Source organism: Psychrobium sp. MM17-31, from assembly GCF_022347785.1.
Taxonomy (GTDB): domain Bacteria; phylum Pseudomonadota; class Gammaproteobacteria; order Enterobacterales; family Psychrobiaceae; genus Psychrobium.
Map to the genome: position 1 here is coordinate 345,162 of NZ_JAKRGA010000004.1, position 57,671 is coordinate 402,832.

Consider the following 57,671-nt stretch of genomic DNA (forward strand, 5'->3'; position numbering starts at 1 on the left):
AAGCTTTACCCTGCGGCGTTGAATGAAAGAGCATTAGCAAGAAGTTTGTGCTGTGAAATGCATGCTGGTTTTATGGCGTTGCGCGCTAACTGTCCTTTTACATTAGAGAATGTAGAGCCAATAACTGATTTAACTGATGCTATGCGCAGTGATCTTGCACGTGTCGAGTCAATTTTCGAAGGGGCAAAGTTGCCCTTTATGTTTGATTCGCCGAATGCTGTTGACGCGTTTTACGCCATTCTTGCCTATCGATTGAGTGCTTACGGCATAGTGTTAAAAGGTCAAGCGGGAGACTATCAAAAGAGCCTATTAAATTGGTCATTATTAAAAGATGCCATTGGTTTCGCTAAGTCGTGTAAGGCGTAATAAGTCGATGGTTTAATCTTGAATTAGCGAAAGCATTTTATTTGTTGTAACAACGCTGTATAGTCGGTGCCTTCTTTTGGGTACTAATAATTATTCGTATTACGATGAGCAAGCAATTCTGGTTTAAAATTCACAGTTGGGTAGGTATTAAGCTGGCGTTGCTGACTTGTTTTATTTTGATCACCGGAACATTTGCGGTGGTGTCCAATGAAATCGATTGGCTTACAAATTCGGCGATGCGTGCCGATGTCAGTAGTAATACGATGCAATGGCAAGCTATTTACGATAACGCCAGTCGCATGAGGCCTGAAGACTCTATTGCTTGGGTATCACGCCCTAAAGATCCTTGGTTTGCCACAGAAGTCATTATGCGCGGAGTTGATGGTGAGCGTTATCGCTTGTTCTTTCATCCGGAGACAGCCCAGTATCAAGGTGACGGCCGTTGGTATAATTGGCAGCGCTTTTTTCGGATGACTCATCGTCATTTGATGATGCCCAGTCAGATCGGTATCACCATTGTGTGCTTAGTTGGCTTGTTTCTTTTTATGTCGGGCATTTCCGGCATTTTGATTTATAAGCGCTGGTGGCGGGATTTCTTCCGTAAACCTCGAACACATAACCCAAAGTTGTTTTGGCATGATATTCATCGAGTTATGGGGTTGTGGAGTTTGTGGCTGCTACTTATCATTTGCGTTACTGGCGTATGGTATCTCTTGGAAATTTGGGGACTGCGCGCTCAATTCCCCAAAGATGCTAAGCCAGTCTCTGAGCAAGCGCAAACCATTGCTGTGCAGCCGCAAGCAGACATTATTGGGCGAGTCATCGCGAAAGCAAAAGAGACACGGCCTGAGCTGGACATAACCAGTATTCGTCTGCCAACTCGTGCCAATCAAGGTATTGTGATTCAAGGGTACGATGATACGGTATTGGTACGTGAACGGGCTAATAATTTGGTCTTTGATCCTATTTCGGGTGACTTGCTTTCAGTGCGTTATGCCAGTGAGCAGGGGGCGCATGTAAGAATTTCAGAAGCTGCCGATCCGTTGCATTTTGGAACCTTCGGCGGATTAACGACAAAGCTGATTTACTTTGTGTTTGGCATTATTCTTAGTGGCTTGGCTGTCGCTGGAACCTATTTGTATGGCATGCGTCAACTGCGTGCACCGCGTGGTGAAACTGTAGCGGCAAAAAACTATTGGCGTGTTTCGTGGCTGGGGCAAGGAAAGTGGCGCTGGTTATCGGTGTTATTATTGACGATATGCACGATTCTAACAGTGGTTTTGTTTGCAGGAATTGCGCAGGCATAACTGTGAATAGTTGACGTGATATGGGCAGAAATACGCTATCGCAAACCGATAGCGTATCATTATTGCGGTTTAATCATCGATAAAATCAATAGTAAGTAGCAGTCTCTTTTCACCAGCAGCAACTGCTGGCGAACGATGGACTAGCCCAAATCCTTCTTCCTCACTCCAATATTCACCTTTTAGCAGCGCAACATCGCCAGTCGTGAGCTGATTAATGGTTGTATCGGCGCTGATTAATCCTGAATCCTCATCTGGCAAGCCTTGGCTTTTGGCCCCGAGTTTGTCGCGATTAACATCGTCGTGGTTAAGCCATTGAGTGGCAATGCCGTTATAGGTAGTAACTAATCGGCACGGAATGCGATCGACGTGAAAACGCGGGCACATAGCGCGATCGAGTACAGTTAATCTAACCCCCGCACGTTTTTGTTCGAATAGGCAGCAAAACATATCGACTAGCTGGGCAATGTCTTGGTGTAATTCTGCCCCCATATTTTTAGTCTCGAAATCCTTACTAAGCACCTCAATGGCGTTGTCTGGTGTCATGGCCAAAGAAGCGGAAGCCTTGGGATGATTAGTAATGAAATCATGTATTTCATGATTTAGTTCTTCGGATAAGTCCCTTTGCCAAACAGATATATTGACAGACGCTTGATAGATATCTGCTAATACACTCGGTTCGTCACTAATGCTTGGAATTCGCGTTGGTATTGATTCGGCTAGATTATTCACGGTGCTATTGTCTCTGTGTTATTTTTATTTGTGAAATGTTATATCGTAACAGTTGATTTTTCCAGTGAGATAATAGGGCTTGTTGTATATCTTGCTGACGAACTAACTTTTGTTGCGGTAATATTGGCCTTAGTAGAGGTTAATTGTGAAGTAGCGAGAATAATCTGATGGCTAATCAGCAAACTTATCATTGTAAAATTATCAAAGAAGGTAACTTAACGGCGATTCCCGTACCTTTTGATCCCAAAGCAGTATTTGGTAAAGTCCGTGCGCCTGTCGTGGTTCAACTTAAGGGTTATGAATATCGCAGTACGATTTCGTCGATGAAAGGTAAGGTGTTTATTCCGTTTCGCAAGAGTCATGTTGAAGCGTCCGGCGTTGATCTTGATGCCGAGATAGAAATTACCTTGACCTTTGATGATGCGCCGCGCGAGGTTGAAATTCCGAAAGTGCTGGCAGAGCGTTTAGCGCAGACGGCTAGCGGATTAAGCAAGTGGGATGCACTGAGCTATACCGCTAAAAAGGAATTTGCGATAGCGATTAACGACGCTAAGAAAGAAGAAACAAAATTGCGCCGGTTAGAAAAAATTGTCGGGCAGTTGAGTTAACCCTTACAGCCTAAATTTAGCTTTAAAAGCCAGTGTCGTCATCGACACTGGCTTTGTTATGTTTATGAGATTTAAAACTCATTTTCAGCGATGGTTTCGGCAATTTTGTTTACCAATAAACCAGCGTTGCCAACATTACTAAAGGCGACAACCATGCCGTCGACTTCTGGCACTAATACGATGATGGTACTAAAGCCGTCGATACCGCCAGAGTGAGTGTAGGTCTTCATGCCTTTAGTTTCTGTCACTATCCAGCCAAAACCGTAACCTTGCTGTGGGTAAACTTCTGCAATGTCACTATCTGATAGCAGCGTATGTGACATAACTGCTTCGCCCCATGCTTCGTAATCGCTGAGATTACTCGATAGCGCACCTGCAGCATAAGGCACCGACATGTTAATGCTATCGGCGCGAGACGATTGCGATGATGTTTTGTAACCCAGTGCGTAGTTGTTACCGCTAATTACACTACTACCCATTTCAGTATTTTCCATGCCGAGCGGCATTAGAATATGCGCATTGAGAAAGTCGAAATAGCTGGTGTTTGAGATACGCTCGATTAACTGCCCCAATAAAAAGTAATTTGAATTGGAGTATTGGAATTGACTGCCTGGGGTAAATTCTAGTGATTTATTTTTAAATAAATTGATAAGTTCCGATTGTTGATAGTGTTTGTTTTTGTTTACCAAACTTAGATAGTCGGGAATGCCACTTCTGTGCGTTAACAGCTGACGAATGGTGATTTGCTTGTTGGGATAGTCGGTTAAGTAAGTTGCCACTGGATCGTCGAAACTATCGATTAAATCTTGCTGTTTTAGCTGCACAACGGCCAAAGCGGTAAATGCCTTAGTAAGTGATGCAATGCGATATTTGGTATCAACGTCATTGGTGCGTTTAGCGGCTTTATCGGCGTAGCCATAGCCTTTCTTTAAAATGGTTGTGTCGCCTTTTTTGACTAGCACGCTGCCAATAAAACCATTGTCTAAAACATATTGCTGCGCTGAAACGTATGCATTGGTTTTGATGGGTTGTTGTTTGTTGCTGCCGCTGCCACCACAGGCGCAGAGCAATAGTGCGAGTGAAATACAAAGTGTGTTTCTCATGATGCTTCCTTGTCTATTGATTAAAGTGACGACATTGTAGGCAGCATCGATGTGTGATTCAGTTTGAACTCTGTAAGTGATTTGTCAGAATTTGTAAGACGCAGTAAAAATTTATGTCAATCGGCGGCTGGGGTCATAGCTTCTTTAATTTCGTCGCTGGTAAATCCCTTGCGCGATAGATAGGCATAGGCTTTCGATTTTTCTTTAAAGTCTGATAAATCGTAGCGTTTTTTGGCGAGTTGTTGTTGGCAGCTGTGATAAAAGTCGATGTCGTCAGCCATTTCTAATTGATAGACAATATCTTCAAAATCAGAGACATCGATAAGCCGTTGTTTGAGCTCGTTTAAAATCAATGTCCGGCCTTTGCCTTTGCGATAGAGCTTGATAATTTCTTGGCTTAAATCAGCTTTATCTGCTTTGATGGCCAGTTTAGTGCGCAAGCTGTCTTTAGCTGGGTGAGCGGCAATCGCGCGTTCTGTTTGAGCATGGCTAAAGCCGCGACTGGCCATTTGTGAATAGAGTTTTTCTTTACTGATGCCGTCAAAATTGTCATAGCGCATTTGCAGTCGTTCGATGGCCATTTGCTGGAAATCGACGCTGTCTTGTTCAATAACCCGTTCGATGGCGGTTTCTATATCTGTGGTGCTAATTCCCCGTTTAGTGAGCTTTTGACCAATGGCGCCTTTGCCAATACCGTTGCTAAAGGCTGATTCACAAAACCTGACGGCAAACTCTAGATTTGTTTTGAGATATTTATTGTCGATTAGGTGATTCATCACCTCGTCGATCCACGCTTGATTGGTGGTTTTTCTGTTGAGCTTTTTGCGGATTTCCTCGATGGTGAAATCTTGCTGATTGAGATGCCAATATGCGCTATTAAACACTTGGTCGATGGTTTTAGCTTGTTTGAGAGGCTGTTGCATGGCGGGTAACTGCTGATCGTGATAAGCAATTAGTGTAGCAGAGGTTATGCCTCAAAATAACTAAGCTCGTCGTAATAACGAGCTGTTATAACCTGAACTCGGGATAACAAACGCCTTTCTGAAAGCCCTTTTCACCGCTATCTGTGTTAAATCTGCTTGCAATAGGCTAGCTATTGACGCGCAGATTTGCCTTGCTATCGAAGAAAATGACTAATCAGAAAGAATATATAAATAACTTATTGATGTTGTCGTATCTGATATCGTCTCTTAACCCAAGCTCAGGTTATCAAATTTTTAATCGACGTTAATTTTCTCGATGCCATCCATGAGATTTATCGGCTTCTCGGTACTGTCATCTAACATAAAGTTGAGCTGGACATAAACGTCTTCTGCGCCAGTAACGCTTGGCTTGTATTTCCATTGTTTTAGGGCGCGGCGACTTTCTTTGTTAAATATGCCTGCTGGAACGGCTTTGACCACCGACACATTCATCACGTTGCCCGCAGGCATAATGTCGTATTTTAAAACCACTGAGCCGACAATGCCTTCTTCAGCCGCTTTAATAGGATAACGAGGCTCAATACGAATTTCAGGCGCGATAATTTTGCTGTCATTGGCTGGTAGTGGCGGCTTAGCCACGGTAATACCAGCGGTAAATGTGGCAGCGAGTAGCGCGACCGTGAGTTGCGCTTTTTTACTCACGCTGTTGTGATTTTTCAACATATCAATTCGTTTAAACATAATATTCCTTTGGGTGTAGTGAGAATCTATACAAAGTTTGTGATGGGCACTTTGCGCGCAGTTAACCAGTGCCTTGGAGTATTCCAAGCGATCGTTAGTCGATTTACGCTGCAAAACGCTGGCGTCACAGGCGATTTCTTGGCTCTTGCGAAACGCGCGATAACCTAGCCATGCCAGCGGGTTAAACCAAAACATGCTCAAGCCAGTCACTGCAACCGCATTGACTAAATTGTCTTTGCGGTGAAAGTGACAAAGTTCGTGCTGTAAAATTAGCTGTTGTTGCTGCGCGCTGTATAGCTGATGGAAGTTGTGGGGCAATACTAATTTAGGCGCAAATATACCTACTAGCATTGGGCCTGAAACTTCGCTGCTGCCATAGACACTAAGAGACTTGGGCAATGTTACTGAAAGTGTATTGCGATCAAATTCGACTAAACCGCGTTGAAAGCGATTTGTTACTGTCGAATAAATACTGATAGCTGCCACAACCAGAGCACCACTTAGCCACACCACCTGCCAAGATACTAACTCGCCAACATGGGCGCCTTGATTGTTTAAGGTGACAATATAACGGCTAATCTCACTGCTGTTGCCTACGGAAATATGTTGGGAAATGCTGTTGATAAACAAGACTGTTGGGATCATTAACCACAGCGTGTAGCTCATTCTGCCACCGAGATATTTACTGGTGTGTCGCTCGTTGAGCAATAACAAAATAACTATCAGACTAAATAGCCACTGCTGCGATAAGATCCAACTAGCCATTGTCTTTCTCCCATTGATTAATGAGGGCTTTGAGTTCATCGATGTCGTCTTTCGACAACTCATCGCTTTTCACAAAGTGAGAAACTAACGGACTCAAACGGCCGCTAAACATGCGCTCTAGCAGGCTTTTACTTTCTTTGTAGGTGTATTCTTCGCGGGCAAATAGCGGTGAATAAAAATAACTGCGCTGGACTTTTTCAAAGCTGATAGCTTCTTTCTTGACCATGCGATTGAGTAGCGTTTTAACGGTTTTTTCATGCCAAGGTTTTTGCTCATTTAAACGCTCAATGATCTGTTGGGCGCTTGCGGGGTGCTCTTGCCATATGGCTTCGAGTACCTCGAATTCTGTTTTACTGATTTCTGTCATCCGGATGTTTCTCTACAGTTAATGTCAGTGGTTAAGAGGATTGATTACAATTGTAGTTTATAAGTATTACGCTTGTAATTTTGTTTTGCAACCGTTTTTTAGGTAGGGTGTCATTTCACAATTAAATCAAAGGATTAAAATGATAGACTTTAACAACAAGGGATTTTTCAAATTAAAAAGCAACCCAGAATATGCTGAAAAGGTTAGCGAACTATTGCTAGACGGTGAGCAAATTGTCGATGCGTATAAATCGATGCGCGATGGCGTGGTGTTCACTAATAAACGTATCATAGCGGTGAACGTTCAAGGGCTCACGGGCAGTAAGAAAGACTTTACGTCATTACCCTACAAGAACATTGTTGCTTATTCGGTAGAAACTGCTGGTACTTTTGATCTCGACAGTGAATTAGAGGTGTATTTTTCTGAAGTAGGCGCGGTTAAATTTGAGTTTTCTGGCCAAACTAAGATCTTGGAGATTTCAAAGATTATCGCTGAGTTTTTGTTGTAACTGCTGTTGCGAAATATGCGCAGACCTAATGCCACTAAAATTTCAAACACATGTTGATGTTAAACAGGCTAATAAGGTAAATTAGCTCTCTTATAAAGTGCTATGGATATCCTTTTATTTCATAGTGATAGTCAATATTTTGAGGGGGCTGTTTTAATATGGAAGTTCGCTTTATTAAGCTTACGTCTGTTCTTATCGCTATTGCATTGCTTGGCGCTTGTAGCTCAACCCGCGATAGAAGTAATGCAAACCAGCCAACTGAATCAAATCAATCGCAGTCTGTTAATGCGCCAACGCAAGTCGCGCAACGCGATCCTTTCGCTTTTGAAAAGCAAGAGCTTAATCAAACGCAATTACTTGAAAATAAATCCGTTAAGCTGGCAGTCAGCAAAAATAAAGTTAAATCCAGCCACGTTAATCAGGCGATGTCTCTCACTAAAGATAAAGTGAAAATGACGCGATACACCTTTGGGCTCAACAATCCTATTTATGTTGCCGATTTTAAGAACGCGCTGCTCTTTGATCACAATAAATCTGTGATTAACCGCCAAGATGTTGGAGCCTTGCGCAGTTTTGCTCGCGTTTATGATTCGCAGGCGTTTGGTAAATATTTGTATGTCGTGGGACACACAGATTCAGATGGCAGTGAAAATTACAATTATAGTTTGAGCACAAGACGCGCTCAGGCGGTTGTAGATACCTTGATTGCCGGTGGTATTTCTTCGAAGAAACTCAAAGTGATTCCCGCTGGCGAGCACATGCCAAAGGCATCGAATAAGACTCGTCGTGGCAAGCAAATTAATCGCCGTGTGGAAGTGATTTCGTCGGATAGTCGCGCGTTAATTGAATCGTATTTGAGGCAAATTAAGTGTCCGAGTAACGAGCAATGTCGTCGTAAGTTGTTAAATATTTACGATGTGCGAGTGGTGAACCGTGAAGCGGAATTAGATCTTAATAAGGTGTCTCATATTGCGACCTTTTCGCCGGAAATCAATAAACTATCTGAGCTACACCAAGCCTTATTATCAGGCTCAATAGCGCAAGAAAAGAAACTGCTGAATATTAACGACCAACGAAAGTTAATGGAGATGGGACACTCTAAACGTAGTTTCAGCATTAAACGCCAAATTCGCCCTGTGCTGCGTCTTATTCAAGATAAGCGCAAGGGATTTACCATTCCCAGTGGATACATCATTAAATAAAAATTAAAAAGGACCCTTATGGAAGACTTAAAGCGTTCAATAGAAAAACTCATTAATGAGTCGCCTGTTGACGAAGCAACTAAGCATCACGATAAGACTCATATCGCTCAGTTGGTTCAAGAAGATGTTGAAGAAGCTAAAACGTCGGGCGTTTTACACACGGACAAAAATTATCGCACCCACCGTATTGAAGAAGCCGCTATCGGCAGCATCAAGGAGCGTATCGGACGTTGGGCTAACAAGCGTAATGATGTTGTTTTACAGGCTAAGGGAATGATTGCCAAGCAATCGAACTCCGAGCTAGACATTAAAAAGCGTCAACTTATTGAAGAAATGGAAGACGCTAAGGCGAAGGCTACAGACACCTATATTCGCGACAATAACTATTCAGATTTAAAAGCGAATTTCGAAGGAACTAAACGTCGTTATGAAGACATGCGCGCCGAACTCGGTGGTAAGCCGCCTGTGGCTAGTCGCATGTGGTTGTACATTATCGCAATTTTATTTATTGGCTGTATTGAGTGGTTTGTTAACTACTCAACCTTTAGTTTTAAATATCCACCGGGTATTGCATTTGGCGCGACAATTATTGTGGCACTGTCGATTGCTACAGCATCACATTTTCACGGTGGGTTACTCAAGCAGCGCCTGGCATTATTTGCGAATCACCGCACGAAAGCCGAAAAGCGCCAAGTTATTATTAAGCAATGTGTGTTTTCATTATTGCTGGTGTTTGCGCTCGTGCTTGTGACTTACACGCGTTACGATATTTTACTGGCCAACACCCTTGATGCTGGTGGTGTTACGCTACCGGGGCAAGAAGAAGAAACTGAGTCTATTGCCGGTGTTTTAACACAGTTTGTATTACTGAATTTATTAGTGTGGATTGTCGGTATGGCAATTTCGTACTTTATTCACGATCCGCGCCCTGACTATCAAGAAGCGCTTAAAGACTACGAAAAAGCCAAAGGAAAATTCCACAAGGCTGATACTGGTTTACAAGAAGAAGTAGAGCGTATTGGCAATGAGTTTGAAGATAAGCTTAAGCGATTAACTAATTCGTTAAACTCGCATCAGCAAGACATTAAAGAGCTTAATACTGAGTTAGAGCGTTTAGCGTCCAAAGAAACGAGTTTGATTTCTCAAGCTACCCATTCCATCAATAATATGTTGGAAAAACACCATGCAATGCTAGTTACCGAATTTAATAGCAACGGATTACAGCAAACTACTGTTGGTCCAGATGCGTTATCGGTTGACGATTACAAAAAACTCAACATTTCAGTAGACGCTGAATTTATTCGCAGAACACTTGCTTTAGAGGTTATTTAAAATGTTTAAGAAAATGATCATTGCTGCTGCGTTATTTCCGGCGTTAGCATCAGCCAATACCTTGTTAAAAACGACAAATCTCGATAAGTATTGTCAAACAAATCCAGGCGATCGCCAAACTGTTATCTATTTGGATCAAAACATTATCGCCTCTAAAGATCCTAACTGGTACAAAGACATTGTTAACAAAGTTGAATATCGCCCCGGTGAAAAAATTCAGTTTGTTAATATTAACAATGGTGGCTCGACCGTAGAGCTAATTTGGGAAACCTGTCATCCGTCGTATACCGCAGAGCAATACAAAAAAGCACGCGCTAACGAAGGCATGGGCTCTATTTTTATGGGTGGCATTGACGATACGCTAAAAGAAGATAAGAAGTTCTTTAAAAAGCAATTTATGCGTGCGTTGGCTCATCCACTACAAAAAACACGTCACGAAATGGCACCCTCATATAGCAAGGCTGATTTTCCACGTAAGAAGTTAGTTGAAGCTATTTATTATGATGCCAAGCGTCTTGATGTCGATGATGTGTTTAGTCGCGTTATTGTGTTTTCAGACATGATCGAAAATAGCGAGTTGTTTAATCTGACTAATTTCGACCCAATGAAAGCGGCTCAGAGCGTTGCCAAGCGTTACCCTATGTTTTTAAATTACGCTAACTTCCAGATCTACGGCATTAATTACACTAACTCAGAGACTAAGATTAACGAGAATATTCGCGACTTTTGGAAGCAATATCTGTTGTTATCTGGTGCCTACGTTGAGCAATATGGTGCGCAGCTGGCAGTAGAGGAAGACTCAAAGGCGTGGCAATTTGCTAAATACAAAGGTCATGTCACTGTGGGGAATGTGAAAGGTGCATCAGAATTTAGATTTGTAATTGGTGATGATAACAAGCTGCGTCATGGCTGGTTAGAAATTGCAGATCTTTATTTACCTGTGACAGGTGAGATCAGCTGTTCAGGTCAAAATTGTAGTATTGATGCTGAGATCTTAGCCTCGTCAAACAAAGATGCCTTTAGAAAGAAAGATGTGTTGCGTGTTAAAGGCACTAACTCAAAATATAAGGGTTACGTTGGCGGTAAAGATGAGTCGGTTATTGATGCGCAGGGAAATACCTATCAGCATCCAATTTCACTGACTCGATTCTAATCGATCGCTCATTTAATGCATTAAAGAATGGCCATATCGTTTTGATATGGCCTATTTTTTGACTAGTATTAATAAGGATTTATCGGATCACCAAGGAAGATATTATGAAAAAAGAGAATGTGGCAGCAAAGCAAAAACAACCTTCGGCATTCGAACAAATCGTAGAGTCTGATACAGAGTTCGCCTTTTTAAAATCCCTCACCCAATCAAAAGAGCTAGCAATTTTACCTTAATCGGCACCGTATTATTCGGCGGCTTTTTCGCTTTTTTATACGTGATGGCTAGCTAGAGATTACCGCAATGAAAGGTTGGTTATTGCAGCTTTTCAAAATACTTACTTGGGGGATTCTATTTGGATTAAGCGCCATATATTGTGATGCTCAATTTGTACTTGCCAATGAACCTCAGCGGCCTGCGATTCAACTAGCAAGTCGCTATCATCAAGATATCGAACTTAGCGACTATTTGGTTAGTGAAAAGCTCGATGGCGTGAGAGCGCGTTGGGATGGTAATAAACTGATAAGCCGCGGCGGGCATGTGATTAATGCGCCGCAGTGGTTTACCAGCGACTTTCCCAATGTGACCCTTGACGGTGAATTGTGGATTACGCGCAATGCTTTCGATGAAGTCTCCGCCATTGCCCGTCGTAAAGCGCCTATTGATAAACAGTGGCGAAAAGTATCCTTTCAAGTATTTGATTTGCCATTATCTACCAAACCTTTTGGTCAGCGTTATCGGGAGTTATCTACATTACTCCTTTCCTCTAATAATTCTTCGTCTCCCCATATTAAGTTAATTCCTCATAAAAAAATGGTCAGCCGCGATGCATTGATGTTATGGCTCGACAAGGTGGTGGCATTAGGTGGCGAAGGATTGATGCTGCATCATCAAGATGCTTTATATCAGCATAAGCGCAGCAAACAGTTGTTGAAGCTTAAAAAACGCTATGACGCCGAAGCGAAAGTCATTGGTTATGTTGCTGGCAAAGGAAAGTATCGCGGTAAAGTCGGGGCGCTATTGATGCGCACCGCAGATGGTATTGAGTTTAAGCTAGGCTCTGGCTTAAGTGACGCGTTGCGAGAAAATCCACCGCCTATTGGCAGTTTAGTGACGTATCAATATTTAGGGAAAACAAAAACTGGCAAACCACGTTTCGCTAGTTATTTACGAGTAAGACAATAGATCTTACTCCCTTAGGTGTTTTCTCACTTTTCTGGCATACCAAACCGACGGAATAATCACTAAAGCGCTAATGCTAGCGAGCAACCATGGCAGGCTAATATTGAGCGAGTTGAGGTTAATGATTTGACTTGCTAACTCGTTATTAACTTGTTCGCCATAAGCGATGTGGCCAATGGCTGCGTCATTAGCAATGGAAAAACCATTGCTAAAGGCACTTTCCCAACCCATCGCAGATAACGACGCGTAGGCTTTGTAACCAATGGCGCTAGCGCCAAATGCGATCACACCAATAGCAGCAGCGCTTAAACTCACCAGTCCGATACCAACGCCGCCAATAGTGACAATGCCATAGGAAATAATACCAACGCTAATAGGCGCTACGGCCACGCCTCCCCACGCGAATAGTAAACCATGAGCGTAGTTGCCGCCTGCAATCCAGCCAAATGCTGGTTTGTCATTGGCTTCTAGCGCGCCCAGTTGAAAATGAATAAGTGGCACACCCAATAAAGTTAGTCGCGATTTGTACTCACGCTGGTTCGCGTCTTTATCTGATGCATGTTTAAAGGCTTCGGGATGAAAGATACGCTCTTGCATCCGCAGAGTCCGCACGGCGTTAAACATACGCGGGACTAATATTAGATAGCTTGCAATAAAGCCGATGACAATGAGCTGCGATAGCGCGGTGTAAATGTCGGCATTAGCGGGACTAGCCAGGGTAATATATTTTAGCGCTAGCACGCCGCCCACAAAGATGATGGCAAAACCAATGAATAAGGCGGCACTTTTGATGGCGAGTTTACGTTCTCGTTCAGTACGCGATTGATCGAGGCTTGCACGTAAGCCAAAGAACGAACTGATAAGTCCTGAGAATGACGCTAAAAATGCCAGTGCTGTTGTTAAGTTCAATAGTAGGCCACCTTTGGCTGCGCCTGCGGCCAGAAGTTTGCTCGGCGGAGAAATCTGGCTGACAGCGCTCATAACGCCTAGGGTAAAGGCTGGATTTGGTTTGCTGTCTCTGAGGCCTTTTTCTACCAACTCCGTTACCGCTTGAGTGAGTAGTTTTCGGCCGCGTGACAGGCGTTGTTTTGCGGTTTCTGGTGATAATTCTAGTTGTTCAGCAACTTGTTTGACACTTTGTTGTTCGCGGTAAAACAAAATCAATGGTTCACGGTAGGTTGCATCAATAGCATCGAGAGTTTGCCATAAGATTGCTTGTTGTTGCTCGTCGATGGCGTCTTGTTCCAGCTCTGGACCTATGGTGTCATTAGTTGCTTCTTCATCAAGTTCCGCCGCTTTGTTGGTCGCTTGATGTTTTTCGCTGCGAAAATAGCGGCTAACTTTAAATCGCAAAATGCCACACAACCAAGCTTTAAGCTTTTCTGGATCGTGAAGAGTATCGAGTTTTTTCCATGCTTCAACAAAGGCTTCTTGGGCAATGTCTTCGCTGTGTTTTAAATCCCCTACAGAAGAATAAGCTAGTGAGCAGAGCAGGGTTTGATAGCGAGTGACTATTTCGCAAAAGGCATCGCGATTACCGCCCAAGGAATGGGTGACTAAACTGGCATCGGGAGTATCGGCGGCAAATTGTAAGCGTTTAAATAGACTCATAAGTAATAATTTTTTGGACTCTTTATAGTATGTGCCTATCTACGTTGAAAAGGTGACAACTTTTTTTAATTTTTTTGTGAGAGCAGAAACCTAAAAAAATTTTGTCACCTTTTTTCATCGCAGTGGCACTTGTAAGCCAGAAAGCAACATTCTTTATATTCATTTACAAGGAGCACTAAGATGACTCAATTAAAAACACTATTCGCCCTATTGTCGATGTCGCTATCGGTAGCAGTTATTGCTAAACCTATGCCGCAGGAACAATCTTTACTCATTGATAATTTCGATAATCAACAACAAACAAGTGTTGGTAGTGATCGTCTATTTATTAGTGATGCGGCTGCTGGTGGCGGTACTAAATCTAACTATGAAATAAAAGATGGTGTAATTCATCTTGCGGGTGATATTGCACCACCACGTGGCCAACCGGGTTGGTCGAGCATGGTGTTACCCTTGGCTGAAATGGGCAAAGGTTATGATGCTAGTAATTTCAGCGGTGTGCGTTTAACGGTGAAAGTTAACAAAGGTAATTTCTCTTTATCTGCCAATAGCACCGAGGTGACCAATTTTGATTATCACGCAGCGCCAATTGTGGTTAAGGCTGATGGCAATTTTCATACCATTGAAATTCCGTTTGATAGCATGAAACGCGCGTGGTCTGCGCAAACGACGCTCAACAAAAAGACCATCAATAGCTTGAGTATTGTCGCATTTGGCTTACAAAAATCAGCGTTTGATTTCGATATCGATGAAGTAAGTTTTTACTAAAGCGGAGTTTGAGTGATGACTAATCTAAATACGCAAGCAGGCAATCGCTTACATTATCTCGATGCCGTTCGAGCTGGCGCGCTGTTGTTAGGCATTGTATTCCACGCCTGCCTGTCTTTTATGCCCATTTTTATTGGTTGGGCGGTAATGGACATTAATACGAGTAACAGCGTTGGCGTGTTTGCGTTGATTAGTCATTCGTTTCGCATGGAACTGTTCTTTTTCATTGCTGGCTTCTTCGCTTGTTTAAGTGTCAATAAACATGGCATTGGCGGATTTATTCGGTCGCGTGTTTTACGCATTGGTGTGCCTTTCACTATTGGTTGGATAGCATTGAGGCCGTTGATTATTGCCGGCTGGACTATTGGCGGGCAAAGCATGCAAGGTGATGTCGATGTGCTTGCTGGCTTAGCAAACGGCTTAACAGCCTTTAATGGCCAAGACATCTTAGTAGGCACGCATTTGTGGTTTTTGTATTACTTGCTACTCATTACTTTTACTGTATTGGCGGCTAAGTGGATTTTAAATCGAGCCAGTGGTTTGAGCGAATGGATAGACAATGCAACAAGTAATGTAGCCAATATTGGGGCGCGGTTTTCGATAATTGGCTTGCTCTGTGTATTCCCTATCATGTTGTGTTTGTGGTTTATGAACGGTTGGGACGTTGATACGCCTGACAAATCGCTATGGCCAATATGGTCTGTATTTGCACTTTATGGCTGCTTTTTTGTTGCTGGCTGGCTTGTGGCTAAGCATCAAGTATTGCTAGATATGCTGAGTAAATTCAGCTGGTGGCGAGTTGCCTTATGTTGCGCTGCAATTATGGCGGTGCTCTCGTTGTCGGGTTATGAAAGTCAGCGTGCCCACGATGACTATATGTGGCTTAAACTCACCTATTTACTGAGTTATGCACTGATGATGTGTTTACTTGTGACCTTGAGTTTAGCCATTTGCCGTAAGCTCTTTGCTCGCGGCAATAAAGTGGTGAGCTATATTGCTGACGCGTCTTACTGGATGTATCTCATTCATTTACCGCTGGTGGTTTGGCTGCAGGTGGCGGTCGCTGAGTTGCCATGGCATTGGGGTGTCAAGTTGCTAGTAATTTGCAGTGCAACAGTAATGATCTCGTTGGCGATTTACGATGCATGTATTCGCTCAACTTTTGTTGGCTCGCTACTCAATGGCAAGCGAGCCTCACGATTTATAGCTTCCAAGAGAAACTAATGGTGCCAAACTCGGTGAGGTCGGCTAACGCTTGCTCGTCTGTATCGTCTTCTAAAATGTTGAAGTCGTTGATGGCAAAAGTAATAGAAAGATCTCGCCATGTATAAGCAAAGCCTGTGGTAAGACTAACGTAATCGTTTTGGTAGTTAATAGAGCGTGAGTCTCGGAAGGTATTACCGTCAACCGCGATGTTGTTATACATGTAGCCAAAACTTGCGCCTAAAAATACATACCAGCCGTCAACTGCAATTGGGTTTGTGATGCGTGAAGCAGATAGCAAGGTGGTGGCATGAGATTGCTCAAGGTTGCGACCGTATCTGATAAAGCCACCAACGCTGGCCGATGTTTCAATTGTTCCCAGTGTCGCACGGCCATTAACCAGCGCATCAAAGTGATTATCCTGACTGCTCCAAGCGCGGTAAGATCGAGCGCGCGCAAATTCGAATACCACTTCATTTTTAATTTGTGTGTCCCATCCTTTAGGTTCATTTGCGCCAATAATTTTGTGAACAAATGTCTGAACTTCTTCACCAAGCGCCATCGGGCCAACGAGTCCTATGGTGGTTGTGGCCAAATCGGCATATTCTGGCGTGATGGTTATGTAGCTGTTAGACATTGCTAGTAGCGCAGAATAGGGTAGTTCATTGAGACTTGGATTCTCAATTTTTATGTCGCTAGGCGTATTAAGCTGCTGGCCAAAAGAGTATGCGTTGGCGGTCATCGTAAATTTATCTTTCGGCATACTCCACATTAGCGGCGTTACCCAAAGATCGTTGTCTGGTTGATTGGTTGGCGTTTTGTTTACTTCAAACGTCGATACAAATAAGCCATTGGAATAACCGCTGTCATTACCAACAAAGGCGTCATTGTCGATAGTAATTGAAATCCAATTTTCTTTATCGTCTGTTGCATTCTCCGTTGCAAAAGCAATTACTTGAATATTGAGTAACACGAGCAATAAGAGGATGCGCATATCAAGAACCTTATCTAACTAGTTGAATCTTACTTGTAAGTGGTACATTGTAATCCATTGGTTGTATTTAATTAAACCTAAATTGGTTGTTCTGTGAACAATATTGGGTAACTTCAGCATAAGTTAAGTGGAACTTTCGTATGGTTCTTGGCTCTATTTCTATGCGCTACTAATAATAAGGAGGCAAAATGATTAAGCCTTTAATGATGGGACTTGTATTGTCCTCGACTTTTTTAGTTGGCTCGCTGCACGCTGCGACCAACACTGATCCTGTTATGATCGATTGGATCAAGCCTGAAAAATTCCGCGATGTTGATACGGCTAACGGCAACAAGAAACGCTATCAGGCTCGTGTTATGAAAGAGCTTGAAAAATATATCCAACAAGAATTACCTAAATTTTTAAATAATGGTCAAAGGATCAAGCTGAAAGTTTATGATCTCGATTTAGCTGGTGATGTACGCCCGATGATGGCAGCTGGTAATGACATTCGGGTGATTAAGAGTATTTATCCACCGATGATCGATATCGAATATTCTGTGCTCGATAACAACGGTAAAGTTATTAAAGCGCAGCGCAAACGCTTTAGAGACATGGCATTTAATATGGGATCACCGCTGGTTGCATCTAAACAATTGGGCTATGAAAAAGCGATGCTTAAGAAATGGATGCGTAACGAGCTAACGCGATAACAGCTCTTTGACACTAAAAACGGCAACAACGACAATTTTTGCCGTTTTTTAATGCCAGTGATTAACGATCAGTAGCTAAGTTATTGATCTTTTTCGATCGAAGAATATTTTTGTAAGTTGGCATCGCAATTGCTTTAAATAAAATATCTATAACTTGTCAGTGTGAAGTTCAAATTTCTGACACATGAACCAAGGATATTATTATGTTTAAAAGTGAAATCGCAGTACACGCTCGTGCCAGTGCAGAAACAGATCAAATGGTATTAAACAGCTTAGGCTTAGAGCACGAAGGTCACGTGCAATACATGGTGATTAAGAGTGAATTTTCGGGTGAAGAAATTTACTGTGCATTAGCTGGTGGCGAAATCGTAGGTAACGACATTAACCTAACGCCGGTAGGTACAGGTGCTTATGAAGCGCTTGATTCAATTCCGGGTGAAGAGATTGCTCTATACGCATTAAGTGAAGATGATGACATCATGGCACAGCAAATCCCTGGCATCATGGAACAGCATAAAACAGGCGACCGCATCTGTTTTATCAGCGATACGTTAGTTGAGCGTCAAGCGCAAATCATGCAAGCATTTGCAATGGATGACGCTAGTCGCCAAGCAGCTTAAGCGTCATAGGACTGCTGAAATTACTTTTCAGCAGGCTTAGCTTTTAAGTTACTTTTAAACACTTGTAGCAGCTGCAATTGGATTTCAATTTTAGAAACCAGCGGCTGCACATTTGTTGCTACATCATCTGGGTTGCCTTGTTGTAAAGCGACGAGATCATTTCCCAATTCTTCAGCATAAGGCGTAAAGCGGTTAGCTTTGGTCTTAAATCCTTGTTGCTCGTTAAAAATAGCGGCAAATTTTGCCATGTCTTGTTGGCGTAATTCGTCCAACTTTTTATCGGCGTCGATAGATTGACGATAAATAACGCGAATATTTTCTTTTAACGCTTCAAATAATGATGTGTGTGGCATAACAATCTCGGTGGAAATTTTAATTGGCTGGATTATAACTCAGGGTGCAAGCCTAAATCGATAGGTGTTTTGTGCGCTTCACCGCCAATTTCACGCACCAATTTAGGCACTAAAAAACCCGGAAGCTGACGATAGAGCTGATGCATCAGATTAATTGCCTCTTGCTGTGGCACATCAAAGTGCACTGCACCATTGACCTTGTCTAGTAAATGTAGGTAGTAGGGCATAATGCCCGCATCAAATAACTTCTCGTTGAGCTCAACTTGCGCCGCAGCGCTATCGTTGATGTCTTTGAGCAAAACTGCTTGGTTTAGCAAGGTGACATTATGAGCTTTGAGGGATTTGGCCATGTTGACAACATGCTCATCGATTTCATTACCGTGATTAACATGCAGCACCATCACCACATTAAACGGCGCTTGGTTTAATGCTGTTAACAACTCGGGTGTAATACGCGAGGGAATAACTACTGGTAAACGGGTGTGAATGCGCAGTCGGGTGATATGCTTGAGCTTGGATAACAACTCAATTAGCTGAATAACATGCTTATCACTAGCCATCAGCGGATCGCCACCAGAAAGGATCACTTCGTTAATCTGAGGTTTGTCTGCGATGTAATCGGCAATTTGTTGTAATTTTTGTTGATTAACGCTGTTCTCTTGATAAGGGAAGTGACGGCGAAAACAGTAGCGGCAATTAACGGCGCAGGCGGTTTTTAGCATTAACAATACGCGGTTGTCGTATTTGTGCAGTAAACCGGGAATGGCGGCATCTTGTTCGAGTAGCGGATCGTTACTAAAACCTTCTTCGGTAAGGAACTCATCGCTAGAGGTCATTACTTGTTTGAGCAATGGATCATTGATATTGCCTTGTTCCATACGATCAGCAAAAGGAACCGGTACTCGTAGCGGAAAAAGCTTGCGCGCTTTGAATGATTCGCGAAATTGCGCTTCGTCAATAGCCAAGTATTGCAGCAGTTTTTGAGGATCGGTAAATACCTGTCCTAGCTCTTTTTGCCAAGAACTTTGATGTGGAATTAAATTTTGGACGACTATCTGCGGCATTTGTTTTTAGATTGGCAATTAATCAGGTAGAATCCCCTGACTAAAAATTTTAATGATGAGTGGACTATAGCAATTATTCAAATTCGCTGTAAGGTTGTCTCCACTTTATTACGCTAAATATTACAGAAAATGAGCACTAGGCTCAGAATATAACGAGGAAGTCATGGCTACAGTTAGCACGAATGAATTTAAAAATGGTTTAAAGTTAATTTTTGAAGGTGAGCCAAGCACCATCATCGAAAACGAAATCGTTAAACCAGGTAAAGGCCAAGCCTTTAACCGCGTTAAAATTCGCAAACTGATTACAGGCAAAGTTCTAGAGAAAACCATCAAGTCTGGTGAGTCATTTGAAGTGGCTGACGTGATGGAATGTGATCTTTCTTACCTATACAACGATGGTGAGTTCTGGCACTTCATGAACAATGAAACATTCGAGCAAATCGCTGCAGACGCTAAGGCGATTGGCGATGCAACTAAATGGTTAGTAGAGCAAGACGAATGTATCATTACTTTATACAACGGTAACCCAATCATCGTTACACCACCTAACTTCGTAGAGTTAGAAGTAACTGAAACAGATCCAGGTCTTAAAGGCGATACTGCGGGTACTGGTGGTAAGCCGGCAACATTAAGCACAGGTGCTGTTGTTCGCGTTCCACTATTCATCCAAATCGGTGAAGTAATCAAAGTAGATACTCGTACTGGCGAATACGTTTCTCGCGTAAGCAAGTAATAGTAAATATTTTAAAAAGCCCGATTAAACGATAAGTTTAATCGGGCTTTTTTATGCTCCTGCAAAGTCTAAGTACCTACATCCATGTAGGCACGGACTTTATGCTCCTGCAAAGTCATAGTACTTACATCCATGTAAGCAATGCCGTGAAGCGGCGATGTGTTTTTTTAGAGGAAAACTTGATGAGCAACGAACCGACAAATTGGCAACCTAGCGCTGATATCGCGACACTTCGCGCTCGTTCGAAAATTATCGCCACTATTCGCCGCTTTTTTGACGATAAAGGCGTGATGGAAGTAGAGACACCAACGCTGTCGCAGGCGACGGTAACAGATGTTCACTTACACACTTTCGATACCACCTTCGTAGGGCCGGGCTTTGCCGATGGGCAACAGCTGTTTATGCAAACGTCACCAGAGTTTCATATGAAGCGCTTGCTGTGTGCGGGAAGTGGAGCTATTTATCAACTCGCTAAAGCCTTTCGTAATGAAGAGTCAGGACGTCATCACAACCCTGAATTTACCATGCTGGAATGGTATCAGCCTGATTATGACCACATGACGCTGATCAATGAAGTGGATGAGTTATTACAGCTGGTATTAGGAAGTTTGCCTTGCGACATCAAATCTTATCAGCAAGTGTTTATCGAACATCTAAATCTAGATCCATTAACTAGTGATATCGAAGCTGTTCGAAAGGTTGCGCTGAGCTATGACTTTGGTGATTTTGTTGCGGTCGAGACCAATATCGACACGCTATTACAATGTCTATTTTGCTTTGTGATCGAGCCTAAAATTGGCCTCGACAGGCCGATGGCTATCTACAACTTTCCCGCATCACAAGCGGCACTGGCGCAGCTAGATAGTGATGATAAACGCGTGGCGCGTCGCTTTGAGTTTTACTATCGCGGTATTGAATTGGCTAATGGTTTTCACGAGCTGCAAGATGCCAAAGAGCAGTTAGCGCGATTCGAACAAGATAACGCTGAGCGAGTAGCAAGTGGTTTAGCACCGCAGCCGATAGATCATCACCTAATTGATGCATTGGCACAGGGATTGCCTGATTGTGCAGGCGTTGCCTTGGGGATTGATCGTTTGATCATGTTAGCGCTTGGCAAGACGCACATTCGCGATGTCATCAGTTTCGATGTCGCGCGTTCATAAGTGGAGAATGGAAACTTTGCTGGTAAGCGCTCTCAATGCTTGCCAAGCGGGTAATAAAACAGTACTAATGAAGTTAAGACAAGATTCAAGGCGACTAAAGCACAAGATCGTCAGTGAACACCAATGTTGATACTTTTGTTATAATGTTGCACCCAGCTCCAAGTTATAATAGCTAATCAGTGTTTTTTGGGAGAGCGTATTAATGAGTCACAGTGACATAGCGTCCATCGTTGAAGCGGCAAGAGCTAATGCAGTTTCTGAGCTTGCGCTTGTTGATACACTGCCCGAAGAACGTTTTGATCGCATTGTTCGCCTAGCAATGGCATTGATGGAAATGCCATATTCCTTTGTTAACTTAGTTGATAAAGAGCGTATTTGGGCAAAAGCGACCTTCAATCAAAAAGATTACGAAAGTACTCGCGACCAATCTATTTGTAATTTCGCTATTCGCAATCCTTTGCCTACAGTTATCGAAGACACCTTACTCGATGACAATGTTCATCATTTAAATTACGTTGTTAGCACGCCTAAGTTCCGTTGTTATGTAGGGATCCCACTTATTTATGCGGGAGAAATTGTTGGTGCCTTATGTACTTTAGATACTAAGCCGCGCAAAATTCCAGCGCAAAAAGTTCAGCTGCTTAGCGATTTAGCAAAAGTGGTCGAAAGTGAATTTCAAAATGTTCAACTAGAGCAAGAATCTCATGGCTTGCGAGCGCAGAAAAAAGCATGGCGCGATCTATCCACCAAACTGCACGGTAATGATCAGCTTAGCGGGTTGCGCAGTCACGCGTTAGAGCTGGTGGCGCAAGGGACACCGCTTAAATCGACTTTTCATGAAATGATCGCCGGCGTTGAGCGTGAGTTTCCCGAGATGATTTGTAGTATTTTGATTCTCGATGATGACTCGGAGCACGTCGTTCGTTGTTATGGACCATCATTACCAGATGCCTATAACAAAGCGTTAATAGGTTTAAAAATTGGCCATGGTGTGGGCTCTTGTGGCACTGCTGCCGCGACAGCCGAGCGGGTGGTTGTTAGCGATATTTTCAATCATGAATATTGGAGTGATTATTTGGCGCTAGCCGAAATGGCTGGCGTTGGTGCTTGTTGGTCTGAGCCTATTTTGAGTAGCGATGGCAAAGTACTCGGAACCTTTGCTATCTATCATCGAGAGATTCGTGAACCGCAAGAAATTGAATTTCGCCTAATCGAACAAACTGCACATCTAGCCTCGATTGCAATCGAACGCGATCGCGCCAATAAGCTCATTTGGCAACAAGCCAATTATGATGCGCTAACTGGGTTACCAAATCGCGAATTAAGTGCCGTGCACATTAATGTTGCTATCAATAATGCGACTCGCAACAAACAAAAGTTTGCGCTGATGTTTTTGGATTTAGACCGCTTTAAAGAAGTTAATGATACGCTTGGCCATGACGCTGGGGATTTATTATTGATCGAGGCATCTAGAAGAATTCAAAATTGTGTTCGAGCGAGTGATTCGGTAGCGCGCTTGGGTGGTGATGAATTCGTAGTGTTGCTCAATGATGTCCGTGGTGAAAAAGGGGTTGAGAAAGTCGCTAGTAATATTTTGCAGGCGTTAACAGACCCTTTTCAACTCAATGAAGATATCGCGCATGTGTCGGCTAGTATTGGGATTACTTTCTTCCCTGATGACGGCAAAGGACTCGATGAGCTGATGAAAAATGCTGACCAGGCAATGTATCAAGCTAAAGAGTCTGGTCGCGATCGCTTTAGCTATTTTACTAATGAGCTGCGTGAAGAAGCCAATGAACGTCGTCAATTATCTGAAGATTTACGTCGCGCCATTAAAGAAGATGAACTAGTACTGCACTACCAGCCAGTGGTTGACCTTAAATCAGGAAAAATAATCGGCGCTGAAGCATTATTGCGTTGGCAACATCCCACTCGTGGCATGTTATATCCAGATGATTTTATTGAGCTAAGTGATGAAACTGGACAAACATTCCCGTTGACTCACTGGGTTGTTAAGAAAGCGATATCTCAATCGATGATTTGGCGAGAGGTGGCTGGGGAAGCCTTTAAAATTTGCGTCAATACATCGCTGCGTCAATACACAGATAATAGCCGTCACAGTGAGCACTGGCTAACAGAATTAGAAGCGCATAAAGATAAAGCAAACAATATTATCTTTGAAGTTAGCGAACAGCTATTGGTGAACCCAACCGACGATATTATTGCTAATATTGAACGTATAAAGGCTTGTGGCATTGAGTTAGCTATTGATGATTTTGGCGCAGGATATTCTTCGCTGGCCTTTATTAAAGAGCTTGGTATTGATTATTTGAAAATTGATAAGCAGTTTATCGCTAATGTCGCGGCAACTAAAGATGGCCAAGTACTTTGTGAAGCGATTCTTGCGATGGCAACTAAGCTGGGTACAAAAGTGGTGGCAGAAGGGATTGAGCAGCCACAGCAACTACAAGTACTGCAGCATATTGGTTGTGAGTTTGGCCAAGGCTATTACCTAGCTTATCCACTTACAGCGCAAGTATTTTCAGAGCGCCTCGCGCAGCAAAGCTAAAAAGTAACCCTAGCTCTGAATACTAAAAAACCAAGTGAATTCACTTGGTTTTTTTATTAGGTCTATTAATGATCCCACTCTTCTTCAATAAGACGGCGCAATTCTCGCTGTTCATTTATTTCATCAATTCTTGCTCTAATAGCACGTCGTTTAGCGACGCTAGAACGCTTTCGTGGTGATTCAGTTACTTCAAATGCTGAGTCATAAATAATGTCTTGGGTTTGGTCATCGTTGATATCACGCATAACTACCTCACTATCTACAAGTTGTTTTAATAACTTCTTAAGTATAGACACAGAATATGACTAAAAAGTTACACCATTTAATTTGCGAGGTAAATTTTAAATAGACAAAAAAACCGAGTCGATTATTTAAAATGGACTCGGTACAAGGAAATGTAACTTAAGGAGATAACTAACTACATTTTGTTAGTCAGTGGTCAGTTGAAAAAGTTCATCAACTTAATGAATATTTTTTAGGGGATGTAATTTGGCGGAAACAGGGCAAAAAAAACCGAGTCGATTATTTAAAATGGACTCGGTACAAGGAAATGTAACTTAAGGAGATAACTAACTACATTTTGTTAGTCAGTGGCCAGTCGATAAAGTTCATCAGTTTTATAAATAATTTTCTAAGAAGAATTTAAGGCAAAAAAAACGAGTCGATTTTTTTCAAAACGACTCGTCACAAGGAAATATAACTTAAGGAGATAACTAACTACATTTCATTAGTCAGCCCCCAGTCAAATTAGTTCACTTAAGATGTAAATTATTTTAAGCGATCAAGTTTTCAGTTAGTGCGCCTGCTGCCAGTTGTCACCAGAGCCAGCTTCCGCAACCAATGGTACGTCTAAATCTGCGGCTTGCGACATCAGTTGTGCAACGTCTTTGTTAAACTGCTCAACTTTGTCTGCTTGCACCTCAAACACTAATTCATCGTGTACCTGCATGATCATGGTTGCTAGTTCACTTGGCTGCGCTTTGAGCCAATCGCTCACTAATAGCATGGCTTTCTTTATGATATCAGCCGCGGTACCTTGCATCGGCGCGTTGATTGCGGCGCGTTCCGCTGCCTTACGGCGAGCACCGTTACTTGCTTTGATGTCAGGCAAATACAGACGGCGACCGTCAAGCGTCTCAACATAGCCTTTGTCGGCAGCATTGGTGCGGGTGTCTTCCATGTATTGCATTACGCCCGGGTATTTGTCGAAGTAGCTATCGATGTATTGCTGCGCGAGGCCACGTGGAATATCGAGTTGTTTCGATAAACCAAAGGCTGACATGCCGTAAATTAAACCGAAGTTTACGGCTTTAGCGCTGCGACGTTGATCGTCAGACACTTCATCAAATGGCGTGTTAAATACTTCAGAAGCCGTTGCGCGGTGAATGTCGAGATCGTTAGCAAAGGCTTTTAACAAGCCTTCGTCTTGTGACAAGTGCGCCATGATGCGAAGTTCGATTTGGCTGTAATCGATAGCGACAACTTTGTATCCGTCGCGGGCAACAAAGGCTTGGCGAATACGCTTGCCTTCGTTTGAGCGAATTGGAATGTTCTGTAAGTTAGGATCTGTCGACGATAAACGACCCGTTGCCGTTACTGCTTGATGGTAGCTAGTGTGAACACGGCCAGTGTCAGCGTTAATCATTAGCGGCAGTTTGTCGGTGTAGGTTGATTTGAGCTTAGTTAAGCTGCGGTATTCCAAGATAACTTTTGGTAGCTCGTAGTCGTGCGCTAACTCCTGTAGCACTTCCTCATTGGTTGAAGGCGCGCCTTTTGGCGTTTTCTTGATAATTGGCAATGCCATTTTATCTTCGTCGAACAAGATTTCTTGCAGCTGCTTAGTTGAACCTAGTTTGAATTCTTGACCCGCTAATTGCCATGCCTGTTGCTCTAACTCGTCGATGCGTGTTGCTAATTCGCCACTTTGGGCAAACAGCTGAGTGTCATCGATTAATACGCCATTGCGTTCCATGTCTGCTAATACAGGCAATAATGGCATTTCAATAGTGTCATAGAGTTTGCGCAGGCTTGGCTCGCCATCTAAGCGCTCAATCAGGTTGTGGTGCAGACGTAGGGTAATGTCGGCATCTTCTGCAGCATAAGGTGCTGCTTCGCTGATCTTAATTTGATTAAAGGTTAACTGTTTTGCGCCTTTACCAGCGATATCTTCAAACTTAATGGTTTTATGGCCAAGGTATTTCAGCGATAGCGCATCCATGTTGTGCTTAACGGCGGTTGAGTTAAACACATAAGAAGCTAGCATGGTGTCGTGACTAATGCCGTTTAAGGTAATATCGTAGTTTTTAAGCACATTGCGATCGTATTTTAGGTTTTGACCGATCTTCTTCAGGGATTCATCTTCTAACAGCGGCTTGAACTTCTCTAGTGCCATCTCTAGCGAGATTTGCTTCGGTGCATCTTCGTAATCATGAGCCAATGGTAGGTAGGCGGCTTCGAACTCATCGCCATTCTCTCCATCACGTTTTATCGCAAACGACATACCGACGATTTTGGCCTGCATGTAATCGAGGCTAGTGGTTTCTAAATCAAAGGCAAATTCTTTTGCTTCTGTTAGTTTGCGAATCCATTGCATTAATTGACCTAGTGTATAAAGCACTGGGTAGTTATTGGTTTTAATGCTTGATGTCGGCGCATCATCTGAGCCTGATGCGGTGGCTGCGCGCGGTGCACCGTCGCCACCAACACCTAATGGGTTGCGACCATCTAAGGCCTCGGCCAGCCAACGCTTAAATTCTAATTGGCCTAAGATCTCGATGATCTTGTCGAGATCAGGTTTAGCCATTACAAAATCTTTGTGCTCTTGCTCTAATTCAACATCGAGTTTAATTGTCGCTAGCTCGTAAGATAGGCGCGCCATTTCTTCGTGCTCTAGCATGCGCTTACCTATGGTTTTTGCGCCGCGGAAGCTTAATGTCGCTAGCTTGTCGATGTTGTTGTAAATATCATTAATGCTACCAATACCTTGTAGCATGCCTAGCGCGGTTTTCTCACCAACTTTTGGTACACCCGGAATGTTATCAGAGCTATCACCCATTAGGCCTAAGAAGTCGATAATTAGCTCTGGTGGCACACCAAATTTCTCAACGACGCCTTCGCGATCCAGTATCGTATTAGTCATGGTATTGATTAGCGTAGTGTTTTCGTCGACCAGCTGCGCCATGTCTTTGTCACCAGTACTAATCAGCGTGTGGATGCCTTGCTTACTGGCTTGTGTTGCTAGAGTACCGATAACATCGTCGGCCTCGACGCCTGGGATCGAAATTAATGGAATCCCCATTGCTTTGATCAAGTTGTGCAGTGGTTCGATTTGAATGCGTAGATCGTCTGGCATTGGCGGACGATTTGCTTTGTACTCACTGTAAAGATCGTTTCTAAAGGTTGGCCCTTTAGCATCAAAAACAACCACCATATTGGTAGGCTGATATTGGTTGATCAACGATCGTAACATGTTGATCACGCCATAGACGGCACCAGTCGCTTCGCCTTTTGAATTGGTTAAATGAGGCGGCGCAAAAAACGCGCGAAATAAATAGGATGATCCATCAACTAAGACGAAAGGATTTTCTTTTACGTTGGCCATAATAGTGATCGTTCTTGTGATTATTATTGGTAAATTGGCAGCTATCTTAGCACGCCAATCTAGCGGGTGTTAGCGTGATAATTCTGATTGGTGAATTGGCGCTAAATTTAACTCACAATCAGCGCTGGTTTCTGTGGATAACTCTGTGGGATAAAATATTTCGAAAAAGATGAAAACAGAAAAGTAATAAAAAGATAGTCTTTAAAGGGTTGATTTATATAGATAAGTTATATAAGAATCAAATCACACAATTTTTAGTCGTAATGTGGATAATACATACAACTTGGCATAAGGATTGCCGTGTTGAAAAGTGTAAATATTTTGAGAATTAAGGCTGTGAACAACTTGAAAATGAATCATCAATTGATGAATTATTGACCGCGTTTTTTGAGCCGGAGCGTTAATTTAACAGATTGGATTTTTATTACCAGTATTAATTTAAAAAAAGATCATTTTATTTTTAATTGACGATCCTTGGCTTTGATCTTTTGCGTTAAATTGGTTTAATAACGGCAGCAATTTTACCGACAAATTAAGGGATCTTTATGAAAAAAGTAGCGGTGATCTTATCTGGATCTGGCGTTTATGATGGCGCTGAATTACAAGAGAGTATTTTAACTTTATTAAGCCTTGATCGCGCAGGTGTGTCGATTGAATGTTTTGCACCAAATAAAGCACAGCATCACGTTATTAATCACTTAACGGGCGAAGAAGACACGTCTGCGACACGCAATGTTTTAGAAGAAGCTGCGCGTATTAATCGTGGTGATGTGAAAGATTTGACGACTTGTGTAGCTAAAGACTTTGACGGTCTTGTGGTTGTTGGCGGTTTTGGTGTTGCAAAAAATCTATCGAACTTCGCATTTGAAGGTACCGCTTGCCAAGTGGATGAAACTGCTCTGGCAGTATTTAAAGATTTTGCGACTTTATCGCGTCCTTCGCTATATATGTGTATTGCTCCTGCGTTATTACCGGCGGTTTACGGTGAAGGTGTTGAGCTAACTATCGGCAATGATCCTGACACCATTCAAGCTATTGAGGCGATGGGCGGTAAACATATCGAGCGCACTGTTGAAGAGATTGCGGTTGACGAATCACGCAATGTGATTTCTACACCAGCCTACATGTTGGCGCAATCAATTTCACAAGCTGCTTCTGGTATCGAAAACGGCGTTGCGCAGCTAGTGAAGATGATGAAGTAATTCTATCTATTAAGTGCTTACCGAAACCGCGAGCCATGCTTCGCGGTTTTTTATGAACTGTTTCTTTTTTGGTGTATCTACTCGTCAACGAAAAGGAGTGGTGCTCATTTCAATACATATTCCGTAAACTCGCCGTAAAAACGTCCCTGTTGGCTCAATTTTTCATCCGTGAAAAATAATGTTTACTCCATATATATCGAAGTAATTTGAGAGCAATGCTTTGAGTGAGCCGGATAGAGAGAGCATAAAGCAATGTCACATCGCGCAGAGTGTGACGATTTTAACGTTGGATAAAAAAGCGGCCGCGTATACCGAAGTATAGCGGCCTAAATAGCAATGTGAGCAATAGTCGTGTGCATCAATACCGTAAACATTGATACACAACAATGAAAGCTGATAACAGACTGCGTTACTAGATTCATCGTCAGGAGATGTGTTTCGTAAAACACGTGTTAATAATAATCATTCTCATTTGTGTGTCAACCTTTTATTTTGAATAAATTTCATATTATTTATTAAATTCATTTAAGAAATTGAATTTTAAGGCTTTATATTGTCTGTCAAAAAGGAATATTATTTCGGACATCAAGCAGCGATGAGTGGAAAACTGCTGAGGATGATAACTAGAGCAATTTATATAATGGAAAAAATGGATATGACTAGCGATAGCGCTGGCGAGTTGCACTGCAAATGAAGAGTTGGATCTGGGGTAAAAAAGAGGCCGCATATACCGAAGTATAGTGGCCCCCTAATTATTAGAAAGTATAGCAATGTCACATTGCACCGAGTGTGAAGTTTTTGAAAGAAACAAAAAAAGAAGCCGCATATACCGAAGTATAGTGGTCCCCTAATTATTTAGAGAGCATAGCAATGTCACATTGCACCAAGTGTGAAGTTTTCGAAAGAAATAAAAAAGAGGCCACGACATTGTGAACGATGAAGTGGTCCCCTAATTATTAGAGAGCATAGCAATGTCACATTGCACCGAGTGTGAAGTTTTCGAAAGAAACAAGAAAAGAGGCTACGACATTGTTAAAGATGAAGTGGCCCCCTAATTATTAGAGAGCATAGCAATGTCACATTGCACAGAGTGTGAAGTTTTTGAAAGAAGCAAAAAAAGAGGCCGCATATACCGAAGTATAGTGGCTCCTGAACAGTAGCAAAGAGTATAGCAATGGAACATTGCCCAGCGCATTTAATTGGTGAAGATACATAAAAAAGAGGCCGCATCACGATGTTTTGTGAGCGGCCCGAATAATAGCAATGTGAGCAATAGTCGTGTGTATCGACACCGTAAATATCAATACACAACAATGAAAACTGATAACAAACATCATTATTAGATTCATCGTCAGGAGATGTGTTTCGTAAAACACGTGTTAATAATAATTATTCTCATTAGTGTTTGTCAACACTAAATGTTAATTATTTTTTTAAATTTCTAGTTAAAAGAAAATAAAGGAATTTATATCTATTAAAAACAATGGCTTGGTTGGTTTGCGATTGCTAAATTTTTTTATATTTACAAGTAAGCGCAGCGGATATTGCTATTTAGTGTTTGTGCCTCGTTGCTTCTCGATTTAAGGTTAGAATTATTTTTTGATCAATCAAGGAATTTGCGCGATGGATAATCAGCAAAAACAACGCATTATTGAAGAAAGTTGGCAGCATCATAATGAAATTGAGGCAGCTTATTTAGCGTTAGATATTAGTGCCAAAGACGAGGAGTGGCCTGAGAAACAACGACTTTTGCTTGCTGATATGGCGTTGCACTTATTACAAACTGCGTTAAATCCTGAGCAATTGGATGACGAAAAATTGAGAAACAATCTTTACGCCATCCTGACCATTAGCGAGCTCTACCTTCCTGATGCCGATCTGGCACACGCCAAAGAGAAAGTGCTTTCTTTGATGCCAAGCGACGATTAAAACGTTGGTGAGGCTCCTGTTTCATGCGCTAATTGGCTTAGATATTGTCGCATGAACTGCCATCTAGCCTGAGCTTCAGACAATCCAGAAGGGGTTTTCATCGTATCTACGAGCCCTTGCAGCTTGACAAAGAAGTGATCGATACAGAAATTTTTGTCATCTAATTCGCGATCTTTGGCGAAAGGGTCTTTGGGATCATACAGCTCGCTGCCCCAAGTCGCGCCTAACATAACACAACGTGATAATCCTATTGCGCCTAATGCATCAAGTCGATCGGCATCTTGAACAACTTCAGCTTCTTTGGTCTGCGTTGCAATATTGGCACTGTAACTATGGGCGGCAATGGCGTGATGGATAGCATCGAAATATTGGCTTGGATAATCAACCTCTTTTAAAAACTCAATTGCACGATCGGCACTAAATACTGAGCCTTTACTACGATCTGGTGAGTCTTTAGGCACATTAACGCAATCGTGTAACCAACATGCTGGTAGCACAATGGCTAATTCTGCGCCCTCAGATTGAGCGAGTGAAATACCACTCGCTACAACGCGTTTGATATGAGCGAGATCGTGGGCGGGATCAAACGCCATTTGTTGTTCAACAAATTGTTGAAAGATAGGTTGCCATTCTAGAGTTTTCATTGCTATTTCTTGTCTTTTTCTTACTTTTTAGGATTTTTAATCGTTTTTTGTTGGGAGGCTAAGATCTTGTTCAAGCTGTTCATCGGCGTGTTCCGTTAGTTGTGAATTAATTGGCTTTTTCACCTCAACGCCAAGTTGCTCGAATCCTTGCACCTGACCAATGATATTGCCTTTGCCTGTAGTGAGCTTTTTGATGGCGGATTCTACACTGTGATTCGCTTTATTGATATGTGCCGACACGCTTAGTAGATCATCGCCAAATAAGCGGATTTTATCGTAGAGTTTACTGGCTTTGTGCGCGATAAGCTGTGCATTCTTGTTTTGTTGGTCGATACGCCACAAGTTGTGAATAGTGCGCAATGCCACCAATAGATTGGTTGGGCTGACTAACATAATATTGTTATCAAGCGCGTAACTTATAAGGTTTGGCTCATGCTCAATTGCCAATAAAAATGCGGGCTCAATGGGGATAAACAACAACACATAATCAAGGCTACGCAGTCCTTTAAGCTGATGGTAATCCTTTTGTCCAAGCTCCTTTATATGGGAACGCAATGATTGAATATGCTCTTTCAGGGCGACTTGCTGGGCCAATTCGTCATCTGTATTAAAATAGCGTTCGTAGCCTGTTAGCGAGACTTTAGAATCGATGATGATGTCTTTGTTATCAGGCAAATGCACTATGACATCGGGTCGATAAGCTTTGCCATCTTCATTGCGGTGCTGCCCTTGTGTTTGATATTCATGACCATCGCGTAGTCCCGACTCTTGCAGAATGCGCTCTAAGATGACTTCCCCCCAATTACCTTGTTGTTTGTTATCGCCTTTTAGCGCTTTGGTAAGGTTAATAGCATCTTGTGCCATTTGTTGATTGAGTTGTTTTAGGCTGTGTATTTCGTGCTTTAATTCGTGGCGCTGTTTCGTTTCGGCGTCGTGACTGTGCTGAACTTGCTGCTTAAAATCGCCTAACTGCGCCTTTAATGGAGCTAAAATCGCATCTATGTTACGTTGGTTAGCTTTGGCAAAATCTTCGCTTTTCTTTTCCAATGTTTGTTGGGCAAGGTGAGAAAATTGATTTTTAAGCGCTTCTTCATTGGCTTTAATCAATGTTAATTGCTGCTCATGAGCCGTGATAAGTTGCTGCTGTGTCGCGCTAAGTTCGCTTACTTTGGCAACAAGATTCAATTTGTCTTCGTTTAAACTCGCTGCTTGCTGTTTGTAGCTATCGCAATCGACATGAAGTTTGTCGATAACATCATCGCTGTGATCGAGTTGCTGCTGTAGCTGTTGGAGCTGGGCGTCACAAATTGCTTGTTGCGCTGATGAACTCAGGCTCGCTGCTCGTCGGAAAAATAGATAGCTGATGACTGAGCCAGTTAAAGCTCCCACAACAAGGGCTGGAAGATATTGATTGAATAGCGGCCAGAAGGATTCCATAGAATTGCAATTTAGTGAATGAGTGTTTCGATAATAGCCCAGATGAATTGCTTTGGTAAGTCGTGGTTTATTAGTCGTTTAAACAATGTTCTTCAAGATAAGTTAAGCTAAACAACGCTAGCCAAATCTAATGAGGGGCGTAGAATGATCTCACCATCGATGTTGAGGTCAATTATGTCTGCTGATTTATATGGCACATCAGCCAAGTACAAACGCGAAGAACAAGGCTATCGCGATAAAGCGTTAAAGCTATTTCCTTGGATATGCGGCCGCTGCGCCCGAGAATTTGAATACTCTGGCCTAAGGGAATTAACTGTTCATCATATCGATCACGATCATACCAATAATCCGCAAGATGGCAGCAATTGGGAATTACTTTGTCTCTATTGTCACGACAATGAACATGCTAAATATACTGAATATGAGCAGCATCCGACCCGTGTCGATGCTGGCGATAATAATCAAGATTTAGCTACCTATAATCCCTTTGCCGATCTTAAAAGTATGCTTAAAAAATAAGGAAATTCTGTGCTTATTCAAACCGACCTTGTCACACTGCGTCCACTTAATGAAAACGACGCCCAAGAGTTTTATTTATGGTCACTCGACCGCGAAGTGACTAAATACAGTATTTCGTCTTACGCTTACCCACAGTCTCTGTCCGATATTGAAAAGTGGTTGGCGAGTATTAATGCGAGCAATAAAACCGTGTCACTGGGCATTTGTTGCCCTCAATCTAATAAGCTTGTTGGCTACGCAGGAATTACTTCAATCAGCGCCTTAAATCGCTGCGGCGAGTATTTTATTTTGATTGGCGATAAGAGTTATTGGGGCAAGGGCATTGCCACCGAAGTAACCAAGTTGATTACCGAATATGGCATTAAAACCCTAGGATTAAACCGCGTTGAATTAACCGCCTTTGCTGAAAACCCTGCTGCGGTTAAAGCCTATGAAAAAGCGGGCTATCAACACGAAGGTGTCCTTCGCCAAGCAGGGTTTCGCGATGGCCAATTTTACGACAAGGTTATGATGGCGGTGTTGGCACAAGATTGGATATAACTCTTACTCGGTTATGAAAGTAATACTACTGCCAGGCTTAGATGGGACTGGACTACTATTTAACGAATTACTGGCATTTCTGCCTGATGATGTCGATTACGATGTTGTAGTATTAGATGAACTAGTTGGTAATTCAATTATTGAACATGCCCAAATGTTAGCGAGCAGATACGATGACTCTGAAGAGTTATTAGTAGTGGCTGAATCGTTTTCTGGTCGGTTAGCTTACGAATTGGCGCTACTAATCCCTCAGCAGATTAAGCACTTAATTTTTGTAGCTAGTTTTATATCGCGCCCGATTGGTATTGCAAGCATTGCACATTATCTCCCTTCCTTCGCATTGACAGATAAGCCACTTAATCGATTCATGTTAAAACTATTGGGCTTTGCTAACTTATGTCGAGATAAGCAACTCAATGCTGTTTTTAAATCACTATCGATTGCTGAATTTTCCAATTTAAGATGGCGGTTGCGCCAAATAAGTAAAATGAGAAAAGTCACACGAAAATTGTCTGTGGGAGCGACTTACATTAGACCAAGTAAAGAGTATCTCGTTGGAATAAATGCGGTTAACCATATTGAAGAAACATTTCAATCATTTGACATGCGAGTACTAGATGGTGGGCATTTTATTGCCCAGTCTCAGCCACAAAAATGTGCACAGATAATTTTGGAAAAATTAGATACGGTTCGTTAACAAACAACACTCATATGTCCCAATAATCCCAATAGAAAGCCCAAGGTCGCGCCCAGTGTTGGCAGCCAATGACGTTCCAATTTAGCCTGTGGCGCGATGTCTTGAAACACTGAATACAAAATACCGCCTGCGGCAAACAGCATTATTGATGAGATCGCGTAAGGCTGCTCAGCAAGCCACCAATAACCGATAACGCCTGATATTGGGCCAATTAACGCCATTAACCCGAAAATTGTGATGATTTTAAGTGAGCTTAATCTCGAACTTTGTTTTAGCTCATTATAGGCGTTGAATCCTTCTGGTAGATTTTGCAACGTCATTAATAGCGCTAATAAGAATGCACTGGGGCTGCCTAAAGCGACAGCTGTGCCAAGTGCTAGCGCTTCAGGAATAAAATCACTCAGCATAGCGACTAATTGGCTAGCTGTACTCTTGAATTTATCAAGGACAATATCAATTGCCATAAAAGCGATGCTGCCAGATAGAAAGAAAAGGCTGGTGGATAGGGGACTGTGATGCTCAATACCTTCTGGCACCAAAATCAAGGCGACAGCCGATAATAATGCGCCGCCACCAAAAGCTATTATGGCGTGTTTTATTTCACTGGTATGCCAATGTAAAAAACGGTTCGATAAATTAGCCGCAATAGCGCCAGCAGGCATTGCCAGCCCAGCGAGAAGCGTGAATAATAACAGGCTAATAAGTGGCTGATTTTGAATCATAATCAAAGTCCGACAAGCTTGAGGAAAAGCGATTATATGAATATTACTGCACAGCGACGTAATGTATCACAATTATTAGAATTTAACGCAAGCAGTAGCACGCGAGCGCGATTGTTTGATGTTGCTATGGTATTGCTTATTATCGCCAATGTCGTTGCGATTATGCTTGAATCTGTGGTTTCAATTGAAGAAAAATATCGTACAGAGTTTTGGATATTTGAGATCGTCTCCATCATCATCTTCACCATCGAATATGTGTTGCGAGTTTGGTCGTGTCCCGATATTGAAGAGGGGAAGTATAGTGATGATTTTAAAGGCCGCTTGAAGTATATGCGTTCTATCCCCGCACTAATTGATTTAGCTGCTATTGCGCCTTTCTTCTTGAGTCTATTCTTTGTTATCGATTTGCGTTTCCTTCGCGTATTCCGCGTGTTCAGAATCTTTAAACTGACGCGTTATTCGAACGCAATGACCATGCTGCTGCGGGTGCTGCGAGAAGAATCTAGCTCATTCTTTGCGGCATTTTCTATTTTAACCATCGTGCTAATCACCGCTGCCAGTGGTATTTATTTGATAGAACACGATGTTCAGCCGGAAGCATTCGGCTCAATTCCCGCGGCTATGTGGTGGGCAACGGCCACGTTAACCACCGTTGGCTATGGCGATGTCACACCAATTACACCGCTTGGTAAACTCTTTGGCGGCTTAATTACCGTGGTTGGTATGGGAATGGTAGCACTACCAGCAGGTATTTTGGCATCTGGATTTTCGGCGCAATTAAAGAAAAATCGCAGCCTTTACCGTCATAAACTCATCGAATCGCTGCAAGATGGCGTTATTGATGCCGATGAAAAACAGCAATTAGATGTCTTACGCCGCGAACTAGGTATTACCGAACAAGAAGCACAGAGTTTGTTGTATACCCACAATCAGCAACGACAAACTCATCATAAAAAATGCCCACATTGTCATAAGGATTTGGATTAATTTGAGTCAGATTCCTCGACTTCTAAGTATTTCAAAAATCTATACCTGACACGAGTCGACGATTTCTTTTCCAGTTTACGTAATTGCACGCGACGATTTAGTTTCATCGCGATAGAATTAGGCATAAACACTCGAACAACTTTACCTGTGTTGTCTAGATTCACAAATAGAATGTTGGTGTGTCCCTCGTCGTGTAGTAAAGCCGTTTTATTGACGGATAAGCCTGTCACATTACTGCCAATGATGTCGTTGGGATTTTTTATCCAGAAAATCAAAGCGCAGATACCAACTACTAGAATTGCAAGTAGCAGCTTGGTAATGTTTTTACTCAAGCCTTGCTCGGCATCTAATTTGGCTTTGGTTTCTGGTCGCATTGATAGTCCTGTCTATTAAACGTCACTCGCTGACTTTGCTATTTCCATAAAACTATCAATATAGTCGATGGCTAAATCGCTTTCGCGTACGCCGATGAAAATCTGTTTATCGATGCCGCTTTTTCCTAATCGCACGGAGGTGATTGGTAACTGGCTTTGGTATTGCTCGGCTAGCCAACGGGGCATGGCGGCGACACCGCGATTACTTGCGACCATTTGCAGGATGATATCTGTGGTTTCAATGGTTTTGTGTTTACGAGGGCTGCATTTGGCAGGCATTAAAAACTGACTAAAGATATCTAATCGCTCGACCTCTACTGGGTAGGTGATAAGAGTTTCATCACTTAATTGTGGCGGCTCGATGTGTTTTTCGTTGGCTAACGAATGCTCATTGTTAACCACTAATACCAATTCGTAATCAAATACTGGTGTGTAAACCAAGCCGCGTTTGTACAGTGGGTCTGGTGTAACTAATGCATCGATATCATAGTTGAATAGAGCGCCCATGCCGCCAAATTGAAATTCTTGTTTGACGTCGACATCGACATTTGGCCATTGATTGAGATAGGGCGATACGACCTGCAATAACCATTGATAACACGGGTGGCATTCCATGCCGATTCGCAAAGTACCTCGCTGACCATGGGCATATTGGCTCATTAGTTGTTCGGTGTATTCAATCTGCGGAAGTACGCGATTGGCTAGTGAGAGGATTGATTGACCCGCTTGAGTTAATCGCAAGCGACGGCCGTCTTTTTCCCACACTTTGATGCCCAACTGAGACTCTAATTTTTTAATGGCATGGCTTAACGCCGACTGTGTTAAAAAGAGCTCGTCAGCAGCTTGAGTCAGCGTACCGGAGCGATCAACTTGGCGAATAATAGCGAGGTGGGTGCGATCTATCACTGCATTTCCTATGAGTAAAATTCATTAATTGGAGCTGTTATAGCACTTTTTATGATGTAATTTATAATCTTTTTGAAAGTATTACCGTTAGCAACTATTTTTAGGGGACCACTCGACAAGGAGAATTGATAATGCTGTTTATTACCAATCGTGCGCCTAAAGGATCTTTTAATACTGTTATTAACCAGCCGTTTGAGTTTGATTTAGACAATAACGCGCCGGCCAATTCGGTGTATTTTTGTCAGCGTAATTGTGAAGATGATTACGAAGAAATTGGTTCACAGAACTTGTTGGCGTTATTGAAAGAAAGCTCGGCGCAGCAAGTGCTTTTATTAATCCATGGTTTTTCTAATTTACCTGAGCCAGATATTTTTCCCCGTGCGTTAGAGTTGCAGCAGCTTTTTGATCAGCAGTCGCCTAATCTTGTGCAAGTTGTGCCGCTTATTTGGCCGTGTGACAACGATTTGGGGATTATTAAAGACTATTGGGATGATCAGAAGTCCGCCGATGCGTCAGCGCCAGCTTTTGCTCGCGTGTTACAGAAATTTATGGCGTGGTGAGATAGTGCACCAGAAGATGCGCCATGCTTAAAACGTATTAATGTATTGGCTCATTCAATGGGCAATCGCGTATTGCGTGAAACCCTGCGCTGGTGGGATAAATACGACATGGCCGATGGCGTGCCACTGATGTTCCGTAACACCTTTATGGTGGCGGCTGATGTTGTCAATGAATCACTCGAAAAGACTGAATCTGGAGCATTGATTTCGCAAGCCTCTCGTAATGTTAGCGTTTATTATGCCAGTGATGATTTAGCGCTGCGTGCCAGCAAGATATCTAATTTAAAAAACAAAATTGCGTCGCGCCGTTTAGGTCACACTGGGCCGGAAGACATGAGTAAGGTCGCCACCAATGTTTATGCCTTTGATTGTGACGACTTTAATAATAAATACGATATGCCCAAAGGGCACTCTTACTTTCTAACCGATCAACACGGGCAACCGGGCAAGGTGTTTAGCAATATCTGTACGGCACTAGAGAAAGGGCGTGTTGAGTCTAAATCTGCTAGCCGTATCAATGTGCTGTAGCTAACAACATCGAGACTAAGCGGGAAAGGCCCTTGCCGTGGTTAGCGGTTTTCCAAGCAATGTGTATCGGCATTGCTTCGCTGGCCACTTCTAACTCTAGTTCAATTAACTCTCCTGTTTCTAATTCATTTTTAATTCGCGACTTTGGTAAATAGCCAGCGCCGATGCATGCTTTAATGGCATTGCATTTGTAATCGATAGTTGGCACAAAAAAGTGACGACTTTGCTCGAATACGCCAAGGTTTCTTTGAATCGAATTTACTGCGCTATCGTGAGTGACTACGGTTTGAAAGTTCGCTAATTCAGATGCGCTGATAGGTTGTGGTAAACGGTTAAGTGGGTGGGAATGGTGCACTACAAAGATGTTTTGCATTGTTCGCCATTCTCGCGCACTAATGCCTTGTTGTGTTGGTATGGGCAAAGCTCCGCCAATGATAAGATCGACGCGATCTTCGATCAGTGCTTCCCATGTGCCGTTAAGCACTTCCTCGCTAACATCGATTTCGATGGTTGGATGTTGGGCGATAAAATCCTTCAGCACGATAAATACATCGCTACTGTCGACGATTGAATCGATGGCGACCCGCAATTTCGGCTCCCAACCATTGGCGATAGTCTTGGTTTGTACCGCCAGTTTATCGGCTGCATCGAGCATAATGCGCCCTTGAGTCAGCAAGTGCTTCGCCGCTGGCGTCAATACGCTGCGCCGTCCATGACGTACAAACAAGGTAACATCGAGCTGCTGTTCTAGCTTTTGTACGATATACGACAGCGCTGATGGTACTTTATCTAATTGCTCTGCCGCTTTAGCAAAACTGCTTTGCTTGTCGATAGCATCTAATACAACTAAGGCTTCTAAGGTAATAGGTGGCGAAAAGTTTATCGTCATAAATGTTCAAAAATTTTGAATAGATTGAGCTTAATATTCCTGTTATTCGTTTTATGCGCAAGTTTTATGATGGTTTTATCATTCGAAATTGGAGACATATTATGATTAATCACATTAGTTTTTCGCAATTAGGCAAGGCTAACCACGGTTGGCTGAATGCTAATCATCACTTTAGTTTTGCCCGTTATTACAATCCACAGCGTATGGGCTTTGGTGCGTTGCGGGTGATCAATGACGATGCCATTGCGGCCCAAACTGGGTTTGATGCTCATCCTCACGACAATATGGAAATCATTACCTATGTCCGCAGTGGTGCCGTATCTCATCGCGACAGCATGGGAAACCAAGGTGTTACCAAGGCTGGTCAGGTGCAAGTGATGAGTGCCGGAACGGGTATTGTTCACGAAGAGCATAATCTAAGTGATGAAGAGTTAACGCTGTATCAAATTTGGATTGAGCCTAAATCACGTAATGTGAAGCCGCAATGGGGTACTAAGAACTTTCCGACAACGCAATCGAGTAAATTACCGCTATTGGTGTCAGGGTTTGAAGAAGATAAAGATGCGCTTTTTATCCACCAAGACGCTCGTATTTATGGCGGAAAAGTGGCTGCAGGCACTGAGTTTGAACATAAGATCGATAATCAAGCTTATGTGTTAGCGTCCAGCGGCGAATTTGCGCTTAATGACAATGGTAAAGAAGTGACCATGAATAAGGGCGATGGGGCAGAGGTAACCTTGCAAAAATCTGTAACAATTCGCGCCTTGTCTGATAGTGAAATAGTCATTATCGATACGCCGTAATTGCGTTATGATGCTTGCTCTATTCGACGAGGAAAAATCATGATTACAGGCAAGTGTTTATGCGGTGAAGTTCACATCGAACTCAATGGCGATATTAGCGATATCATTCATTGCCATTGTTCGTTGTGTCGTAAAAACAGCGGTACTGCATATGCCACCAATGGTTTTGTTAATGCCGCTGACTTTGAGGTGGTGAAAGGCAAAGAGCGCTTGAGTGTATTTTCATTCAAGCCGCGACGTTATCGCTACTTTTGCGAAAACTGTGGTTCGCCAGTGTATAGCGCCAGTGATGATGATCCTACGCGCTATCGTTTACGATTAGGAATTATCGATAGCGATATTGATGCGCGTCCAATATCCCATAATTTCGTTTCTTCTAAAGCGAATTGGGAAGATTTAGATGCCGACTTACCGCGCTATGATGGCTTTGAGCCCGCACGCAGTTAGTGGCAAAACATTATTTCTAAATAACAGGCAATGGCGCATGGGATTTCTGATAGAATAACGCCTCGAAAATACATCTGAGAGCACTATCTTGCACGCGCCAGTTCAACAGCAAAAACCTAACATCGAATTTATCTCGCTAATGGCCTTTATGATGTCGTTAGTTGCTTTGTCTATTGACGCGATAATGCCCGCGATGACGATGATTGAATCGTCGTTAAACCTTACGCCCTCACAAGATATTCAACTGGTTATTTCCTTGGTGTTACTAGGCCAAGGCATTGGCCAGCTGGTGTTTGGTCCTCTCTCGGATACCTTTGGCCGCAAACCCCTTATTTATGCAGGTTATGCAGTATTTCTTGCGGCAACCTTGGTGTGTATGTGGGCACCAACCTATGAATCTTTGCTAATTGCACGCTTTATTCAAGGCTTTGGCCTTGCAGCGCCGCGAGTCCTCACCATGGCGATAATCCGCGATAAATACGCTGGGCCACTTATGGCGCAAGTGATGTCGTTTATTATGGTGTTCTTTATTTTAGTGCCAATGATTGCGCCGTTGATTGGCCAAGGTATTTTATTAGTTGCCGACTGGCATACGATTTTTGCAGTGATGTTAATACTTGGCATTATCTCGCTGATCTGGTTTGCAATTCGTCAGCCAGAAACACTGGCAGATGAAAATCGTAAAGCGTTAAAACCGAGCGTGTTGTGGAATACCTGTAAGGAAGTGTTCACCACCCCAGTGTCCATGGCTTATACCTTAGCTGCTGGTATTTTGTCTGGCGCATTTATTTCCTATCTAGCCAGTGCCCAACAAGTTTTCGGGGGTACTTATGAATTAGGTGAGTACTTCGCGTTGTACTTTTCAGGCTTGGCGTTGGTTTACGGTTTAGCATCGTTTTTTAACGGTAAACTTGTGGTGCGCAAAGGCATGCAGTTTATGGTGTTTCGCGCTTTTTATGTGCTGGTGGCTTCATCTGTGATCTTCATGGCGACAGTAATCTGGCAAGATTATGCGCCGCCCCTTAGTTGGGTAACTTTCTATTTCGTGGTTTCCTTTGCTAGCGTCGGCGTGCTTTTTGGCAATTTAAATTCATTGGCAATGGAGCCGCTTGGTCACCTCGCCGGATTCGGTGCAGCTGTTGTCGGCGCTGTATCAACCTTAACTGCGGTGTCTATTGCATTGTTTATCGGTTCGTTATTTGATGGCACGATATGGCCGCTGACATTAGGATTTTGTGGGTGCAGTATTGTGTCGGCTGTTGTAGTATTCGCCATCGAGCGATTTAGAACTTCGGAAGAAACCAGCCAGTCATGATTTTAGTGTTAGATAACTATGACTCTTTTACCTACAACATAGTCCAATATTTTCAGCAGCTTGGTCATCAAGTTGAGGTTGTGCGCAACGACGAAGTGTCGCTTGAACAAATAGAAGCAATGAGGCCGGACTACCTAGTGATTTCGCCAGGACCGTGTACGCCAAACGAAGCGGGAGTTTCACTGGATGCCATCGAGTATTTTGCCGGTAAATTACCAATTCTCGGAGTGTGCTTAGGTCATCAAGCAATGGCACAAGTTTTTGGTGGTGACGTTGTGCTGGCGCATAAAGTAATGCATGGCAAAACCTCATTAATCGATCACGACGGTAAAGGCGTTTTCACCAATCTGCCAAACCCGCTGCGAGTTACTCGCTACCACTCGTTAGTTGTTGAACCGTCAACCTTGCCAGATTGTTTTGAAGTCTCTGCTACTGTTGCTAGCGAACAAGGGCAAGAAATTATGGCTATGCGTCATAAAACCTTGCCAATTGAGAGTGTGCAATTCCACCCTGAATCAATTTTAACCGAGCAGGGACTGATATTGCTGAAAAATTTTCTCGATACACATGTAAAATAATTGTTTAATTATTTCGTAGTCAATAAGTAGCTAAATAGCGCACATATAACAAACCAAACCTATAAGCCTTTCAATGTAAAAATATATTCCATTCAGCTCGCAAAATGGAACTTGAAAAATTGTACTTCGAAGTACAAGCCTGAAATAACAAATTTTTAACCTTTTGAGTTTGTCATTTTTTTTGTGAACTTGCTGCATTGTTATTCTCAAAAAAGAGAGTATGATCGCGAATCCAAATGATAGTCATTCTCAATTGTGAAGGAAATTTAAGGATGCGTAAAATACTCCCGTTGTCATGTATTACCATGGCGTTGATGCTTGCTGGTTGTGGTGGTTCATCAAATAGCATTTCAGTTGAAAACATTGATGCACAGGTTGTTGAGGATAAAACGTATGAACATACGTTTGCCGACCTTGACAACAAGACCCCAGTAGTTACTGGCTTAGCTAGCAATGGTAACGTTCAAATTACCACTAGCGGATTTAATTACGTACCTAATGCTAACTTCAACGGTGCCGACTCAGCAACGATAGAAGTGGGCAAAACTCGTTATACAGTGCAGTTCACCGTTACCGCTGAAAATGATTTGCCGACAATTGCAACTACAGATATGGAAGTTGGTGCTTCTAGCGAAATTCAAGGTCAAATATCTGTTGCAGATGTTGATGATGAAGATGTTAAAGTGGCGCTTAAAAAAGCTCCTGAAGTAGGCGATTTAACACTAAATGCAGATGGTAGTTTCGTTTACAAAAATGACGATCTAACTTTGCCGAGTTTGAGTTTCGAAGTGACTCTAGATGATGGTCATGGTGAGACTGTTGATTTTACGATCAATTTATCAGCTGCCTATGACTCTAACGAAGACAAGGCAAATTATTACTACGCGTCAAATAAGTCGCACCTTAAACAAGCCGAGTCTCGCATTGCTGCAATCAATGATGATGCGTTAGTGGTTGAAGCCTATACTGCAATCGCGCAGGGTTACGCACTTGCATCATTAGATGATCAAGTGGCGATAATCTTTGATAATAAAATTACTCTTCAACGTCAAAAAGCTGATTTGGCTTACGGGCTAGCTTCAACTTATCATCGACTAGGTAAGGCAGAATTAGCGTCGCAATATCTAGATAAAGCACTTCAATCATTACTGACCTACTTGGCCGATATCGGTGTTGAAAATATGGCTAGTGCGGACCGTAAGTTGGTTATTAATCTTTACCGCAATTTCCGAGATTTTGGGCAAGGTGCTTCACTAGATACGGCGCTAAACTCCCTCAACTTTATTATTTCACAGGCGAGAACCGAGGAATATTCAGGATCTTATTCAGGCCTTGTATTAGAACAGCGCAATGTGATTAGAACACTAGCTGATCAATATTTACTATTGGCTGATGATGACCTAACAAAGCAACCGTTTGCTGAGCAAATTGCTAAAGAACTAAAACTGTATGTTGAACAGGTTAAGGGAATTGCTCCGCGCTTTACAACGATTAATGACGTGCCGGACCAAGCCTTCCACTCAATTGCTGCTGTGCGTTTAGGAGATGCAATACCACTAGCAATAGCAATTAACAACTTCGATCTCGCAAAAGATTTCTTAGCGCAAACAATTGCATACTACGGTGACGCAAACTATGACAGTGAGTATCAGTATCCTGCCGATCAACATGCTGCGAATACACTAGCGCGCCATCGTTATGCGCTAGCCGACGCGGTGACATATTTTGATCTCCTATATCCAAATGCAGCAGAAAATGCAGCGTTACAACTACATGATTTTGAACTTTCGACAGATCGAAGGCTAAAAAATGATATTGTAAATGAAAAGCTTATTACGGATGCGGTGGCTTCTATTAGTAGCGGAAATTCAGTTACACAGGCATTAGAGCCTATTACACAAGCTTCACCTGACAATCCTTATATTCAGCAAGATTTGTTAACTAAACGTTCTCTTGTTACGCCATCCGTATCTTCGTTTTTATTTGGTTTAAGCAATGATGAAAAAGCATTGGACGTTGTGACTGCGAGCCTTAATTTAACATTAAGTGAAGAACTGGTTGTTGAAAAAACAGGAAATCATTTACATACCTTAGGCACATCAGGTTGTTACAAGATTGCTAGTATTTATCTGAAAAAAGGATTACTCGATCTGCAAAAGGCTGCTGCTCAGCGTTGTCACGATGAAATGTACGTTAAATATTACGCACCTTATTTTGCAAACAATGATTCACCGTATCGACCACTTGATCATGATAAAGCAGTTTTTGCACAGGCTGATTTGTTCTTTGCTGCTAGGGATAACGCAAAAGTTGCTAAATTGTTGACCGATACTGAACAATTTATCGCTAGACGTGACTTTGATGAACAAGTTGATTTGTATGCTGAATACGGTAACCGAGCGATGGCTGCTGGTCAATTTGAGTTGGCATTAAAATACTTTGAGCAAGGGAAAACACTCATCTTAGAAGATGAAAGCTTAACAGGTACAACGGCTATTCGAACATTTTCTGATTTTAATGAATTAATCAATTTATACGATGAATACAATTCTAAGTCTCTGACTTATAGTGCGGAAAATGAGTTGCGTCGTCGCGGTTATAACGATGAGAAATACGCCGATTACTTAAAGCAATTACGCGACATCGCAACCGCTGTTAATGACAAGATGGCTACCATTTTAAAAGCGGAATCGGATAGCAATCGCCTGAGATACGGTGATGACGTAGTCGAGTTATTGGCGAGTAACCGACAGTATAGTGCGGCACAGCAACTGGTGAGTGATTTGGAGCTAGGGGAAGCAGATAGTAACGAACTATTAGTGCTTATCTCTATGATTCAGGCGCTGCAAGAAGATTTCCCAGGTTCGTTAGTCGCTTCAATTGACTCTGATAACGATGGTAAAGCGAACTTTTTTGCTATTACAGCAACTGATGAGGACAAAGAAAACACCGATATCGAACTAGACAACGATGCAGATGGAGACGGTATTGCCGATGAAGACGATCCAACGCCACTTGGCTAATATCGGATTGTTAATGATAATCACCTTGCCCGCTTATGGGCAAGGTGATGACATTAAGAATTACCTAGCACAAAACCCGCGTGCTAAAGACTCTCTTGCAGTGTGTCATAAAATTTCTAATGTCGAACAAGGATCAGTTCTAACACTAGCGCAACAGCAAAATGTACTTACTTGCCTAAAAAAGAAAGTCGAAACAATTACAGTTGTTGGCCGTCAATGGCTGCCGCAAGAAGTTGAAGTTACTGGTCAATATACGCTATCGCGTGACTTTCTCGATCGCAGCGCCATTGGTAATGGCAACATTACTGACATGCTAACTATTCTACCCGGTATTCAAGGCAGTGAAGACAGTGAGGGAGTTGAACAGCAAGCAGAGCTCAAGAGTAAGTTGATATCTATATCTGGTGGTCGTCCATCAGATACGGGATTTTTTATCGATGGCATGTCAAACAACTCTGCGATTAACCCTGATGCAACCTCATTGTCGGTAAACTCTATCGATGAAATACAGGGGCATCCGCAACAGACATTTGTCAATCAAGCAGTCGTTGGGCAGGTAAAGGTGTTTGATTCAAACATTCCTGTTGAATACGGTGGTTTTAGCGGAGGGGTCGTTGATGTTGTCTTAAGAGATGAGCGTGAGAGCCCATCATTTCGATTTGACTATCGTACGTCACGAAGTGAATTCAACGAATATCGATTGATTGACAATATAGTGCGTCAGCAAGCGGAAGAAGAGCAAATAATCGATATTCCGATTGAACCTGATTTTAAAAAGACCAACTTAAATATGGTTGCCAGTCAGGTATTAGATGAGCATCACAGTATATCTATGGCTTTGTCTCGTACTGAGTCTAAGATAACTACGGTTTCGTTATTAAAGCCTGTCGTCACATCTAGAGAGTCGGCTAATTATAGTCTCGGCTATTCGATGCGTAATTTGTGGTTGGATAAATTATCTCTACGTATTAATCACAGTCCTTATCAGGGAAACCATATTCGTAAAGACGTACTAAATTCTGATTTCTCGATTAAAGGCGGTGGTACTTTTGCGTCGCTTCGCGCTAATCACAGCTGGTCATTATTTGATTGGAATGCGAGTTTGCGATATGGCGAAAGCGATAATTCACGCCGCGCACCACAGTACTATTTACCTTGGTTTAGAGCTAAAGGAAAGGAGTGGGGAATAGACTCAATTGCTCGTCCTTTGAGTAAAGAAGGCGGGTATGGTGATTTAGATAAAGAGCAAAAAACACTATCTTTGACACAAAAGTTTTTATTAAACGACATTGAGTGGCTTGGTCTAATTCATGAGCTGTCCTTTGGCCTAAACTACGATCGAAGAGAGCTGACTCGCCAACGACCTAATGCTGCGATCGATTATAGTATGCCGCTAGAAGATGGCAGTATAAAGTGTGGTGATGCGACATTAGATTGTATTGAACAAACCTATCAAGTACCGCTTGATGAATTAGCTCAGCAGCTCGGCGGCGTGCTAGATTTACGTAATCCTGAACACTTTAAGCGTTATCAAGATAATATTATTACTCGAGGCCAATTTTTTAGATCGCGACGTGTATATCCGCTTGAAGACATCAATGTTACGACCAATAATTTTAACGCTTGGTTACAAGACCGCGTTGAATTGGGAGCCTTACGGCTAACTCTTGGGTTAAAACTAGATCGCAATCAGTTTTTAAAGCAGTGGAATATAGCACCTCGTCTACATGGAGGCCTCGATCTCTTTGGCGACGAAGAATCTCTGTTAGTATTTGGGGTAAGTCGCTATTACGCTAACGATATGATGAGTTACAAGTTAAAGGAAGCAAAGCGTGGATATGTAACCCAGTATCGCCCAGTGTATAACGGAATTGTTCAGCCATGGACTAATTCACTACAAGAATTGCCATATCGCTATTTATATGAAAACTTGAGTACGCCATTTAGTGATGAATTGACACTTGGCTTGAAACAAAAGTTGTTTGGTGGAGTATTGTCATTAACTGCAGTACATCGAGATAGCAAAGATAAAGTGGTACGCGGTGATTCCTATGTTAGAGATGGGTACACTTACATTGTTCAATCGAATAACGGTGAAGCAACTCACAAGCGACTTTCTCTATCTTATTCTATCGCCTTTGAGAATCATCAATTGATGTTCAATACGAGTAAAACGGAAAATACCAGTAATGGTGAAAGTTCCGAATTACCTGCTGAAGTGATTCCTAGCGATGAGCGCGTATATATTTATACACCGCCTAATACTTATAAATTAGTGTCGCAGAGTTCTTTAACTCAATTACAAGATAATTTCAGTAGACCCATTACTGCCAACTTGTCGTTATCTAGTCAATGGACTAAAAATCTTCGCAGTAGTCTAAGTGTTAGTTATCGCGGGCGTTATGAAAGTATGGAGTATACAGGGCTCGATTATACAGCAAACTTAGGTAGTATTACCGAGCCAGGTGAGGAAGCCTATCCTGTATTCCAACAGACTCGTAAACCGGCGACTACGCGCGTAAATGGCAAGGTGTCATATGATTATGACATTTCAGCCAAACAATCACTGCGTCTTAGTTTAGAGGTTGCTAATTTGTTGAACAAACGCACTTATCAAGTGGGTTTAAATCAAATTGGATTAGAGACCGGTCGCAGTTTTTGGCTAGGTCTGAGTTATAATTACGATTAATCATCACCTTGGGTGAGCACAACAGCCAATATGCTTTTGCTATTGGCTGTTGTTTTTTATGGAGTATAAATTGTCAGTGTTTCGTGTTCTTAGTACCTTTGCTTTATTAGTACTAACATTAGTGTGCTCATCCGTGATGCACGCTCAAGAGCTATTTTTACTGCAGCAGTTAAAAGATAGTTATAGCCAACCTCAGTCACAATGGCCTGCCATTGAAACAGCTGATGGAAGGCAAGTTCAACAACTCGCACCATTGAGCTTAGTGAAGCCAAAACCTCTGCCATCTCAAGTTATATTGGGACGTATGTTATTTCACGACACTTCGCTATCACGTGATAAAACTGTTAGTTGTAGTAGTTGTCACGAGTCGCGATTATTGTTTGGCGATATGCGCTCACAACCAATTGGAATCGATATGCAGCGTGGCCGACGTAACTCACCAAATATTTTTGGTATCGATCATTGGCAGAGCTTTTTTTGGGACGGTAGAGCCGAAACTGCAGAGCAGCAAGCTTTGATGCCAATTGAGGATCCAAAGGAAATGGATTTTAGTGTGGAAGGGGCTTTACTGAGAATTAACTCAGAGACTAAATATCGGCCATTGATAAAAAAGGCCTTTGGGACAACAACGCTAAATCGCCAGCAACTCGCCAAAGCGATCGTAGCGTTTGAACGCACAATTATGCCAAAAGATACCTTATTTTCACGATTTATCGCTATGGTGCAACACAATCCTAAAGCTGCGATAACTATGTTGTCTGAGTCGCAACTCAAAGGACTACATCTCTACCGCACTAAAGCTAGATGTATGACTTGCCACAATGGTCCTTTACTCAGTGACAATCGATTTCATATCACAGGGTTACATGCATTTGGCCGTCGTTTAGAAGATTTAGGGCGTTACGAGCATACGCAGGATCCGAGTGATGTAGGGGCGTTTAGAACACCTTCATTGGTGATGGTTAGCCATACCGAGCCTTGGATGCATCACGGGTTATTCGTGAGTTTACCGGGAATTATTAATTTCTATAACCGAGGTGGTGCACAACCTAAGCCACGCAAAGATAGAAAACCCGATCCACTCTTTCCCACGACAACGTCGTTGCTAAAGCCACTTAAGTTGTCTAAACAGGAAAGAGAGGATTTATTGGCATTTTTAAAAATTCTTTAATGTGTAACTTACAACTATTGAATTGCCTGCGGCATTTGATGTGGTTTTGGTACCCATTGACTGGCGATGAGTGAACATGCCGCTAGTGCTGCTCCGGCGTAAAAGACCAGTGAGTTGTCGATTAACCAAATCAATCCAAATAGCGCAGGAATAAACACCGCCGCGATGTGGTTGATGCTAAAGCTAACACCAGCACTTCCTGCCAAATCTTGTGGGTCGGCAATCTTTTTAAAGTAGGTTTTTAAAGCTATCGCCATTGCAAAAAATAGATGGTCAATAACATAAAGACCTGCAGCCACAGTGCTCGATTCAACAAGCGCATAGCCAGTAAATACAGCGATTAATCCGATGTACTCCAATGTTAGTGCTCTGTGTTCACCAACACGGCCGATCCATGCGCCGATCTTCGGTGCTAAAAAGAAGTTAATCACGTGGTTTAGAATATATAGCGCGGTAACTTCGGCGACTGAATAACCAAATTTCTCCACCATTAAGAATCCCGCGAATACCACAAAGATTTGACGACGGGCGCCTGATAAAAAGGTCAGTAAATAGAACAAGCTATAGCGCTTTTTTAAAATTAACTTTTTGTGCTGTGGCGCGCCGTGATTAAACTCAGGCATGGCGAGAAATAGTATGGCAGTGAGCACAATACCGACTCCGCCTAACGCCATATAAACCCACATATAGTCAGCGTCTAATAAACTAAATGCTACCCAAACTGCGCCATAAGCTAGCAGCGCTGAAGCTGATTTTATCGATAGCAGTTTTCCGAGTTTTTCCGCCGCTTCATCGTGATTAAACCATTGTAAGGAGAGTGATTGGTTGATGGTTTCATAGTAGTGGAAACCCACCGACATCAAGATAGTTGTCGCATAGAGTCCATACACCGTGGGAAATAATCCCGTGATAGTAACGCCAATGGATAACAGTGCTAGTGAGACAACCGCAAAGGTTTGCTCTTTGAGAACTAGTAACACGAATACAGCGGTAAAGGCTAAAAAGCCTGGGACTTCACGTAGTGATTGCAGCATGCCAATTTCTGCGCCGGTGAAATTAGCGCTCTCAATCGAGAAATTATTGAGCATGGCAAGCCAAGCAGAGAAGGTCACCGACATAGTGATAGTCGCCAACGCCAAATAAACGAAGGGAGTTTGATATTTTTTAGGGATTAATGAACGCATAAATGAGAGCCAATTTAACTGTTGCCAAAAAGATAATTGATTATAAGATGGACTAACTTTGGCTGATAGTGTGAATTATGACAAAAGATATCGATAATATGACAGCTGATGGTTGGACTATTACTCAGCGCTCGAAACATCGCACATTAACTCATCCGATTATGCCCGTGCGGCGTGATATGGAGCCTATGGTGCAAGTGGTAAAGCACAGCCATAGTTGGGGGCAACTGGTTTATGCATCGCAAGGTGTGATGCAGGTTATTGCCGATGAGGGTTATCACATCGTGCCGCCGGGGCAGGCGCTGTGGCTGCCGTCTAATGTTGAGCATCAAGTGGCTAGCCGTTTTGGCGCGACTTTTCGCAACTTACATATCGATGAATCATTGTGTGGCGTGTTGGGAGACAAGGTTTATTCGTTTAACGTTGAGCCGTTATTGCGAGAAGTCATTTTAGCGATGTGCCAGTGGCCGTTTGACTATGAGATGACGGATGAGCGCGAGCGGTTGCTTGCGGTGTTAATTGATCTTCTAAAAGCTGCGCCCAAAACAGGGCTCTTTATGCCTTCAATTACTGACAAACGCTTAACGCCGATTATCGAAGCCATTACCGCCCAACCAGATAATAAAAAGACCTTGGAGCAATGGGCTAGTGAAGTCGGCGCATCGAGCCGCACATTGAATCGTTTATTTAATCAATATTTTGGTTTTGGCTTTAGTCAGTGGAAGCAAAAACTGCGAATAATTCAGTCGTTAAACTTACTCGCTGACGGACTGACTACTCAAGAAATCGCATCGACGTTGGGATATGAATCGAGTTCGGCATTTATCTATGCGTTTAAGCAGCATTTAGGTTGCTCTCCCGGCCATTATCGCAAACAAAATCAAGCGTAATCTTCGGTAGTAATTTAGGCGGAATCTCCTTACAATTGGGCCATCTCATTAGCTTTTGTATATTTTCTATCGCAGGAGCGCTTAGCCGCCTACATTGACTAAAATTCATAGCTTGGCGTCGATAATAATTATTATAAAATTAGGAATCTTGATGAAAAAATTACTAATTGCATCCCTCGCATTAGGAGCAACTGCCTGTACGACAACGGCAACTAAAGTTGCGGCGCCGGTTGCCAATCAGCCTGTTGAAGTTATTCAAGCCGCTCAGCCATTACTCAAAGGTGAGCAGCTTACCATGAAGCAAATCATGGCAGATCCTACATGGATGGGCATTGCACCAACCAACGCTCAATGGCGCGATGACAATTCGATTTTCTATTCCTTAAAACAAGCTGATTCCCCATTGTACGATGTGTTCGTACAAGCGATTGATGGCAAAGCGAAGAAACTTGGTTTGGGCGATGCTCATCTTTCGGCACAAGCTAATGGTGTTTTAAATAGCGATAAGTCACTAAAAGCCTTTACTTACCAAGGTAATATTTTCATTAAAGAGCTAAGCTCGGGCACCATCAAGCAGCTAACTCGTGACTCTTCACGTCGCTCGCAACTACAATTTCTAACCGACGGCCGCTTAGCTTACAAACAAGACAATGCTTTCTACGCCATCGATTTAGCCTCAAACAGCAATGCATTATTGGTTGAAATTAAGTTTGCCAAAGCGCCGAAAGCGCCGCAAACACCAACCACCTACATTGGCGCGCAGCAGCACCGCCTAATCAAATACGTAGCATTAGAGCAGCACAACAAAGCAGTGCGTTTCAAGCACAAGCAAGATTTAAAAGCGCAAAATAAAACAATGGCTACAGCGCCGTTTTATTTAGATCCTAAACATCGTTTAGTTGAAATGAGCCTAAGCCCGAGCGGCGATAAGTTGCTTGTGGCGACTAAAGACAAGAGCGTTTCATGGCGCAGTAAACACGACATTATGCCCAACTACCTAGGTAGCCAAGGCTATGTTGAAGCTGTTGATGCCCGTGCACGTGTGGCAGAAGCAAAACCAAATGCTCATACCTTAGTGTACATTGACGTTGCTACTCGCAAACAACAAACATTAGATTTCAGTCAACTACCGGGTTTTGATGACGATGTATTAGCCAGTGTAAAAGCGGAGAATTACGCCAAACAAGGCAAAAAGTACGTCAGTAAAAAAGCGCCGCGTAACATCACTTTGTTACCTGACTGGACATGGCGCCAAAGCGCGATGGCGTGGAACGACGATGGCTCAGCATTGGCCATTATGCTTGAAGCAAACGATAATAAAGATCGTTGGTTAACTAGCTATGATTTTGCCAATAACAAATTAAAAACGTTGCACCGTTTACACGATGATGCTTGGGTTAACTACACCTTCAACGAATTTGGTTGGTTAAATGACAACGCAAGCCTGTATTTCCTATCGGAAGAGAGTGGCTACTCGCAAGTTTATACTGTCGATTTAAAAGGTAAGATCGATCGCGTAACTAGTGGTAAATACGAAATTAGCAGCGTGACGTTAAGTGACGACGGTAAAACTATTTTCTACAAAGCGAACAAATCGCACCCTGGTAAATATGAAATCTATCGCACTGATTTAGCTACCAAGCAGCAAACTCAGCTGACTAAACTTGGCGGCATGACGGATTACAAACTTAGCCCAGCTGAAGACAAGTTATTATTAACGCATTCGTCGCTACTGCGTCATAACGACATTTACGTTGCTAGCGCGACTAAACAAGGTGAAGTTAAACGTTTAACCGATACGGTTAGCGAAGAATTTGCCAGCTACGATTGGCAAGCGCCGAAGATTGTTGCCGTACCGTCGAGTCACGGTGAGCAACCAATTTACGCTAAGATTTATTTACCACCGGGTTTTGATAGCAAAAAAGCAGAATCTTACCCAGCAGTTATCTTTAACCACGGTGCGGGTTACTTGCAAAATTCACACTATGGTTTCTCGGGTTACTTCCGTGAGTTTATGTTCCACAACTTATTAGCGCAGCAAGGCTATGTGGTTATGGATATGGATTACCGCGCTTCTAAAGGTTATGGCCGTGACTGGCGTACCGCGATTTATCGTCAAATGGGCACGCCTGAAATTCAAGATTTGGAAGATGGGGTCGATTACATGAGTAAGTACTTACAGGTTGATAAAAACCGCGTTGGTACTTACGGTGGTTCGTACGGTGGCTTTATGACATTCATGGCGCTATTCACCAAGCCTGAATTATTCCAAGCGGGTGCAGCATTACGTCCAGTAACTGATTGGGCACATTATAATGACGGCTATACTTCTAATATCTTAAACCGTCCAAACGACGATGATATTGCTTATCGCAAGAGCTCGCCGATTGAATACGCGCAAAATCTTAATAAGCCTCTGTTAATCATGGCGGGTGTATTAGATGACAACGTATTCTTCCAAGACAGCGTGCGTTTAGTTCAGCGTTTGATTGAGCTTGAGAAAGAAGATTTTGAAACGGCGATTTACCCAGTTGAGCCGCATGGCTTTAGACAACCATCGAGCTGGTTGGATGAATACCGTCGCATCTTCAAATTATTTGAAGAAAATTTAAAGAAATAGAATGAATCGTGGCATCATTATTGGTGCCACCGCTAATTAGGGTTAGTAAGGGTTACAGTGAGTCGATTAAAAAACTGGTTGTCAAAAGAAGACAAATCGTTACGTAGTGCCGAGCAAAAGTCTCGGCGCCCTGCGGCTGATGGTGATGCCAAGAGTGGCTTAAAATCAGCTGGTGTTATTGAAACGGAAACTAATTTCTATCGTTACCTCGTGAGCAAAGCATTGTTGTTGCCACAAGTGGAAGAGGTAGACACGGAAATTCCAGACAATCGAATTTTACTCGACGTAGAGCTGGCGCCAGCACTTGCTCGCCAAGCGACAAAGCAAGAGAACAAAGAGCTGTTTAACGCGCTTAAAGCGCAGTTATTCCAAGATGTTGAAGCGCGCGTTGAAAATCGTTTAACTGCGATTGATGAAGAAACCTATCACCGCTTTACAATTTCGCCGTATTTAATGGATGCAGTGAATATTGTAAATACTAAAGCCGCCTCTATTTCACGTATTAAACCCTTGGTACTAAAGCACGCGAGTGTCGTCCAAAACCTTGTTGGGGTAATGAATCGCTTTGGGTTGGTGAATCGTTCTGATGATAAACCACTGGAATCTAAAGACGCAGAATTGTGTCTGGGCTTTTTAGGCATCGAGAAACTACGAGTATTTCTACCGTATTTAATCGTCCATGAATCGCTAAAAGACACCGGCTCTAAGTTCCATCAACCATCGCGTAAAATATGGAATCACGTGCAAATTACCGCACAAGCAGCAAGTGCACTAGCAACTCTTGAAGAGGAATTAGATCCCGACGAAGTGTATATGATGGCGCTGTTTCACGAGATGGGCGCAACTATGTTGCTACATTTGGTGGATGAATGTTTCTATGAGACAAGGCGTGAACTAAGCCGCGATGCAGCTGAATCTGGCGCTTCAGAAGTGAGTCATAAGTTAGCAGAAATTACCTCGGCAGTGCCTGTGCTTGACCGCTTAATGCCTACAAAGGCCAAAGCGCTAAGTGCTGAAATTGCAGCCCGCTACAAGTTAAACTTTTTCCGTTTAGCGCCAACCTTGCAAGAATTAGCACAATCGCTGAGTATTGATGATATGGGACCTGCGGCACGCGTGATTGCTCAGGGCCGGAGTTACGCAGTATTTAAGCAAATGTATCGCGAAGAATTAATCGATAAAGTCGAAGCGACCGCATTGCTGAATTATTATCAGATTGATGCTGAGAAAATGAAACTGCTTAACAAGCAAAAATATCTCAAAGTTCCTAAGGTTGAGCCTTAGACATTCCCTGATAACACGAATTATCGTCATATTGCATCAGCTGGCACAAGTCTTTTTCTTGGGCCAGCTTTTTGTATGCGCCTTCGATTTTAGCGATGATTTCTGGCGGGGTTTGCAGGCTAACCGCAATCGAAGGAATTGACGAGAATGCGTAGCCAATCTTTTCAATACTATTGACGTCTAAGCCAATATCTATCGCCGCGCGTTGTAGTTGTAAATCTGACGCGATCACCAAATCAACGCGACCAATTTTAAGCATACCCAGCGTTTGACGGACATGAGTGACTCGACTGATATTCTCAAAACCATGGTGAGTAACGAAGGTATCGTTCGCTGTGCCTATTTGAGTGCCAATCGTTAATTGTTTCAATTTATCAGATGGAAGGTTTGTCAAATTCGATGACTTTAACGCGTAATAGTTTATATCGGCGCGCGACGGAAAACGTGCTATCCAATGGAATTTATCTTCTCGTGAGTTAGTGCGGTTAATAGTGTAGATAAGCACATTAGGTTTGGTTTGTGCTAACTGATAGCTGCGCGCCCACGGCAGAACTGCGATGGTGTAATCAATGTCGGCCAGCTCTAATATTTCTTTGACAAGCTCAGTGTGTGGGCCTTTGACTTCACCGCGTTCGACAAAGTTAAATGGCCAAAGGTTTTCTGTTACTACTAATAGCGGTTGCTTGGCATAACAACGCATGCTCAAAATTAAAATAAAGAGTAACAATAGGGCTTTTTTTATCACAGGGATCTCCGCTACAGCTTTTCTACCTTAATGCAGTCAGCTGGTGCTATCTCCATAATTTTGCATAATCCTTGTGATTTGTGAAGTGCTTGGGCCGTTTGTTGAAGCTTAGTAACGATCGCCTGAGGTGTTTGTATGCTCATAGCTATGGCGGGTTTAGAGCTAAATGCAGTGTCGATTTTTACAATATCTTGGCGCGCTAAACCATTTTGGCGAATGGCGTGAAGAATGGCATTTTCAGAGGAGATAACTAAATCAACGCGTCCACGTTTAAGCATGCCAACTGATTGAGTGATTCGTGAAACGCGACTGACTTTTTCAAACTTGTTGCGCACTAAAAAGGCATCGTTCACCGAGTCTATCAGTGCTGCTATTCGCAACTGCTTTATTGATTCTTTAGTCTGTGGTGCTAGTTTGTGATCGGCTAGCGCGTAGAAATTACTTTCTACTTTAACTGGAATGTGGGTTATCCAATGAAACTTATCGTGGCGTGAAGCGGTGTGATTAATGGTGTAAATCATGACATTGGGTTTAGTTCGAGCCATCTGATAACTGCGCGCCCACGGCAATAGCGCTAGGGTATAGTCCATGTCTGCTTGTTCTAACAATTGTTTGACTAATGTCGTGGCACTGCCCTTGATTTGATTATCTTCTAAATAATTAAATGGCCACAGATCTTCGGTGACGACTAGCAGCGGCGGTTCCGCTGATGGATTTTGGGCGGTTAAATAGCCACTGTAAAAACACAAAATTAAACAGATTAACCACTTCATGGTTTTCCCTTCGTCCTAGCTAACAGCAGTCAAAAAATCGAATAACAAAGTGTGATTTTTAATAAAAAACACAAAAAAAACTGAATTTTTTTGTAAAAAAACACAGTGACTAGCTACCGAAAATTTTGACTATTTATTCGCAACAATTCAATCGATTTGTTTATTTATTCATTTATCAATTTTATGGCGTTCATTTACGTCACAGCCACTGTCTGAATTATAGACACTTGGGAAGACATTATGCTTATTTTCTGGGATACTCTGGCCACAATTTAGAACGTTAAATGCGTTTATAAACCCAAATTAACACCATTTCCCGACAGTTAGGGAACATGTGAGAGGAGTCTTTTTTATGTCAGAGCAAATGCAAGTAACACGTGAATTATTCGATGATGTTATGGTTCCAAACTACGCGCCATCAAGCATCATTCCAGTACGTGGTGAAGGTTCTCGTGTATGGGATCAGAACGACAACGAGCTAATTGATTTCGCAGGTGGTATCGCGGTTAACTGTTTAGGTCACTGTCACCCAGCACTTGTAGCTGCTGTGAACGATCAAGC

Annotated in this window: 53 protein-coding genes and 1 pseudogene (2 of these 54 cut by a window edge); 34 read left to right on the forward strand and 20 right to left on the reverse strand. The window is 42.6% G+C overall.

The window, feature by feature from the left end; translation table 11 throughout:
- Positions 1–366 carry the 3' portion of a glutathione S-transferase N-terminal domain-containing protein gene (locus MHM98_RS14210; protein WP_239440018.1) on the forward strand. Its footprint begins 231 nt before the window's first position, so 366 of the gene's 597 nt are visible here — the last part of the coding sequence; its start codon lies off the left edge, out of view; it ends in the stop codon at positions 364–366.
- Positions 367–470: 104 nt separating this feature from the next.
- On the forward strand, positions 471–1,673 hold the full coding sequence (locus tag MHM98_RS14215; RefSeq protein ID WP_239440019.1) for a PepSY-associated TM helix domain-containing protein: 1,203 nt from the start codon (positions 471–473) through the stop codon (positions 1,671–1,673).
- Between the two features lie 69 nt (positions 1,674–1,742).
- On the opposite strand, the gene MHM98_RS14220 is transcribed toward MHM98_RS14215, so the two are convergent.
- Positions 1,743–2,402, reverse strand: coding sequence for a DUF1826 domain-containing protein (locus tag MHM98_RS14220; RefSeq protein ID WP_239440020.1), 660 nt, complete (start codon positions 2,400–2,402; stop codon positions 1,743–1,745).
- Positions 2,403–2,569: 167 nt separating this feature from the next.
- On the opposite strand from MHM98_RS14220, the gene MHM98_RS14225 reads away from it, so the two are divergent.
- A complete protein-coding gene (locus tag MHM98_RS14225; RefSeq protein ID WP_239440021.1) occupies positions 2,570–3,010 on the forward strand; it encodes a YdeI/OmpD-associated family protein in 441 nt (146 codons plus the stop codon).
- A 71-nt stretch (positions 3,011–3,081) separates the two neighbouring features.
- Here the strand turns inward: MHM98_RS14225 and MHM98_RS14230 are convergent, their stop codons facing one another.
- The 4 genes from MHM98_RS14230 to MHM98_RS14245 all read right to left on the reverse strand — a co-directional run bounded on the left by MHM98_RS14230 (position 3,082) and on the right by MHM98_RS14245 (position 6,909).
- The gene (locus MHM98_RS14230) at positions 3,082–4,113 is read right to left on the reverse strand and encodes a serine hydrolase domain-containing protein (RefSeq protein ID WP_239440022.1); all 1,032 of its coding nucleotides are present in this window, start codon (positions 4,111–4,113) and stop codon (positions 3,082–3,084) included.
- A gap of 116 nt (positions 4,114–4,229) precedes the next feature.
- Positions 4,230–5,036 carry a RecX family transcriptional regulator gene (locus MHM98_RS14235; protein WP_239440023.1) on the reverse strand — a complete coding sequence of 269 codons (807 nt, stop codon included), beginning with the start codon at positions 5,034–5,036 and terminating at the stop codon, positions 4,230–4,232.
- A gap of 294 nt (positions 5,037–5,330) precedes the next feature.
- Positions 5,331–6,542, reverse strand: a complete 1,212-nt coding sequence (locus MHM98_RS14240) for a M56 family metallopeptidase (RefSeq protein WP_239440024.1) — start codon at positions 6,540–6,542, stop codon at positions 5,331–5,333.
- Positions 6,535–6,909, reverse strand: a complete 375-nt coding sequence (locus MHM98_RS14245) for a BlaI/MecI/CopY family transcriptional regulator (protein ID WP_239440025.1) — start codon at positions 6,907–6,909, stop codon at positions 6,535–6,537. The genes MHM98_RS14240 and MHM98_RS14245 overlap by 8 nt, the downstream gene beginning before the upstream one ends.
- Before the next feature lie 139 nt (positions 6,910–7,048).
- On the opposite strand from MHM98_RS14245, the gene MHM98_RS14250 reads away from it, so the two are divergent.
- The 6 genes from MHM98_RS14250 to MHM98_RS14270 all read left to right on the forward strand — a co-directional run bounded on the left by MHM98_RS14250 (position 7,049) and on the right by MHM98_RS14270 (position 12,286).
- Complete coding sequence (locus MHM98_RS14250) at positions 7,049–7,417, forward strand: PH domain-containing protein (protein WP_239440026.1); 369 nt, start codon at positions 7,049–7,051, stop codon at positions 7,415–7,417.
- A 158-nt stretch (positions 7,418–7,575) separates the two neighbouring features.
- A complete protein-coding gene (locus tag MHM98_RS14255; protein ID WP_239440027.1) occupies positions 7,576–8,619 on the forward strand; it encodes an OmpA family protein in 1,044 nt (347 codons plus the stop codon).
- Between the two features lie 18 nt (positions 8,620–8,637).
- On the forward strand, positions 8,638–9,951 hold the full coding sequence (locus MHM98_RS14260; protein ID WP_239440028.1) for a hypothetical protein: 1,314 nt from the start codon (positions 8,638–8,640) through the stop codon (positions 9,949–9,951).
- A 1-nt stretch (position 9,952) separates the two neighbouring features.
- On the forward strand, positions 9,953–11,104 hold the full coding sequence (locus MHM98_RS14265) for a hypothetical protein (RefSeq protein WP_239440029.1): 1,152 nt from the start codon (positions 9,953–9,955) through the stop codon (positions 11,102–11,104).
- Between the two features lie 104 nt (positions 11,105–11,208).
- A complete protein-coding gene (locus MHM98_RS18835; RefSeq protein ID WP_275441609.1) occupies positions 11,209–11,337 on the forward strand; it encodes a hypothetical protein in 129 nt (42 codons plus the stop codon).
- 67 nt (positions 11,338–11,404) lie between these two features.
- The gene (locus MHM98_RS14270; protein WP_239440030.1) at positions 11,405–12,286 is read left to right on the forward strand and encodes a DNA ligase; all 882 of its coding nucleotides are present in this window, start codon (positions 11,405–11,407) and stop codon (positions 12,284–12,286) included.
- Positions 12,287–12,289: 3 nt separating this feature from the next.
- Here the strand turns inward: MHM98_RS14270 and MHM98_RS14275 are convergent, their stop codons facing one another.
- Positions 12,290–13,894 carry a sigma-70 family RNA polymerase sigma factor gene (locus MHM98_RS14275; protein WP_239440031.1) on the reverse strand — a complete coding sequence of 535 codons (1,605 nt, stop codon included), beginning with the start codon at positions 13,892–13,894 and terminating at the stop codon, positions 12,290–12,292.
- Between the two features lie 180 nt (positions 13,895–14,074).
- On the opposite strand from MHM98_RS14275, the gene MHM98_RS14280 reads away from it, so the two are divergent.
- Together MHM98_RS14280 and MHM98_RS14285 are read left to right on the forward strand one after the other, a co-directional pair.
- The gene (locus tag MHM98_RS14280; protein ID WP_239440032.1) at positions 14,075–14,662 is read left to right on the forward strand and encodes a CIA30 family protein; all 588 of its coding nucleotides are present in this window, start codon (positions 14,075–14,077) and stop codon (positions 14,660–14,662) included.
- Positions 14,663–14,677: 15 nt separating this feature from the next.
- Positions 14,678–15,886: an acyltransferase family protein gene (locus MHM98_RS14285; RefSeq protein ID WP_239440122.1), complete on the forward strand. Its 1,209-nt coding sequence runs from the start codon at positions 14,678–14,680 to the stop codon at positions 15,884–15,886.
- On the opposite strand, the gene MHM98_RS14290 is transcribed toward MHM98_RS14285, so the two are convergent.
- A complete protein-coding gene (locus MHM98_RS14290) occupies positions 15,864–16,859 on the reverse strand; it encodes a lipid A deacylase LpxR family protein (RefSeq protein ID WP_239440033.1) in 996 nt (331 codons plus the stop codon). The genes MHM98_RS14285 and MHM98_RS14290 overlap by 23 nt on opposite strands.
- Before the next feature lie 188 nt (positions 16,860–17,047).
- Between MHM98_RS14290 and MHM98_RS14295 the strand changes: the two genes are divergently transcribed.
- Both MHM98_RS14295 and MHM98_RS14300 read left to right on the forward strand, forming a co-directional pair.
- A complete protein-coding gene (locus tag MHM98_RS14295; RefSeq protein WP_239440034.1) occupies positions 17,048–17,551 on the forward strand; it encodes a DUF3016 domain-containing protein in 504 nt (167 codons plus the stop codon).
- A 203-nt stretch (positions 17,552–17,754) separates the two neighbouring features.
- On the forward strand, positions 17,755–18,171 hold the full coding sequence (locus tag MHM98_RS14300) for a hypothetical protein (RefSeq protein ID WP_239440035.1): 417 nt from the start codon (positions 17,755–17,757) through the stop codon (positions 18,169–18,171).
- 20 nt (positions 18,172–18,191) lie between these two features.
- On the opposite strand, the gene MHM98_RS14305 is transcribed toward MHM98_RS14300, so the two are convergent.
- On the reverse strand, positions 18,192–18,524 hold the full coding sequence (locus MHM98_RS14305; RefSeq protein ID WP_239440036.1) for a prephenate dehydrogenase: 333 nt from the start codon (positions 18,522–18,524) through the stop codon (positions 18,192–18,194).
- Positions 18,525–18,556: 32 nt separating this feature from the next.
- Positions 18,557–19,588, reverse strand: a complete 1,032-nt coding sequence (gene epmB, locus MHM98_RS14310; RefSeq protein ID WP_239440037.1) for an EF-P beta-lysylation protein EpmB — start codon at positions 19,586–19,588, stop codon at positions 18,557–18,559.
- A gap of 163 nt (positions 19,589–19,751) precedes the next feature.
- Here epmB and efp point away from each other — a divergent pair, with 163 nt between their 5' ends.
- The 3 genes from efp (at position 19,752) to MHM98_RS14325 (ending at position 24,053) form a co-directional block, all read left to right on the forward strand.
- Positions 19,752–20,321: an elongation factor P gene (efp, locus tag MHM98_RS14315; RefSeq protein WP_239440038.1), complete on the forward strand. Its 570-nt coding sequence runs from the start codon at positions 19,752–19,754 to the stop codon at positions 20,319–20,321.
- A 182-nt stretch (positions 20,322–20,503) separates the two neighbouring features.
- Complete coding sequence (gene epmA / locus MHM98_RS14320) at positions 20,504–21,484, forward strand: elongation factor P--(R)-beta-lysine ligase (protein WP_239440039.1); 981 nt, start codon at positions 20,504–20,506, stop codon at positions 21,482–21,484.
- Positions 21,485–21,686: 202 nt separating this feature from the next.
- The gene (locus tag MHM98_RS14325) at positions 21,687–24,053 is read left to right on the forward strand and encodes an EAL domain-containing protein (protein WP_239440040.1); all 2,367 of its coding nucleotides are present in this window, start codon (positions 21,687–21,689) and stop codon (positions 24,051–24,053) included.
- A 65-nt stretch (positions 24,054–24,118) separates the two neighbouring features.
- On the opposite strand, the gene MHM98_RS14330 is transcribed toward MHM98_RS14325, so the two are convergent.
- Both MHM98_RS14330 and polA read right to left on the reverse strand, forming a co-directional pair.
- Positions 24,119–24,298, reverse strand: a complete 180-nt coding sequence (locus tag MHM98_RS14330) for a hypothetical protein (protein ID WP_239440041.1) — start codon at positions 24,296–24,298, stop codon at positions 24,119–24,121.
- Positions 24,299–24,846: 548 nt separating this feature from the next.
- Positions 24,847–27,654, reverse strand: coding sequence for a DNA polymerase I (polA, locus tag MHM98_RS14335; RefSeq protein WP_239440042.1), 2,808 nt, complete (start codon positions 27,652–27,654; stop codon positions 24,847–24,849).
- 545 nt (positions 27,655–28,199) lie between these two features.
- Here polA and elbB point away from each other — a divergent pair.
- Positions 28,200–28,856, forward strand: a complete 657-nt coding sequence (elbB, locus tag MHM98_RS14340; protein WP_239440043.1) for an isoprenoid biosynthesis glyoxalase ElbB — start codon at positions 28,200–28,202, stop codon at positions 28,854–28,856.
- A gap of 1,623 nt (positions 28,857–30,479) precedes the next feature.
- The gene (locus tag MHM98_RS14345; protein WP_239440044.1) at positions 30,480–30,785 is read left to right on the forward strand and encodes a hypothetical protein; all 306 of its coding nucleotides are present in this window, start codon (positions 30,480–30,482) and stop codon (positions 30,783–30,785) included.
- Here the strand turns inward: MHM98_RS14345 and MHM98_RS14350 are convergent.
- Together MHM98_RS14350 and rmuC are read right to left on the reverse strand one after the other, a co-directional pair.
- Positions 30,782–31,429 (reverse strand): HD domain-containing protein, encoded by a 648-nt coding sequence (locus MHM98_RS14350; RefSeq protein ID WP_239440045.1) that lies wholly within the window; start codon positions 31,427–31,429, stop codon positions 30,782–30,784. The two genes, MHM98_RS14345 and MHM98_RS14350, sit on opposite strands and share 4 nt — an antisense overlap.
- Before the next feature lie 36 nt (positions 31,430–31,465).
- A complete protein-coding gene (gene rmuC / locus MHM98_RS14355) occupies positions 31,466–32,866 on the reverse strand; it encodes a DNA recombination protein RmuC (RefSeq protein WP_239440046.1) in 1,401 nt (466 codons plus the stop codon).
- Between the two features lie 174 nt (positions 32,867–33,040).
- On the opposite strand from rmuC, the gene MHM98_RS14360 reads away from it, so the two are divergent.
- The 3 genes from MHM98_RS14360 to MHM98_RS14370 are packed head-to-tail and all read left to right on the forward strand — an operon-like array spanning position 33,041 to position 34,622.
- Positions 33,041–33,385 (forward strand): YajD family HNH nuclease, encoded by a 345-nt coding sequence (locus MHM98_RS14360; RefSeq protein ID WP_239440047.1) that lies wholly within the window; start codon positions 33,041–33,043, stop codon positions 33,383–33,385.
- Between the two features lie 9 nt (positions 33,386–33,394).
- Positions 33,395–33,925, forward strand: a complete 531-nt coding sequence (locus tag MHM98_RS14365; RefSeq protein WP_239440048.1) for a GNAT family protein — start codon at positions 33,395–33,397, stop codon at positions 33,923–33,925.
- A gap of 13 nt (positions 33,926–33,938) precedes the next feature.
- Positions 33,939–34,622, forward strand: a complete 684-nt coding sequence (locus tag MHM98_RS14370) for a hypothetical protein (RefSeq protein ID WP_239440049.1) — start codon at positions 33,939–33,941, stop codon at positions 34,620–34,622.
- Here MHM98_RS14370 and MHM98_RS14375 read toward each other — a convergent pair.
- Positions 34,619–35,344, reverse strand: coding sequence for a divalent cation transporter (locus MHM98_RS14375; RefSeq protein ID WP_239440050.1), 726 nt, complete (start codon positions 35,342–35,344; stop codon positions 34,619–34,621). The genes MHM98_RS14370 and MHM98_RS14375 overlap by 4 nt on opposite strands.
- A gap of 36 nt (positions 35,345–35,380) precedes the next feature.
- Here MHM98_RS14375 and MHM98_RS14380 point away from each other — a divergent pair, with 36 nt between their 5' ends.
- Positions 35,381–36,331 carry an ion transporter gene (locus MHM98_RS14380; protein ID WP_239440051.1) on the forward strand — a complete coding sequence of 317 codons (951 nt, stop codon included), beginning with the start codon at positions 35,381–35,383 and terminating at the stop codon, positions 36,329–36,331.
- Here MHM98_RS14380 and MHM98_RS14385 read toward each other — a convergent pair.
- A complete protein-coding gene (locus tag MHM98_RS14385) occupies positions 36,328–36,705 on the reverse strand; it encodes a hypothetical protein (RefSeq protein WP_239440052.1) in 378 nt (125 codons plus the stop codon). The two genes, MHM98_RS14380 and MHM98_RS14385, sit on opposite strands and share 4 nt — an antisense overlap.
- 15 nt (positions 36,706–36,720) lie before the next feature.
- Positions 36,721–37,611: a LysR family transcriptional regulator gene (locus tag MHM98_RS14390; protein WP_239440053.1), complete on the reverse strand. Its 891-nt coding sequence runs from the start codon at positions 37,609–37,611 to the stop codon at positions 36,721–36,723.
- Between the two features lie 131 nt (positions 37,612–37,742).
- On the opposite strand from MHM98_RS14390, the pseudogene MHM98_RS14395 reads away from it, so the two are divergent.
- A pseudogene (locus MHM98_RS14395) lies at positions 37,743–38,699 on the forward strand (alpha/beta hydrolase).
- Here MHM98_RS14395 and MHM98_RS14400 read toward each other — a convergent pair.
- Positions 38,686–39,588 (reverse strand): LysR substrate-binding domain-containing protein, encoded by a 903-nt coding sequence (locus MHM98_RS14400; RefSeq protein ID WP_275441610.1) that lies wholly within the window; start codon positions 39,586–39,588, stop codon positions 38,686–38,688. The pseudogene MHM98_RS14395 and the gene MHM98_RS14400 overlap by 14 nt on opposite strands.
- 101 nt (positions 39,589–39,689) lie before the next feature.
- Between MHM98_RS14400 and MHM98_RS14405 the strand changes: the two genes are divergently transcribed.
- From MHM98_RS14405 to MHM98_RS14435, 7 genes are all read left to right on the forward strand, one after another.
- Complete coding sequence (locus MHM98_RS14405; RefSeq protein WP_239440054.1) at positions 39,690–40,391, forward strand: pirin family protein; 702 nt, start codon at positions 39,690–39,692, stop codon at positions 40,389–40,391.
- Between the two features lie 39 nt (positions 40,392–40,430).
- Positions 40,431–40,838: a GFA family protein gene (locus tag MHM98_RS14410; protein WP_239440055.1), complete on the forward strand. Its 408-nt coding sequence runs from the start codon at positions 40,431–40,433 to the stop codon at positions 40,836–40,838.
- A gap of 88 nt (positions 40,839–40,926) precedes the next feature.
- Positions 40,927–42,153: a multidrug effflux MFS transporter gene (locus MHM98_RS14415; RefSeq protein ID WP_239440056.1), complete on the forward strand. Its 1,227-nt coding sequence runs from the start codon at positions 40,927–40,929 to the stop codon at positions 42,151–42,153.
- Positions 42,150–42,731, forward strand: coding sequence for an aminodeoxychorismate/anthranilate synthase component II (locus tag MHM98_RS14420; protein ID WP_239440057.1), 582 nt, complete (start codon positions 42,150–42,152; stop codon positions 42,729–42,731). The genes MHM98_RS14415 and MHM98_RS14420 overlap by 4 nt, the downstream gene beginning before the upstream one ends.
- Before the next feature lie 272 nt (positions 42,732–43,003).
- Entirely contained in the window at positions 43,004–45,754 is a 2,751-nt protein-coding gene (locus tag MHM98_RS14425; RefSeq protein ID WP_239440058.1) for an Ig-like domain-containing protein, read from the forward strand.
- Entirely contained in the window at positions 45,726–48,443 is a 2,718-nt protein-coding gene (locus MHM98_RS14430) for a hypothetical protein (protein WP_239440059.1), read from the forward strand. Before MHM98_RS14425 ends, MHM98_RS14430 begins: the two co-directional genes overlap by 29 nt.
- 76 nt (positions 48,444–48,519) lie before the next feature.
- Positions 48,520–49,614, forward strand: coding sequence for a cytochrome c peroxidase (locus MHM98_RS14435; RefSeq protein WP_239440124.1), 1,095 nt, complete (start codon positions 48,520–48,522; stop codon positions 49,612–49,614).
- Between the two features lie 14 nt (positions 49,615–49,628).
- On the opposite strand, the gene MHM98_RS14440 is transcribed toward MHM98_RS14435, so the two are convergent.
- Positions 49,629–50,798: an MFS transporter gene (locus tag MHM98_RS14440; RefSeq protein ID WP_239440060.1), complete on the reverse strand. Its 1,170-nt coding sequence runs from the start codon at positions 50,796–50,798 to the stop codon at positions 49,629–49,631.
- 77 nt (positions 50,799–50,875) lie between these two features.
- On the opposite strand from MHM98_RS14440, the gene MHM98_RS14445 reads away from it, so the two are divergent.
- The 3 genes from MHM98_RS14445 to MHM98_RS18960 all read left to right on the forward strand — a co-directional run bounded on the left by MHM98_RS14445 (position 50,876) and on the right by MHM98_RS18960 (position 55,592).
- The gene (locus tag MHM98_RS14445) at positions 50,876–51,688 is read left to right on the forward strand and encodes a helix-turn-helix transcriptional regulator (RefSeq protein WP_239440061.1); all 813 of its coding nucleotides are present in this window, start codon (positions 50,876–50,878) and stop codon (positions 51,686–51,688) included.
- 151 nt (positions 51,689–51,839) lie between these two features.
- Complete coding sequence (locus MHM98_RS14450; RefSeq protein ID WP_239440062.1) at positions 51,840–54,308, forward strand: prolyl oligopeptidase family serine peptidase; 2,469 nt, start codon at positions 51,840–51,842, stop codon at positions 54,306–54,308.
- Positions 54,309–54,365: 57 nt separating this feature from the next.
- The gene (locus MHM98_RS18960; protein ID WP_239440063.1) at positions 54,366–55,592 is read left to right on the forward strand and encodes an HDOD domain-containing protein; all 1,227 of its coding nucleotides are present in this window, start codon (positions 54,366–54,368) and stop codon (positions 55,590–55,592) included.
- Here the strand turns inward: MHM98_RS18960 and MHM98_RS14460 are convergent.
- Positions 55,576–56,337, reverse strand: coding sequence for a transporter substrate-binding domain-containing protein (locus MHM98_RS14460; protein WP_239440064.1), 762 nt, complete (start codon positions 56,335–56,337; stop codon positions 55,576–55,578). The genes MHM98_RS18960 and MHM98_RS14460 overlap by 17 nt on opposite strands.
- Positions 56,338–56,348: 11 nt before the next feature.
- A complete protein-coding gene (locus MHM98_RS14465) occupies positions 56,349–57,110 on the reverse strand; it encodes a transporter substrate-binding domain-containing protein (RefSeq protein WP_239440065.1) in 762 nt (253 codons plus the stop codon).
- 364 nt (positions 57,111–57,474) lie between these two features.
- On the opposite strand from MHM98_RS14465, the gene MHM98_RS14470 reads away from it, so the two are divergent.
- Positions 57,475–57,671: the 5' end (the start) of an aspartate aminotransferase family protein gene (locus MHM98_RS14470; protein ID WP_275441627.1), read on the forward strand. 1,009 nt of this gene lie beyond the right edge of the window; 197 of the gene's 1,206 nt are visible here — the first part of the coding sequence; it begins with the start codon at positions 57,475–57,477; the stop codon falls past the right edge of the window.

Coding starts and splice junctions, on each gene's coding strand:
- MHM98_RS14325 (WP_239440040.1), top strand. CDS start 21,687: ATGAGTCACAGTGACATAGCGTCCATCGTTGAAGCGGCAAGAGCTAAT.
- MHM98_RS14430 (WP_239440059.1), top strand. CDS start 45,726: ATGAAGACGATCCAACGCCACTTGGCTAATATCGGATTGTTAATGATA.
- MHM98_RS14285 (WP_239440122.1), top strand. CDS start 14,678: ATGACTAATCTAAATACGCAAGCAGGCAATCGCTTACATTATCTCGAT.
- MHM98_RS14400 (WP_275441610.1), bottom strand. CDS start 39,588: ATGACGATAAACTTTTCGCCACCTATTACCTTAGAAGCCTTAGTTGTA.
- MHM98_RS14275 (WP_239440031.1), bottom strand. CDS start 13,894: ATGAGTCTATTTAAACGCTTACAATTTGCCGCCGATACTCCCGATGCC.
- MHM98_RS14410 (WP_239440055.1), top strand. CDS start 40,431: ATGATTACAGGCAAGTGTTTATGCGGTGAAGTTCACATCGAACTCAAT.
- MHM98_RS14445 (WP_239440061.1), top strand. CDS start 50,876: ATGACAAAAGATATCGATAATATGACAGCTGATGGTTGGACTATTACT.
- MHM98_RS14350 (WP_239440045.1), bottom strand. CDS start 31,429: ATGAAAACTCTAGAATGGCAACCTATCTTTCAACAATTTGTTGAACAA.
- polA (WP_239440042.1), bottom strand. CDS start 27,654: ATGGCCAACGTAAAAGAAAATCCTTTCGTCTTAGTTGATGGATCATCC.
- MHM98_RS14450 (WP_239440062.1), top strand. CDS start 51,840: ATGAAAAAATTACTAATTGCATCCCTCGCATTAGGAGCAACTGCCTGT.
- MHM98_RS14375 (WP_239440050.1), bottom strand. CDS start 35,344: ATGATTCAAAATCAGCCACTTATTAGCCTGTTATTATTCACGCTTCTC.
- MHM98_RS14295 (WP_239440034.1), top strand. CDS start 17,048: ATGATTAAGCCTTTAATGATGGGACTTGTATTGTCCTCGACTTTTTTA.
- MHM98_RS14405 (WP_239440054.1), top strand. CDS start 39,690: ATGATTAATCACATTAGTTTTTCGCAATTAGGCAAGGCTAACCACGGT.
- MHM98_RS14255 (WP_239440027.1), top strand. CDS start 7,576: ATGGAAGTTCGCTTTATTAAGCTTACGTCTGTTCTTATCGCTATTGCA.
- MHM98_RS14230 (WP_239440022.1), bottom strand. CDS start 4,113: ATGAGAAACACACTTTGTATTTCACTCGCACTATTGCTCTGCGCCTGT.
- MHM98_RS14360 (WP_239440047.1), top strand. CDS start 33,041: ATGTCTGCTGATTTATATGGCACATCAGCCAAGTACAAACGCGAAGAA.
- MHM98_RS14425 (WP_239440058.1), top strand. CDS start 43,004: ATGCGTAAAATACTCCCGTTGTCATGTATTACCATGGCGTTGATGCTT.
- MHM98_RS14300 (WP_239440035.1), top strand. CDS start 17,755: ATGTTTAAAAGTGAAATCGCAGTACACGCTCGTGCCAGTGCAGAAACA.
- MHM98_RS14305 (WP_239440036.1), bottom strand. CDS start 18,524: ATGCCACACACATCATTATTTGAAGCGTTAAAAGAAAATATTCGCGTT.
- MHM98_RS14235 (WP_239440023.1), bottom strand. CDS start 5,036: ATGCAACAGCCTCTCAAACAAGCTAAAACCATCGACCAAGTGTTTAAT.
- MHM98_RS14290 (WP_239440033.1), bottom strand. CDS start 16,859: ATGCGCATCCTCTTATTGCTCGTGTTACTCAATATTCAAGTAATTGCT.
- MHM98_RS14440 (WP_239440060.1), bottom strand. CDS start 50,798: ATGCGTTCATTAATCCCTAAAAAATATCAAACTCCCTTCGTTTATTTG.
- MHM98_RS14345 (WP_239440044.1), top strand. CDS start 30,480: ATGGATAATCAGCAAAAACAACGCATTATTGAAGAAAGTTGGCAGCAT.
- MHM98_RS14245 (WP_239440025.1), bottom strand. CDS start 6,909: ATGACAGAAATCAGTAAAACAGAATTCGAGGTACTCGAAGCCATATGG.
- MHM98_RS14270 (WP_239440030.1), top strand. CDS start 11,405: ATGAAAGGTTGGTTATTGCAGCTTTTCAAAATACTTACTTGGGGGATT.
- MHM98_RS14225 (WP_239440021.1), top strand. CDS start 2,570: ATGGCTAATCAGCAAACTTATCATTGTAAAATTATCAAAGAAGGTAAC.
- elbB (WP_239440043.1), top strand. CDS start 28,200: ATGAAAAAAGTAGCGGTGATCTTATCTGGATCTGGCGTTTATGATGGC.
- MHM98_RS18835 (WP_275441609.1), top strand. CDS start 11,209: ATGAAAAAAGAGAATGTGGCAGCAAAGCAAAAACAACCTTCGGCATTC.
- MHM98_RS14370 (WP_239440049.1), top strand. CDS start 33,939: ATGAAAGTAATACTACTGCCAGGCTTAGATGGGACTGGACTACTATTT.
- MHM98_RS14215 (WP_239440019.1), top strand. CDS start 471: ATGAGCAAGCAATTCTGGTTTAAAATTCACAGTTGGGTAGGTATTAAG.
- epmA (WP_239440039.1), top strand. CDS start 20,504: ATGAGCAACGAACCGACAAATTGGCAACCTAGCGCTGATATCGCGACA.
- MHM98_RS14385 (WP_239440052.1), bottom strand. CDS start 36,705: ATGCGACCAGAAACCAAAGCCAAATTAGATGCCGAGCAAGGCTTGAGT.
- rmuC (WP_239440046.1), bottom strand. CDS start 32,866: ATGGAATCCTTCTGGCCGCTATTCAATCAATATCTTCCAGCCCTTGTT.
- MHM98_RS14265 (WP_239440029.1), top strand. CDS start 9,953: ATGTTTAAGAAAATGATCATTGCTGCTGCGTTATTTCCGGCGTTAGCA.
- MHM98_RS14250 (WP_239440026.1), top strand. CDS start 7,049: ATGATAGACTTTAACAACAAGGGATTTTTCAAATTAAAAAGCAACCCA.
- MHM98_RS14420 (WP_239440057.1), top strand. CDS start 42,150: ATGATTTTAGTGTTAGATAACTATGACTCTTTTACCTACAACATAGTC.
- MHM98_RS14330 (WP_239440041.1), bottom strand. CDS start 24,298: ATGCGTGATATCAACGATGACCAAACCCAAGACATTATTTATGACTCA.
- epmB (WP_239440037.1), bottom strand. CDS start 19,588: ATGCCGCAGATAGTCGTCCAAAATTTAATTCCACATCAAAGTTCTTGG.
- MHM98_RS14260 (WP_239440028.1), top strand. CDS start 8,638: ATGGAAGACTTAAAGCGTTCAATAGAAAAACTCATTAATGAGTCGCCT.
- efp (WP_239440038.1), top strand. CDS start 19,752: ATGGCTACAGTTAGCACGAATGAATTTAAAAATGGTTTAAAGTTAATT.
- MHM98_RS14280 (WP_239440032.1), top strand. CDS start 14,075: ATGACTCAATTAAAAACACTATTCGCCCTATTGTCGATGTCGCTATCG.
- MHM98_RS14240 (WP_239440024.1), bottom strand. CDS start 6,542: ATGGCTAGTTGGATCTTATCGCAGCAGTGGCTATTTAGTCTGATAGTT.
- MHM98_RS14380 (WP_239440051.1), top strand. CDS start 35,381: ATGAATATTACTGCACAGCGACGTAATGTATCACAATTATTAGAATTT.
- MHM98_RS14465 (WP_239440065.1), bottom strand. CDS start 57,110: ATGAAGTGGTTAATCTGTTTAATTTTGTGTTTTTACAGTGGCTATTTA.